This window comes from Novosphingobium sp. (assembly GCF_032093395.1).
Classification (GTDB): domain Bacteria; phylum Pseudomonadota; class Alphaproteobacteria; order Sphingomonadales; family Sphingomonadaceae; genus Novosphingobium.
In genome coordinates, this window is sequence record NZ_DAMDBA010000017.1 from 1 (window position 1) to 57671 (window position 57671).

Consider the following 57671-nt stretch of genomic DNA (forward strand, 5'->3'; position numbering starts at 1 on the left):
CGACGCCGCCATGACCCGCGCTATCCATGCCCGCCAAAGCCGCGCGGCGACCCGCACGGACTATCTGGAATTCGCCGGGCGATCGCACTGGACGCTGCTGGAAGGCGGTTGGGAAGAGGTGGCCGATGCCGCGCTCGATTGGGCCGAGCGGATCTGAAGACGATTTCGCGGCCTGGGGGTCTGGACCTAGGGTCTGACTCTAGCGAGACAAGCGATAGGTCAAGGACAGGAACCCGGTGGGAAGCGTCTTATGGGCAACCAGGGGGCTCGTCGCCGTCCTTCCCAGCAGCGTTGTCGCGCCGACCGAACCACTCAGGCTGAAGCGCCCATCCAGGCGATAGATGGCGGTCAACAGCACGGATGCATCCTTGAAGCCGGCCTTGCCTTGCCACGGCGCCAGTCCCGAGGCCTGCGCCTCCTCGTCGGTAACGCCGAAATAGCGGTCGCTATGGCGGCGATCGGCGAAGCTGGTGGCGATCGAGGGGGTCAGGATCAGTTTTCGGCTTGCGATGATCGGATAGGAAAGGCTGGCATCCGCCACGAAACCCCTGGTGCTGCCGACAAATCCTTGCGTGGCGCCCACGGTTGCGATCAGACCTCCGGAAGAAACGCTGGCGAACGCGCGCGCGCCGGCGCCGGAGGAAAGTCTGCCGATACCGTCCGGCACATCGCGCCGCCGATAGCCCGGCATGAAGGTGATGCTCGAACCAAGCGTAAGTTTCGGCCGGGCGACGAAGTTGACGCCGATCCCGTTGCGGAAGTTGGCAAAAATCGGGCCCTGCGCAATGTCGATCGCCGGCAGTGGCAAGACCCGGTAGCTGTCCGCGCCCTGATAGACGGGCGTAGCGGCGGAGCCGATCCCAAGAATGATGCGATCGTTGCTCGGCTTTTCGAACGACTGTCGCGAACCGCTGAGGTCCTGGGCAGCGGCCGGGCCGCTTAAGGCGCATGCAGCCACCATTACGGCAGCGCCTGCAACGGCAAGATGGTTTCTCTGCAACACGCTGTCCTCTTATCGAAACGTTCCGGCTAAAGCGCATTATTCGCTTCCGAGCCGCTCAACGTGTGCTCTAATCGGATTATCGGGCAAAAATAGTGACATTGTATGTCTGATCAGGAATTCAGCGAGACACAGGACAGCGCGTTTCGGGACGTTGGTGGAAGGGATGCGCAGTTACAGAGCGCCGATCGCTTCCAGGCTCCCCGCCTCCAAGCTCGCCCATCCTCGCTCCACGGCGCGAAGGAACCGGGGATCATCACCCAGATCGCCGAACACGTCTCTCAAGGCGAGAACCGATCTCCAATCTTCGGCACGCTCCAACAGCAATGTCGCGAGCGGATCCGTAATCGCGCGCCCTTCGCGCGCCGCAGCCGTTAAAAAGCGCAGCCAAGCGGCGATCGGCAGTGCCAGCCGCTCGATGGGCCGACCGGCGGCCAGCGCGTCGCGCACCGTATCCAGCAGCCGATAAGGCAGCTTCTGCGATCCGTCCCACGCGATCTGCGCCAAAAGATGGCGGATCGAGGGGTTGGCAAAGCGGGCGAGAATGTCCGAGATGTAGCGCTCCTGATCCAGTCCCGGCGCGGCTGCTACCGAAGGCGCGATATCCTCGCGCATCAGTCGTTCCACGAAGACCGCCAGATCACGGTCGGCCATGGCATCGGCCACGGTCTCCAATCCTCGACCAAGGCCGATATAGGCCAGCGATGAATGGGCGCCGTTCAGCAGACGCAGTTTAGCCGTCTCAAACGGCCGCACTTCGTTTGCGAAAGTCACGCCCGCCAGTTCGAGCGCAGGACGTTCACCGGCAAAGCGATCCTCTATCACCCACTGCGTAAAGCGCTCTCGCTGGATCGGCCAGGCGTCTTCAAGCCCGGTCGCAGCCGAGACACGGGCTCGCAGGGCGTCGTCCGTGGCCGGCGTTATCGAATCCACCATCGCATTGGGGAACGCCACATTGTCCGCGATCCAGCGCGCCGTCTCGGCATCGATCGCCTGGGCCAGCGCGATCGTGGCGGCCTCCAGCTTGCGACCGTTATCCGTGAGATTGTCGCAAGACAGCACGGTCAGCCCATTCAGCCCGGCCAGGCGCCGCGCCCGCAGCCCGCGAACCAGCCAGCCGGTGAACGTGCTGGGCACCCAGTCGTGCGCTTGCGCGGCCTCGATCTCTCGACCTATCGCCGGATGGGAAAAATCGAGCGTACCGTCGGCAGCAAGGCAATAGCCTTTCTCCGTCACCGTGGAACTGACGATGCGCGTGTCTTTATGAACCAGCGCCGCCAGAATCGCTTGAGGTTCGTCACGGGTGAGCACCGCGCCGACTGCCCCGATTACGCGGTATTCCGTATCGGTGTCGATGAGAGCGAGCGTGTAGAGCCCGTCCTGCGGATTGAGCGCATCGGCAACCCCGCGCGAGTTGAGGCTGACGCCCGTCAGCCCCCATCGCGGATCATGCTCCAGCAACCTATCGAACGCGGCAGCCTGGTGGGCGCGATGGAAGGCGCCCGGCCCGAAATGAACCACGCCGCGGCGCACCGCCGCCCGGTCGTACCCCGGCCTGGAGACCGAACGCGGCAACCGGCCGAGGCTGTCGTTCGCGAGGCGCATCATACCGGTTCCACCTCGCGAGCGGCAGGCGCTTCCAGGCCGTAAGCCTTGCGAACCAGGCCCACGGTCAATTCCTGTGCCAGCTCGGCCGCTTCCCAGTCCGCGAGGCGATGCTCTGCGACAAGGCGGGCGAGGAAGCCGCAATCGATACGCCGGGCAACGTCATGCCGGGCCGGGATCGAAAGGAATGCGCGGGTATCGTCATTGAAGCCCACGGTGTTGTAGAAACCCGCAGTTTCCGTGGTCATCTCACGGAAGCGGCGCATGCCCTCGGGGCTGTCATGGAACCACCACGCAGGCCCGAGCCGCAGGCACGGATAGTGCCCGGCCAGCGGCGCCAGCTCGCGCGCATAGGTCGTCTCATCGAGCGTGAAGAGGATGACGGTGAGATCGGGCTCGTTCCCGAACAGGTCGAGCATCGGCCGCAATGCCTCGACATATTCGGTGCCGCGCGGAATGTCGGCGCCCTTGTCGCGACCGTGTGTGGCGAACAGCCGCGCGTTGTGGTTGCGCGAGGCGCCGGGGTGAATCTGCATGGTCATCCCGTCTTCCAGGCTCATCCGCGCCATCTCGGTCAACATCTGCGCCCGGAACAGTTCGGCTTCCTCCGCATCGGACTTGCCGCCCATGACTTTGGCAAAGAGAGCCTCGCACGCTGCGGTCGAGAGATTCGCCGTTCTCGCCGTCAGGAAGCCATGATCCGTCGCCGTGGCGCCCATCGCACGGAAGTCGGCGCGGCGTTTGCGATGCGCGGCGAGGTAGCCTGTCCAGCTGTCCACGTTCTCACCGGAGAGATCGGCGAAACGCGCAAGGTCGCGAGCGAAGGAATCGTGCTCGGGATCGATCACCGAGTCCGGCCTATAGGTGGTGACCACGCTGCCCTTCCAGCCCGAATCGCGTATCGCCCGGTGGTGCCTGAGATCGTCCCCCGCGCCTTCGGTGGTAGCCAGCAGCTCTATGTTGAAACGCTCGAACAACGCGCGCGGGCGGAACGCCGGTGACGCCAGAGCCTCGGCGATGGCGTCGTAGTAATGATCGGCCGTTCCCGCATCCAACGTCACGTCGATCCCGAAGACTTCGGCAAAGACGTGGTTCAGCCACATGCTGGACGGGGTGCCTCGGAAAAGATGCCAATGAGCCGCGAACACCCGCCAGGCCTCGCGCGGATCGGTATCCGGCAGCACACCGCCCTTGCGCGGCACGCGCAGGGCATCGAGATCGATGCCCTGCGAATAGAGCATGCGGAACAGATAGTGGTCCGGCGCCAGCAGCAGCTCCGTGGCGTTGGTCCAGGGTGCATCGGTTGCGAACCATTCGGGATCGGTGTGTCCGTGGGGACTGACGATCGGCAGGTGCGCGACATGCCCATAGAGATCGCGCGCGATGGCGCGCGTGGCCGGGTCTGCGGGAAAAAGACGATCTGGGTGAAGCGTGAGCCTGGGCATCCGGAAACTCCTTGGTCCGTCGTCGAATACCGACTTGTGCCAGCGCTGGCAATGGCGTATCGAGGCAGCATGGTAGAAACGCTTGCCCATCCCGTCACGGCTGTCCGCATTGCGCCTGAGGACGATGTCGCCGTTGCCCTCCAGCCTCTGGAAGCGGGTGCGGAAATCCAGGTAGAGCTTGAGAGTATAACCCTGCGGGACGCGATTCCGGCTGGGCACAAGTTCGCCGTCAGATCGATAAAGGCCGGAGCGCCAGTGCGTCGCTATCGCGCGCCGATCGGTCTCGCGCGGCAGGACATCGCGCCGGGCGAACACGTTCACACCCATAACGTTCGGACTGCTCTGGCAGGAGAGAGCGCTTATGCTTTTGCCGGTCGAGGCGCAGGCACGCCGGCACCGAAGGCATCGGGCCTGCACAGTTTTCGCGGCTATGTCCGCGCGGACGGCAGTGTCGGCACGCGGAACGAATTGTGGATCCTGCCGACGGTAGGCTGCGTCGGACGCCTGGGGGAAAGGCTGGCGGTGCGCGGGAACGCCGCGATCCCGGCAGGTTCCGAGGGCCTCGACGGGGTACACGCCTTCAATCACCCCTTCGGCTGCTCGCAACTTGGCGCGGATCTGGAAGGCACGGCGGCGATACTCGCCTCCCTGGCGCTCAATCCCAATGCCGGAGGCGTGCTGCTGCTGGGGCTTGGCTGCGAATCGAACCAGCTCGACGCCTTGCTCGAACGCATTCCCCAAGCCCGGCGCAGTCGCCTGCGCATCTTGCGCGCGCAGGCGGAAAGCGACGAGTTTTCGGCCGGTATGGCACTGATCGACGAGCTGCTAGCCGAAATGGCGGGCGATCGCCGCGAGGAGGTTCCGCTTTCCGCATTGCGTCTGGGCGTAAAATGCGGCGGGTCGGACGCCATGAGCGGCCTTACCGCCAACCCCCTGATCGGGCTGATGGCCGATGCCGTCACCCAGGCGGGCGGCGCCGCGATCCTTACGGAAATACCGGAAGTCTTCGGTGCCGAGAACCTCCTGCTGGAGCGCGCGACCAGTCAGGACGTGTTCGATCGCCTGTCCGGCCTCGTGAATGGCTTCAAACGCTATTTCCTCGATCATGGCGAGCCGGTTTCGGAAAACCCCAGCCCCGGCAACATCGCGGGCGGCATCACCACGCTGGAGGAAAAATCGCTGGGCGCGGTGCAGAAAGGCGGCCTTGCCCCGGTGTGCGACGTGATCGGCTATGGCGAACGGATCGCGCCCGACAAAGCGCACGGCGGCCTCACCGTGCTCGAAGGCCCCGGCAACGACGCGGTTTCCACCACTGCCCTTGCCGCAGCGGGAGCGACCATAACCCTGTTCTCCACCGGCCGCGGCACCCCACTGGGCAGCCCGGTGCCGACCATGAAGATCGCCTCGAACCACAGCCTTGCCGAACGCAAGCCCGGCTGGATCGATTTCGACGCCGCCATCGTGCTCGAACAGGGCATGGAAGCGGCCGCCGATGCCTTGCTGGAGCGCATCATCGCCATCGCCAGCGGGGAGCCGGCGCGTAACGAAAGCAACGACGAACGGGCGATCGGCATCTGGAAGCGCGGCGTAACGCTCTGACCTGTTCCTGCCCGTTCGGTTGCAGCGTTGGGCCAGCGGCAAAGGCAGCACCCGGTGAGGGAAGGAAGCGCTTCCCTACCGCGTTTCAGGTTTGCCATTCACAGCGGGATGCGTACCAAAACCTAGTCCCGCCTTTAGGCATTGAGAGGGGCTTTCGGATCATTTTCAGGACTTGAGTTTGGTTGTCGCGTGTTGGGCCCGATGAAGCCGGGGCTACGCGCGAGTCCAGTTCCGAGAGTTCCCAATGACGCCTGCGCCACCGAGGGAGAATCTGTTTACCCGCAATGCCACGGCGATCGCCATTGTCGTGATCACCGCCGCCTTTCTGCTTGCGGCCCTCATGTTCACGAAGCAGGCCGCCGACCTGACCGGCGCGCGCGGCTGGGTGGACCATACCTATACCGTCCGGCGCCACATTTCCCTCCTCGGCAATCTCTATGAACGCGCGGCGGCGGCTCCGTCGGGCTATTTGGTGACGGGCAATCCGGACTTTCTCCAGACCTATCGCGACGCCTTGCAGGACCGGAAAAATGCCTCTCCGGAGGACGCCATCACGCCGATACAGCGTTCCATCGGCCAGGAACTGGCGCTGCTGCGAAGGCTGACGGCGGACAATCCCGCTCAATCGGCCAATCTCGACGAACTGGAAACGAGAAGCCAGGCCCTGCTCGATCACCTTCGAACCACCATCGCGATGCGCCGGGATGTCGTCGAGGCAACGGAACTGGCCCTCAATCGCGGCAAGACCATGATCGAACGGGTCCGCGAACAACTGGCCATCATGTCGGCCGAGGAGGAGCACCTGCTCCGGCAGCGTCAGCAGGTCGATGCCGCCAATGTCGCGCACAACATGCGCCTCACGGCGATCATCACCCTGCTTTCCTACTTCGGGATCGTGCTGGCCGTATGGCTCTACCAGCGCAGCCGCGCCAGATCGGTCGTCCAGCAATTGCTTTACACGCAGGAACTCGAAAGGCGCGAGGAAGAGCTCAAGACCCAGCAGGAGGAACTCAAGGCCACCAACGAAGAGATGGAGGCCTCGAACGAGGAGCTCGAGGAAAAGACCAGCGCGCTGGAGGAACAGAACGAACGAATCCGCGCCCAGGCCCGCGATCTTGAAGAGGCCAAGCGCCTGATCGAGGAAAAGGCACGCGAGGTGGCGCAGTCATCGAAATACAAGTCCGAATTCCTCGCCAACATGAGCCACGAACTGCGCACGCCGCTCAATTCGCTGCTCATCCTATCGCGTGGACTGGCTGCCAACGAAACCGGCAACCTGACCGCGGAGCAGGTGGAGGAGGCGCGCGTCATACACAACGGCGGCCTGGAATTGCTGAACCTGATCAACGACATCCTCGACCTCTCCAAGGTGGAAGCGGGCAAGATCCATATTCTTGCGGAGGAAACACCGATGGACGCGATCGTCGGCCAGTTGCGCCAGAGCTTCGAGCCCGTGGCACGGGACAAGGGCGTGGCCTTCTACATCGTATGCGATCCCGCGCTGCCGGCCCGCATCAACACCGACAGCCAACGCGTCGATCAGATCTTGAAAAACCTGCTGTCCAATGCCTTCAAGTTCACCGCGCAGGGATCTGTCACCCTCACACTGCGGCCTGCCGGCGATGGCGATGGGCTGCAACGCGCCGATCTCGTTCCCGGAAAGGCCGTCGCACTCAGTGTGACGGATACCGGGATCGGCATCAGCGAAACCAAGCTGAAGGATATTTTCGAGGCGTTCCAACAAGAGGATGGCTCCATCGATCGCCATTACGGCGGCACAGGACTGGGGCTGACCATCGCCCGCAAGTTCGCTCAGGTTCTCGGCGGGGAAATCCATGTAGAGAGCGTCAAGGAACAAGGCTCCACCTTCACGCTGTTCCTGCCGATCGGGGACATCGCGGCCCCTGCTGCCATGAGCGAACGCAGCCTGCCGATCGCGCCCTTTCTCGATGACGACCGCCACCACCTGAGCCCCGGCGAACGCGTCGTCCTGGTCATCGAGGACGATCCCGGCTTCGCCGCCACCCTGATGAAGATCGCCCGCAAGCGCGGCTACAAAGTGCTGGCGGCAGGCGATGGCAGAAGCGGCCTGCTCCTCGCCGCGCAGCATCCCGTCACCGCGATCCTGCTCGACCTGAGCTTGCCCGACATCGGCGGACTGAACGTGCTCGACCAGTTGAAGCACAGCCCCGATACGCGCCACATCCCGGTGCATGTCGTTTCCGGAGCGGACGCCGCGCTGACGCGAGCGCCCTTGCGCAAGGGCGCGGCGGGCATCCTTACCAAGCCCGTCACGGAAGCGGATATCGACACCGTGTTCAATCGCATCGAAAGCCTGCTGCGGGCGGAAATCAAATGCGTGCTTCTGATCGAGGACGATCGCCTGACCCAGGCCGCCATTCGCGCCCTTCTCAACCAGAAGAACATCGATCTGGTCGTGGCCGAAACCGGCTCGGACGCTTTCGAACGGATGGAGCTGCAATCGTTCGACTGCATCATCCTGGATCTCAGCCTTCCCGACATCACCGGGTTCGACTGGCTGAAAAAAGCGGAAGCGCTGCTTGGTGAGGACGGTTGCCCGCCGGTCATCGTCCATACCGCCCGCGACCTTTCCGAAGAAGAGAACCGCAGTCTTGGCCAGTATACGGAAAGCATCGTCATCAAGGGCGCCTCGTCTTCGGAGCGCCTGCTGGATGAAGTGACCCTGTTCCTGCACAGCATCGAAGCGAATGCCCTGGGGGAAGCGCAGGTCAAGGCCGTCAGATATCACGATCCTGACAGAACGCTCCAGAACCGCACCGTACTGCTGGTGGACGACGACATGCGCAATACCTTCGCCTTGTCGAAAGTCCTGAAGAAGCAGGGCCTGAACCTCGTCATCGCCGACAATGGGCAAATGGCGCTGGAAAAGCTCGGAGAGATCGGCGGGATCGATTTGGTGATCATGGACGTGATGATGCCGGTGATGGACGGCTATCAGGCCATGCGGGAAATCCGTGGCAACGCGGACTGGGCCGACCTGCCGATCATCGCCCTCACCGCCCGCGCCATGCCGGAAGACGTAGAGCGCTGCATGAAAGCAGGCGCCAACGACTATATGACCAAACCCGTCGATATCGACAGACTGCTGACGCTCCTGCGGGTTTGGCTGTTCCGTCAGGAGCAGGCGGCGTGAGGCTGGGTCTGGCGCCGGCCGTTCCTGCCGACATACCCTCGCCCGATCGCGATTGCCCCGATCGCGATTACCCCGATCTCGATTACATTGCCGACAGACCGACGCCTGCCTCTCCCTCGGCGCAGCGAGAAGATCTGGAAACGATAGAGATATCCCTGCTGCTCGAAGCGATCCGCCGCCGCTGGGGTTACGATTTCAGCCACTATTCCCAGGCTTCGGTCCGTCGTCGCCTCGATCAGGCCCGACGCGCGGCCGGGCTGGCCCATTTCGGCGAGGCAATCACCCGCGTCCTTCGCGACGAGGCCTTCTTCGACCGGCTGCTTCGCACCATGTCGGTCACGGTAACCGAGATGTTCCGCGATCCGCCATGCTATCGCGCGATGCGGGAACGGCTGGTCCCCGTCTTCAAGACCTTCCCCTTCGTGAAGATCTGGTGCGCCGGCTGCGCTACCGGGGAGGAAGTCTATTCGCTGGCCATCCTGCTTCACGAGGAAGGCTATCTGCAACGCGCCCGCCTTTACGGCACCGATTTCAACAGGGCCTCCCTCGATACCGCCGAGAAGGGCATTTACCCCAAGCGGCTCATGGCCACTTATGCCGACACTTACCGTCAGGCCGGGGGACGGGCCGACCTGGCGGACTATTACAGCGCCAGCTACGACTTCGTTCGCATGAAAGGTTTCCTGCGCGATCGGATCACATTTTCCTATCACAACCTGGTGACCGACGGCGTCTTCGGTGAAATGAATCTCATAACCTGTCGCAACGTGCTGATCTATTTCGACAAGACGCTACAGGAGCGGGTCTTGCATCTGTTCGCCCAATCCTTGCGTCACGGCGGTTTCCTGTGCCTCGGCGCCAGGGAAAGTCTCAAGTTCTCGGCAATTGGGCACCATTTCGAAGCGTTGGACGGACAGCGGTACATCTATCGCAAGAACGCCCATGACGGCGGGGGAATCCGGTCATGACCATTGTAGCTCTCCCGACAGTGCCCCAGCAGATCGAAACCGCTGCGATCGCACAAGTGCGTCCCAAGATTCTGCTGGTCGATGACCGCTGGGAGAACCTGCTGGCGACGGAAAAGGTGCTAAGGCCCCTCAAGGCGGACATCTTCAAGGCAGCATCCGGCAACGAAGCCTTGTCGCTGGTGCTGCGCCACCAGTTCGCGATCGTCCTGCTCGATGTGCAGATGCCCGAAATGGACGGGTTCGAAACTGCCACGCTGATGCAGGAGCACGAAAGCATGAGCGGCGTGCCGATCATCTTCGTGACGGCCCTGTCCAAGGAGGAAAAGTACGCCTCCAGAGCGGCCGAGATCGGCGCGGTCGATTATATCTTCAAGCCGATCAATCCCGATATCCTGAAGAGCAAGGTCAAGGTCTACCTGGACCTTTACGTCCAGCGCGAACAGATCATGCGCCTCAACGCCACGCTGTCCCAGTCGAACGAGGAACTGGAGCGGTTTGCCTACATCTGCTCGCATGACATGCAGGAACCCGTTCGCATGATGAACGCCTTTGCCGGGCTGCTGGCCGAAAATGCGGAAGAAGCGATCGACGAAGACGGTCGCCGCTACCTTTCCTTCATTCTCGACAATGCCCGGCGCATGCAGAAGATGATCAACGACATCCTCACCTTTTCGCGGGTCGGACGCGAGGAAATCCTTCTGGAACCGGTCGATTGCGAGGCGATATTGCGAGAGACACTCGCGGAATTCGAGGGTGTCATCCAGGCCAGCGGCGCCGAGGTGACCTACACCCCCCTGCCCAGCGTGGAAACCAGTTCGACCCTGGTCCGGGTGCTGTTCCAAAACCTGATCGGCAATGCGCTCAAGTTCCAGAACGGTAGCCAGCCACCGATAATCGCCGTCACGGCAGAGAAGCAGGGCCGATACTGGCGCTTTTCAGTCAAGGACAATGGTATCGGCATAGAGAACGGCTTCCGTGGACGGATCTTCACCATCTTCCAGCGGTTGCACCGCAAGGAAGACTATCCCGGCACCGGCATCGGGCTGTCCACCTGCCGCAAGTTCATCCGGCTCTGCGGCGGCGAAATCGACTTCACCTCGGCGCCGGGCCAGGGCAGCACCTTTCATTTCACCCTCCCGTCCGGCGAAGCCGCGCGCCCAACCAGAAGCGGACAGCACGTAGGTGCACGATGACGGATCGCGGGGCGGCAAACCTGCTCAGAGAGCGTCGAAGGAGGTGGCCATGACCAAGCCGTTCAACATCCTGCTCGTGGAAGACAACGAAGGCGACGTGGAAATGACGCTGCGCGCCCTGAAGAAAGCGGAGCAGCCTTGCGCGCTGACGGTCGCGAACGACGGCATCCATGCTCTCGACATCCTCCGCCCCGATCCCGGAAATGCCTCCCCGCCGCCGCAACTCATCCTTCTGGATATCAACATGCCGCGCATGGACGGAAAGGAACTGCTGGTTGCCGTCAAATCCGATCCGCGCCTGCGCCACATTCCGGTCGTGATGTTCACCTCATCGGAATCCCCGACCGACATCCGCGAATGCTATGAACGGCATGCAAGCTGCTATGTGGTAAAGCCCTTCAAGGGCGGCGAATACGCCCAGGCGCTGCACGACGTCGTCAACTTCTGGAGCACGACCAGCCGCCTCCCGAACTAGGGCGGATTTACCTCAATGCAGCTTGAGCCTTGGTCGGACGATCCGGTTCATGTGGCTGATCACGATCATGACCGATCCCTTGATCCAGCCATGGATCGCCAGAAGGTGCATGCGGTAGAGCGAAAGGTAGATGAAGCGCGCCAGGCGACCCTCCACCGCCATGCGTCCGCCCACCAGACTGCCCATCAATGATCCCACGGTCGAGAATCGACTTAGCGAAACCAGCGATCCGTGGTCCTTGTAAACGAAATCCACCAGCGGCTTGCCCGCCATGATGCGCTTGAGATTGGCAAAGGCGGCATCGGCCATCTGGTGCGCCGCCTGCGCGCGCGGAGGCACTGGGCGTTCGCTGCCGGGCAGCTTGCAGAACGCGCAGTCGCCAATGGCGAAGACACGATCGTCGGTCTCGCTCTGGAGTGTCGGGCGCACCACGACCTGGCCCGACCGGGCAAGTTCCAGCCCATCCAGCCCGCCCGGGATCGGCTTGGCCTTCACGCCCGCCGCCCATACCTGCAAGTCCGCGTCGATCCTTTCGCCGGATCGCATGACCATGCCATCCGCCGTCGATTCCACGACCGGCGTATCCACCAGGACGCGCACGCCCAAGGCCTCCAACTCGCTGCGCGCGGCAGCGGCCAACCGCTCCGGCAGAGCGGGAAGGATGCGCGGCCCGGCCTCGATCAGCGTAACCTCGAGACGGCTGCGGTCGAAGACTTCGAGGCCGTAGTAACCCAGCGCATCGGCAGCATTGAACAGTTCGGCCGCCAGTTCGACCCCGGTGGCGCCGGCCCCGACGATCGCGATCCTTACCCGCGCCTCGCAGTCCGGGTTCTTCGCCATCGTCCGCGAGACGCGCAGGCACTGGTCGAGCAGTTTGTCGCGAAACCGGTCGGCCTGGTCGCGGCTGTCGAGGAAGGTGCAATTTTCCGACACCCCCGGCGTGCCGAAATCGTTGGTGACGGAACCGAAGGCCAGCACGAGATAATCGTATCGGATTTCGTGCGCGGCAATGACCTCGCGGCCCTTCTCGTCATTGATGGGCGCCAGTCGAACGTGCCGACTGGTGCGATCGATGCCGGCCAGCGAACCATAGAAGTAGCGGTAGCCGAAACGGTGACAATGGCTGCGATAGCCCACTTCGTCCAGATTGGCGTCGAGCGAGCCGGTCGCGACCTCGTGCAGCAGCGGCTTCCAGATGTGGGTTCGCTTGCAGTCGACCAGAATGATGTCGTGGTGCTTGCGTCCGTAGTGAGCACCCAGCTTCGCGGCCAGTTCCAGGCCCGCCGCACCGCCCCCGACGATCACGATCTGGGTCTTCGTTTTTCTCACATTTCCCGGCAAAGCATCGAAACCGTCAGACATCCAGGGATCCTTGCTCAAGCGGATTCCACCAATCCGCCGCGGGCGCCTTAGCAGCTTCCCTTGGTTTGCGCATGTGATCCCGGCGCCATTATACGACCTGTATACAGTTTACTCCCGAAATGAATGCTTGCTTCGAAAATCGTATCGCCGCGATCTCCCTGGCCGTCACATGGGCGATCATGGCTGGCCACCGTAGCCAGTGCGTCAGATCGCGCCTTCCTTGAGAAGTTTTACGGCATGGTCCGCGGCGCGGGCGGAAAGCGCCATGTAAGTCAGCGACGGGTTCTGGCAGCCGGACGACGACATGGCGGCCCCATCGGTGCAGAACAGGTTCGGCACTTCATGCGCCTGATTGAACCCATTGAGAACCGAAGTCCTGGGATCCTTGCCCATCCGTGCCGTGCCCATTTCATGGATGCCCAGCCCCGGCACGCCGGGATCGGTAGACTGCGATATCACCATTCCGCCCGAGGCCTGGATCATGTCCTTGCCGTCCGCCAGGATCTGCTTGGCCATGGCCTTTTCGTTCGGGCCTTGCTCGCATTCGATATGCGGGATCGCCATGCCCCACTTGTCCTTGCGGGACGTGTTGAGCGTCACCCGATTATCGGGATTGGGCAACATTTCGCCAAAGCCGGAAATGAAGGCGAGCCAAGGCCCGATCTTGCGCGCGGCCGCTTTCAGCTCCGCACCGATCACGCCGGGTTGCATGCCGGCGCTGCGCCCGCCCATCCGCGATATCCCACCCTGGAAACCATAGCCGCGAACATAGCCCTCCGCCTCTTCGGTGACGTTGCGGTACCGGGGGATATATATGCCGGTGGGACGCCTTCCCTTGTAATAACTGTCCTTGGGGCCCGGAAAGAGCCCGATCGTCGACAGCGCATAGAGATGATCCATGAGATTGCGACCGACCTGGTCCGAACCGTTGGCAAGCCCGCGCGGATTGGCTTCGTTCGCGGAATTCAGCAGGATCATGGCCGAACCGATGGTCGAGGCATTGAGGAACACCAGCTTCGCCTCGTAAGTCTTGCCTGCCTTGGTGTTGCGATCGATCACCCGCACACCGGTTGCCTTGCCGGTCTTGGGATCCTGAACGATCGAATGGACGATCGCATCGGTGACAAGGGTAAGGTTGCCGGTCCGCTCGGCGGCCGGAAGCGAGGACGTGAGGGTGGAATGCATCGCGCCGAGGCTGCATCCCCGATCGCAGATGGAGCGGTTCTGGCACGTATTCCGGCCCAGTTCCTCATGCCAGGGCTGCGCCACCGACAAGTTGGCATTGCGCCCGATAATGACCTTGCGCCCTTCGAACTTCGCCTCGACCGCAGTCTTGAACTGCTTTTCGGCGTCGTTCATTTCCCAGCCGGGAAGAAACTCTCCATCCGGAAGCTGCGGGAGGCCTTCCTTGGTGCCCGCAACCCCGATAAACTTCTCGACATGATCGTACCATGGCTTGAGATCGTCGTAACGGATCGGCCAGTCGCAACCGTACCCGTCCTTGGCATTGGCACCGAAGTCGATGTCCGACATGCGATAGGATTGCCGCCCCCACATGATCGATCGCCCGCCCACGTGATAGCCGCGTATCCAGCTGAACGGCTTGCCCTCGGGCGTGGAATAGGGATGGTCGCTGTCCTTGACCCAGAACTTCTTCGTGGCTTCGCTGAAGGCGTAGCACTGGCTCTGGATCTGGTAGTCGCTCTGAACTTCGTCCTCAGGCACCATGTTGTTATTGGGAAACTCCCACGGCATCACACTGTCCGTGTAGTCCGTGCCCGGATCGACGTTGTTCCCTCTTTCCAGCATGAGAACCTTGAGCCCGCGTTCGCAGAGTTCCTTGGCGGCGATACCGCCGCTCATGCCCGAGCCGATGACGATCGCATCAAACATTTCTCGATCTCCGTTCAGAACAGGCCAGGACTGCCGAAAGGGCGACTATCCGGCGTTATTTCAAGCGAGGGCACCCACGGTCCCGGCACATGTTCGTAGACAAGCTCCTGCGTCAGCCCGACTTCCGAGCTGTAGTAGAGCGCGACGACCAGTTCCTTCAGCCTCGCATAGGCGGGATCGACCACCGCAGGCTCGGCCATCAAGGCCGCCAGTCCCGATGCCTTCTGCTTGCCCGGCACCGGTTTGAGCGCGGCGACATCGTAGCCTTTGAGGAAGGTATTGCGGCTATCCGGTGAAAGCGCCGCGAACGGCTTGCCTGCGGCCTGCATGGCGCCGCTTTCGATATTGCCAAGGGCACCGACCAGCGCCTCCCGGCGGTCTTTCGACGCCCAGTCCCGCAGCAGGCCGTCCAGCAGAGCGGGAACGCCCGCGCCCACGGCGCCCGGGGTATCCGTTGCGGGTATGAATGTATCGCAGACCGCCTCCAGCAAGGCATAGCTCGCCGGCGGCAGAAGACGCTTGCTTTCGCCAGCCGCGCCAAGCGCCTCGGCCGGCAGGAAGCCGGCGCCGACCAGAAGCGCGATCCGGCCGATGAGAGATCGGCGATCCATGGCAAATTCGTCCGTCATCGTGTGCTCTCCCAAGTCGTCTGGATAAGGTCGAAACCTTCGGAATAAACTTCCTCGGGGCTTTCGAAGAAATCGCGCCACACGCGCGTTGCCGCCGCCAGCTCGGGCAGGCCGCGTCCGAAGGCTTCGATCGTCAGCCAGCCATCGTATCCCAGCGTCCTGAGCAAGGAGACCGTTTCGCGCAGCGGCAAATGGCCCCTGCCCGGCGTACCGCGATCGTTCTCGGAAATATGGACATGCGCCAGCCGCCCCGCCCGGTGCACCGCTTCGAGCGCGGACAAGGGATCCTGTTCCTCGATATTGGCATGGAATGTATCGTAGAGAAGGCCGATCCCGCTTCCGCCGATACGCTCGGCGAAGGCAAGCGACTGTTCGCAGGTATTGAGAAGATGGGCTTCGAAGCGGTTCAGCGGCTCCAGCGCGGTGTCGATCCCCGCCGCCGCAAGCTGCGGCAGAACCCTGCGGAACACGGCCGCGCAACGATCCAGTTCGGCTTCGCTGGGCGGTTCTCCCGAAAACACGCCGAGCGGCTGGAACCATGGTCCTGCCAGAAGCTCCGCCCCTAGTTCGGCGGCGCAGTTGGTCACGGAAAGGAGGTGATCCACTGCCGCCTGCCTCACCGAAGGGTCGGGGGAAAGCGGGCTTTCGGCTGGTCCGGGAATGATCGCAACGGCTGTGCGCTGCAAACCCAATCCATCGAGCACGCCGCCAAGCCAGCGGTAATGCGCGGTGTCGCTGGTGTCGAAGATCGGCACTTCAACCCCGTCGAAGCCCTTGCGCTTCAGTGCTTCCAGGACGGGAATGTGCTCCGCGCGAACATGCCCAGCCCAGAGCAGCAGATTCATTCCGATTTTCATGCCACGGCCTTCCCGCGCTGGTGTGTGACCGTGCGGCGCCGATCGATCATGGCCGAGGGCCCGGCTGCGCGATGTCGCATTCGCTGCCGGTTTGGCGGGCAGTCCACGAAAGCGCATTCGTCAGCAGGCGGACATGCTCGGGCTGGCGGAAGGCTTCGGCCTGGTGGCCCAGCGCGGAATAGAGCGCACGGCCCCTGCCCACGCAATGCCACCAGATCACCGGATGGTCCGCCCCCATGCGCAGATCCTTGCCGAACATCCCCTCAGGATTGTACGTGCGCTCGTCGACCGTCATCAGGACATGATAGCCCTTGAGCCGGGGGGACGCCGCAAAGGAGTACCACTCCTCGTTGTGCTTCCAGTGCGCGGGCAGGCCTGTCAGAACGGGGCTTTCGCGATTTTCCAGGCGGACGGTCGCGGTCTGGAACTGGGGAGACATCGTGTGCATGGTGAACGCGGCCCCGATCAGGTTCCTGGCGTACCACGGCCAATCCTCGTGAGAATTGTCGCCTGCCGCGTGAAGTCCTATGAAGCCTCCTCCCGCATCGACGAAGTTCTCGAACGCTGATCGCCGGTCGCCGGTGAACACGTCGCCGCTGACATTGTTGAAGACGACGGTATCGAAGCGGGAAAGGATATCCTTCCGGAAAGCCGCGCCGTTTTCGGTCTGAAAATAGCCCCACCCTTTTTCGCGGGCGATCTGCCGGAACAGTGCGTTTGCGGCAGGAATGGCCTCCTCATGACGGAACGCATTCGTCTTCGAAAACACCAGGACAGCGGGCCGCGGCAGCGAAGCCGGCAGTTCCGGCGGCTGCGTTTCGTATATCTTCACGCCGCCCAGGAAAACGCGCTGAATGGTGTCGCGGTATCGAAAGGCCTGTACGGCCAGGATGACCAAAAGAAGGACGATAACGATCAGAAAAATCCGGAGTATCTTGCGCGCCATCATTTCTAGCCCTTTGCGCGGAAGCGAGCCGTGCCCGTCACCTGTCGAACGGTGGATCGAGAAGCACGGGAACGCTGTTGATGCTCGTCATTTCGACGCCGCGAGGAACCCCTGAAAGGTCAGGGGTCGCGCCGACTTTCACCGCCCCAGGCCATCGCCCGGTCGAGGAAATCGCTGCTCGAAGATAGCGGAATCGCGTCCGCAGATACTGCGAATTTCGTCATGGTATCTCCCATCGGCACTCTGTCGGTACCCGTGGCATCAATCGGCATTCCTGCCGGACTGAAGAGTTCAGTTAAGACAGACCGGAAGGACCCGGTCAATCCCGCCCAATGTCATTGCGAAGGGCGTTACTTTAATTAAACCACTGAATTTAATTATTAGTTTCGGACAGTATTATTGAGCCGACGAGCCCAAGGCCGACATCGCCCCAGCGAATGACGAGCGCGCCTCCCCTCTCACACGGTCGCCATGTCATAGACCACAACTTTGGCCCAAAGGTGTTCGCAAGACTTGACGAACTCTTGGTGGATCGGGTGATCCTGGTAGGTCTTCTGGTCTTTCACGCTATCGAAAAACATCAGTTCCGAAACATCGTAACTTGCATCCACGACATCACGGTTTTCGGTACTGGCGGGAACACCGATCTCCAGCCTTCGGATAACCGGAATATCCCGCAAGGTCCGCAGGCCCGCGATAAGTTGCTCGCTATCCGCTTGCGATCCGGGGCGCTTCAGCCAGAAGAATACGTGATGCACCAGCGCGGGCGCGGCGGGCGACGTGCCCGCATCTGCCGGCGAAGGCGTGGATGAAAGGGCGATCCCGGCACTTCCCAAAGCGATCATCGCCGCCAATTCCCTTCTGCTGGTTTCCATGATGCGATTCTCCGTAGTTGACCGTTTGCACACCTGCGAGAAGGTTATCTCGCGGCGGGACAGGCGATGGAATTGCGCGTGATGATCGCGTGATCGAAAACTTCGTCGCTGATTTCGGGCTCCGATCTGGCCAGCGCCGTTATCAGGCATTGCGCCGCGCGAAACGCCATCTCCTCGACGGGTTGCCGCACGACCGTCAGCGGCGGCCAGATGCGTGACGCAAGAATGGTGTCGTCGAAGCCGGTGACGGTCAGGTCCAGGGGCAGTTGCAGCCCGGCATGATGCGCCTGTGCCACGACTCCTGCGGCCAGGTCGTCGCTGCTGCACAGGATCGCCGTCGGCCGGTTCGGTTGGCGAAGCAGCGCCTGCGCCGCCAGCTTGCCCGCCTCGTAATCGAACTCGCCATGCCTTACGACCAGCTCCGCATCCTCGGAAATTCCCGCCTCGCGCAGTGCGGCCCTGAAGCCGTCGAGCCGGGCAGCGACCACGCTGTAACGATCGGGCCCCGCGACATAGGCGATGCGCCGGTGACCACTGGCGATGACCTGCTGCGTGATCGAGAGCATCGCGGCCCGATTGTCGATCCGAACGGTCGTGACATCGGGCATTGCAGTGCCGGTGGCGATCGCCGCCAGCGGCACACCCAACTCCGTTATCCTGCGCGATCCACTGAGCTGCTCGGCGAAAGGCGGGATGACCAACAAGGCATCGGCACCCGAGCGCACAAGATCTCCCGCCATGCGTTCAGCCTCGTCGCGGCTGACGCCCTCGCCCTCGCGCAGGATCAGTTGCAGCCCGTGGGCATTGGTCGCGCGCAAGGCTCCCACGAGTACGGCATCGAGGAAGGGGGTCCGCCGGTCGCTATAGAGCAGCCCGACCGTGGTCGCCCGCGCCTTCGACAGCTGCCGGGCGGCCAGATTGGGCACATAGCCCAGCTCCGCGATCGCCGCGCGAACAGTCGCCACCGTAGCCGCGCTGGCACGCCCGGCGCCGTTGATCACGTTCGACACGGTCATCGCGGATACGCCCGCGCGCTGCGCCACGGCTCGGATCGTCACCCCCGCTTCGCTTCGCCTCGCCATCAGATTCTTGTCTCCATATTCTCCGATAGCGTGTTTTCAGCCCCTTCGCAGCGCTGAAATCCGGGGCCAAAAACCGGGCTGGCCGGCGTCCTCGTCAGATGGTTCCAGCCTTGAGCCCTTTCACGGCGTGATCGACGGCGCGTGCAGTCAGCGCCATGAAGGTCAGCGAAGGATTGACGCAGGAAATCGATGCCATCTGAGCACCGTCGGTGACGAAGAGGTTGGAGGCGTCATGGGCCTGGCTCCATTTGTTGAGCACGGACGCGCGGGGATCGTGCCCCATCCGCGCGCCGCCCATCTCGTGGATGGCGTCGCCCGGCACGTGCTCCTTCACCTTGCTCTCGACGTTCTTGAGCCCGGCCGCGCGGAGCATCTTTTCGCCCTGCTCGCGGGCATCCGCCATCATGCGCAGTTCGTTGTCACGGAAGGTGACATCGAACCGCATCAGCGGAAGGCCGAAACGGTCCGCCTTGTCCGGGTTCAGGGAAACGCGATTATCCTCGTACGGGAGGCATTCGCCGAAAGCGCCCATCTGGAATTTCCAGCCGCCGTAACGACGCATGCCCTCCTTCATCGATGCGCCGAAGCCGACTGGTTTCGAAGGCTCGCGATAGGCGCCGCCCTGGTAGCCGTAGCCGCGCCGGAACCCCAGGTCTTCGTCCTTGCCCAGGTTGCGGAAGCGGGGAACGTAGATGGCGCCGGGACGACGGCCATATTCGATGAATTCCTCCATGCCGGGAATGTCGCCCTTCACGCCGACGCGGAAGATATGGTCCATCACATAGCGGCCCAGCGTGCCGCTGGTATCGAAGTGGCTTCGCTCGCTGCCCTCGGCGCGCGAGTTCATGAGGATCTGCACCGAGCCCAGCGTGGAGGCATTCAGGAAGACGACCCTGGCGCGCACGACTTCCGCCTGCCCGGTCCTGGCGTCGATGAAGCGGACGCCGGTCACCTTCTTCGTGGCCGGATCGTATTCGAGGTTGGTGACCACGGCGTCGCTGCGCAGCTCCAGGCGTCCCGTCGCGCGTGCGGCCGGCAAAGTGACCGCCTGCGTCGAGAAATAGGCCCCGAAAGAGCATCCATTCCCGCACTGGTTGCGCACCTGGCACTTGGAGCGGTTCTGCTCCGGCTTGTCCTCGGTCAGGTTGGACAGTCGGGCATTGATCATCTTGCGGCCGGGGAACGCGGTTTCCAGCCTCCCCTTCATCCATTCCTCGGCGACGTTCATCGGCATCGGCGGCTGGAATTCGCTGTCCGGCAGATAATCGAGGTTTTCGCGCGATCCCGATACGCCGATATACTTCTCGACATAGCTGTACCAGGGCACCAGATCGTCATAGCCGATCGGCCACTCGCCACCGATGCCCTCGCGCTTGTTCGCCTCGAAATCGGCGGCGCTCCAGCGGAAGCTCCAGCGGCCCCAGATCAGCGACTTGCCGCCGACCGCCGCCGGACGAATCCAGTAGAACTTGCTGCCTCCCTCGTAATCGTAGGGATTCAGGCGGTCGTTGTTGTAGAAGGCCTGGTTGCTGGGCGCGACATAGCCGTGCTGGGCGATGAAGTAGTCGCTTTCCTTCAGCCCGTCCGGCATGATGTTGCGAGCGGGCACTTCATAAGCAGGCTTGCCGTCATAGGTGTAGCCTTCGCCATGCTCGACCATGTGGCCGCGATCGAGCATCAGTACGCGCAATCCCTTTTCGGTCAGTTCCTTGGCGGCCCAGCCTCCGCTGATGCCCGAGCCGATGACGATCGCATCGAATCTGTCCGCAGTAGCCATCGTGATCCTCTCCCCGATCTATGGTCAGAAGCGCGCTCAGAACCCGAGGGTGCTGAGCGTTTCGAAGCTCTTGGTGATGTCGGGCAAGTAGGGTGCGGGAGACTGGTCGTTCTCGACGTAGAAATGCCGCACTCCGGCCAGACCGTTGAGCTTGAAGATGGAGGCGAAGTCGATCGTGCCGGCGCCCACGGACGTCATGCTGCGGTCGGCTTTCATGTCCTTGACATGATAGGCGTAGATGCGCCCGGCCAGGCTGCGGATCAGGGCCTGGGGATCCTGCCCGGCATGGATCGCCCAGTAGAGATCGAGTTCGATTTTCACGAGCGCGGGATTGCAGGCCTTGACCAGACGGTCGAACAGGCTGATGCCGTCCGGCTTAACCGTGAACTCGAAGTCGTGGTTATGGTAGGCGAATCCCAGTCCTACTGCCTTCAACTGCTCTCCGAAGCGGTTGATATTGACGAGCGCGGCATCCCATGCCGCCGCGTTGCGATACTTGTCCACCATATAGGGCAACACGACCGTCTCCGCGCCCAGGGTCTTGGCCATGGCCACACTGGCGTCGAACTTGTCCAGCAGCGCGTCGTAGCCGACATGGATGGATGGCGCTTTCAGGCCCAACCGGTCCATCGTCTTGCGCAGCAGGGCATGATCCATGGTATCGTAGCCGCCGCCGCCGAATTCGACTTCCCGGTAGCCGACTTTCGCAACCTTTTCGAGCGTCGCTACCGGATCGGCCGAAAACAGTTCACGCACCGTGTAGAGTTGCAGGCCGATGCTGCGGATCTGCGCGGCACGGGCGATACCGGCCAGGAAAGGCTGCGACGCCAGCGCGGCGACGCCGCCGGCGCCCAACATCAGGGAACGACGATTTACGATCATGCCGAATAGACCTTGTTGACCTGGGAATAGGGAAAGGCGCCGTTGTATTCGCCTGGGACGGGCAGGTATTCGCGTTCCTGCGTAATGCCGATCTCGGACGTGTAATAACCGACCACGACCATCTGCCGGAACGCCTTGAAGAACTCCTCTCCATCGGGAAGTTCGTCGTTCATCGCCAGGGTCAGCAGGGCGTCCTGCTGCTCGGGCTTGGCCTTTACGGCCGGAAGTCGATAGTCCTGCCGGCTGCGCGCATCGATTTCCGCCAGACCGGACAGGATCGGCTCGCGATCTTCGGCCACGGACCAGTCGGCAAGCAGCTTCTCGATATACATCGGCACGCCCGCCGCGATCGCGCCGGGCGTGTCGGTAGTCGGGATGATCCTCTCGCACAGCACCGTCATTAGCGCGCGCTGGTCCGGCGTGAAGACCTGAAGGCTGGGAACGCCCTGGTCGATCACCGGGATAGCGGCTGCGGGTGCGAGCCCCGCGGCGCGGGCGAGCGGGGCGAATAGCTGGGCGCCGAACAGGGCGACCATGCCCGCAAGTGCGTTTCTGCGATCCATTATCGTGCTCCCCCCTTGAGATCCTGAGCGATAGCCTCTTCCGGTAACGGGCGAACCCAGATGTTGCGGAAGGACACCGGCGAATCGTGGTCCTGCAACTGGATCGGCGCCTTGTCGCCATGCGCCTGATACTGGGCGACCTTGCGCCAGGCAGTGGTGCCCAGCATGGCCTGATGGTTCTGCACGAGCACACCGTTCAGCAGCACGGTAACATAGGCCGGACGGACTAACCCGCCCTTCGCATCGAAGCGCGGCCGCTCGAAAACGATGTCGTAGCTCTGCCATTCCCCCGGCGGGCGCGAGGGATTAACGAGCGGCGGCTTCCAGGCATAAACCGCGCCCACCGTGCCATCGGCGTACGTCGGGTTCCGGTAGCTGTCGAGGATCTGGACCTCGTAGCGCTGCATGAACCAGATCCCGCTGTTCCCCCGATCCTGGGAACTCTTCTCCGGCGGGTTGGGGGAGCGGAATTCCAGATGAAGTTGAACGTCGCCGAATGCCTGCCTCGAAATCAGGTTGTTCTCGCCGCCGCTTTGGGCACGGGACGGCACGGTCATAACGCCGTTCTCGACCGTCCACGGGCCGCGTTCGCCGCGCCATGCGTCGAGCGAAGTGCCGGAGAACAGCACCACGGCATCGGATGGCGCGCCACCGGAAGCAGGCGCCGGCGTGACTACCGCCGGCGCGGGGCGGTCCGGGTCATGCACATGCCATTGGCCGCCCGGCAGCATCGGCGTGTCCTTGAAGCCCGGCTTGTCCTGCGCTTCCAGCAGCGTGCAGCCGACGATACCGCTCGCCAGCGCCATGCTGATAGGGATGTACTTCATCCTCTGCTTCCCTTCTTCAGGTTCTGTCGATGGCCCGATAAGCCGCGATCAACCGCTCCTCGCCCTCGCGGCCCGCGAGCGAATTGCCGTGCTCCATGCCGATCACGCCGGTGTAGTTGCGGCCGCGCAGCCAGCGCACGATATTGGCGTAGTTGATTTCGCCCGTGCCGGGCTCCTTGCGGCCGGGATTATCACCGAACTGGATATAGCCGACCTCCGCCCAACAGGCTTCGAGCGTCGGGATCAGGTTCCCGGACTGGATTTGCTCATGATAGAGGTCTGCCAGGATCTTCACGCCGGAACTGTCGGCGCCGCGCGCCACCGCATAGCCCTGCGCGATCGACTGCATGAATACGCCGGGATGGTTGGTCCGGGTGTTGAGCGGCTCCATCACCAGCGCAAGGCCATGTGGCGCAACGATGTCTCCGGCGCGGCGCATGCAGTCTATGATGCGCCCGGTCTGGATTGCTTCCGGCACCTTGCGGTCCATGAAGCCGGTGACAACCGTCATGTGCCTGGCATTCAGCCGCTTCGCGACTTCGATCGATGTACGGATATCGGCCAGGAAGGCATCCCGGTCGGCATCGTCGTTGCTGCCCAGGACCGGCCGGAAGTCGGCCCACTTCGGCATGCTGGCTACGAAAACACCCATGGTCATGTTCCGCTGCGACAAGGCGCGGGCCATGGCCTCCTGCTCGGCGACCGGCCGCTTGCGCGCCTCGTTGTCCTCCCAGGCGCGAAAGCCCTGATCGGCAGCGAACGCGATCTGTTCGAGCAGGCCGCCCCGACTGGCGAAGCTTCCTTCGTGCGGGGCATAGCCCAGCGAGAAGTGCGCGGCGTTGGAACCGCCTCCACCGCCGGCGTTCCTGGCAGCCGCCGACAGGGCCGGAGCTGCGGCGGCGGCCAGGCCGGTGGCGATCACGGAGCGTCGTGTCAGGCTCATGCCACGCCCTCCGCCATGCTGCGCGTTCGGCGGCCGGAGCGCCTTTCGGCCAGCCAGATGGCGCCGAACACGACGAGCAGCGTCAGCGGCACGAAGGCCAGCCGCGCGAAGGACTGCGATGCGGCGGCGTCTTCCACGGCGCGCAGCGCGGCGCCGCTCAGCCGCGTGAAGGCTTCGGGCCCACCGGCGATCTTCACTTTCGCCTCGTCGAACATCTCGCCCAGACGCGGCAGCACGAAGAAGCTGGCCAGTGCACCCGCCGATCCCACCAGCCCCAACGCCCAGGAGTCTCCGCGCGGATAGCGCTCGGCAACGGAAGCCAGCATGGTCGGCCACATCGCGCAGACGCCGAGCCCCCATACGGTCGAGGCCAGGATCGCGGAAACCGGCGACTGGGCCTGCGACAGGAGGAACAGGCCGATCGCCGCCAGCAGACTGGACACCCAGAGCAGCCCCGGATTGGAGAGACGCCCGGCAATCCGTCCGGCGAAATGGCGGAACACGAACATCAGCGCGCTGACGTAGACCAGCAGCAGAATACCGCGCATCCCGACCCGATTGCTGAGAGCGACATCGATCCACTGGCCCGGCGCCAGTTCCGACGAAGCGGTCAGGAACATCGCCCCGAACCAGACGAAGAAGCTGGGACGGCGCACCACCTCCAGCATCCTATCCTTGGTTGTACGATCACCGACGGCGGCGGGAGGCTGCGGGAACCGGGTCGTCGCGCCGATCAGGATGACGCCGAGGGCGGGCAGGAACACCAGCGCCATGATCGCCTGCCACGGCATCAGCGGCGCCAGGAACACCCCGGCCAGACCGCCGACGATAAGGCCGCCGGGATACCAGGCATGAAGAACGTTCAAGCGATGCGTCGTGTCTTCGGGATAGAGGCGGGCGGTCAGCGGGTTGATCGAGGCTTCCGCAAAGCCCCAGCCGATGCCGCTGAGCAGCATCCCCAGCCACACTACATGATAGACCGCCATGCCGGTTGCAAACAGCCCGGCCGTGACGATCAGCGTCGTGCCGATCAGGAAGGCCACGCCGCAGCCGATCAGGACACGGCGGATGCCGATCCGGTCCAGCACGGCGCTGACCACGAAGACGGTGATCGAAAAGCCCAAGAACGCCGAACCCAGTGCCGCGCCGATCATCTCGCCCGCCGCGATCGGCGCGATGGGATCGATCCATTCCGCCTTGAGGCTACTTGCCACCGCGGCCCGCAGGGATGCGCTCATGGACGCGGTGAAGAGCGCCAGAACGCTCAGCCAGAATAGTCTTTGCCGGTTTACGCCCGTCATGTCCGATCCTCTCCCCCCTTAGCCTCTTATGCCCCGCCTGATGTTTCCGATCGGGGCCGTGCTTGCTTCGCTGTCAGGTCAGTCCCAACCAGCGGCGGTTGTTGGCGGGATCGCCACCCCCCGCGAAATCGTCGAACGCACGTTCCGGCCTGCGGATCATATGCGCTTCGATGAAGGGGGCGCCTTCGCGCGCGCCGTCTTCCGGATGTTTCAGGCAGCATTCCCATTCCAGCACCGCCCAACCGTCGTAGCCGTATTGGGTGAGACGCGAGAAGATGCCGGTGAAATCGACCTGGCCGTCTCCCAGTGAACGGAAACGACCGGGGCGATCGACCCAGTCGGCATAGCCGCCATAGACGCCCGCCCGCCCCGTGGGATTGAACTCCGCATCCTTCACATGGAACATCTTGATGCGATCGTGGTAGATGTCGATGAACTGAAGGTAGTCCATCGCCTGCAACACGAAATGGCTGGGATCGTAGAGGATATTCGCGCGGCGATGGCCGCCCACCGCATCCAGGAAGCGCTCGAACGTCAACCCGTCATGCAGGTCTTCTCCGGGATGGAGTTCGTAGCAGAGATCGACGCCCTCTTCGTCGAAAGCGTCCAGGATCGGACGCCAGCGACGCGCCAGTTCCGCGAATGCGTCCTCCACCAGCCCCGCCGGACGCTGCGGCCAGGGATAGACGAAGGGCCAGGCCAGCGCTCCGGAAAAAGTCGCATGTGCCGCAAGCCCAAGACGACGGCTCGCCTTGGCCGCCAGCTTCAGCTGATCGACGGCCCAGGCCTGGCGCTCCGCGGGCTTGCCGCGCAGTTCCACCGGGGCGAAGTTGTCGAATGCCGTATCGTAGGCGGGATGAACGGCAACCAGCTGCCCTTGCAGGTGGGTGGACAGTTCCGTGATCTCTAACCCTGCCTCTCGGCAGCGGCCGGCCAGTTCGTCGCAATAGTCCTGGCTTTCCGCCGCCAGCGATAGGTCCATGCAGCGCGGATCGTTGCTGGGCACCTGGATACCCTTGTATCCAGCCTGCGCCATCCACCGCGCGGCATTGTCCAATGTGTCGAAAGGCGCCGCGTCGCCCATGAACTGCGCCAGGAATATTGCCGGACCCCGCATGGCCTTGCCGCCCCTTTACTTCAGGCTTTTGAGATAAGCGATGATCGCCGCGCGCTTGGCCGGATCGGGCGTACCGATGGGCATGCGCGTGCCGGGCACTTTCTTGGCCGGTGCCGCCAGGAACGTATCTAGGCTCTGATCGTCCCAGCGCAGCTTGGCGCCCTTGAGCGCCGCCGAGTAGTTGAATCCGGCAACCGAAGCCGCCTGACGGCCCGAAACGCCGTTGAGATTGGGCCCGATGCCGTTCTTGCCGCCGTTGTTCACGGTATGGCAGGCCTTGCAGGCGTTGAATGCAGGAGGCGCGGCCTGCGCGGCGGCAGGCTGCGTGCAAATGGGTAATGCGAACATCGCCGCAACAATGGCAGCGGTCGGTGTTCGGATGAGGGCTGCTGTCATGCGCATCCTCGACTCTCCATCTATTTTCTTATTGCCTAACGTTTACCGGTAAATCATATCAGATCAAGGCCTGAAATAAGGGCTTGGTGTCGATCGGGAAAAAGGGAGAGGAACATGAAACGCACCTTGCGTCTTGCGATGGCCGGAGGCGGCGAAGGCGCCTTCATAGGAGCGGTTCACCGCGCGGCAGCGGCGCTGGACGGAGACTGGCGACTGGTCGCCGGCGCGTTCAGCAGCGATCCGGACCGCAACCGCCGCTCCGGAGAAACGCTGGGGATCGAGCCCGCCCGCACATATGAGTCGCTGGACGCGCTGCTCGCGGCGGAAGCGGCTTTGCCGGCCGACGAGCGCATCGATGCGCTGGCGATCGTCACGCCCAACCACCTTCACGCCCCCATGGCCATTGCCGCGCTGGACGCCGGCTTCCACGTCTTCTGCGAAAAACCGATGGCCCTGAACATGGAAGAGGCACGTCTGATCGCGCAGGCCGCCTCCCGATCCGGCCGTCATTTTGGCCTTGCTTTCACGTATAGCGGCTATCCCCTGGTGGAAGAGGCCCGCGTGCGCGTGGCCCACGGCGACTTCGGCAGAATCCGGCTGGTACAAGTGGAATACGCGCAAGGCTGGCTCAGCAAGGCGATCGACCGGGAAGGCAACAAGCAGGCAGAATGGCGAACCGATCCCCTGCGCGCCGGCCTGGGCGGCTGCCTGGGCGATATCGGCACCCACGCCTTCCATCTGGCGGAACATGTCTCGGGATTGCAGGTGCAGGAACTCTGTGCCGAACTTTCCACGTTCGTTCCCGGTCGACTGCTGGACGACGATGTCAGCGTCCTGCTGCGCTTCGATGGCGGAGCACGCGGTGTCCTCAAGGCGACCCAGGTGGCTGCGGGTGAAGAAAACGGACTGAAGCTGAGGATCCACGGCGAATACGGTGGGCTGGAATGGGCTCAGATGGAGCCCAACACTCTGAAACTGCGCTGGCTGGACCGTCCGGCGGAAGAAATTCGCGCAGGTGGACCAGGCCTGGCGGAATCCACAATGCGACTTTTGCGTACACCGTCAGGGCATCCGGAAGGATACATCGAAGCTTTCGCCAACCTCTACCGCGCCTTCGCGTCGCAAATTCTGAGCGGGAACGGGGCCGCTGGCCATGGCGCGTTTCCCACGGTCGATGCAGGCCTGCGGACGATGGCCTTCGTCGAGAACGTCGTCGCCAACAACGCATCCACCGTAAAATGGACGAAGCTCGCCGACGAATGACATCACAACCCGGCGATAAGCCGGTTGTCGGACGCTACCGGGGGGAAAGCGCTCCCTCGGCACGACGAGCCGCCCCAATAGCCGGGCGGCTATCCCGAACTAACCCGCAATAGTCCTGCCGCACCGAGCCGGTTCGAGCGACTATTGCGGCAGATGTCGGGAGCAAGCCGATGCGAGAGGGTGCCGATAACGAACTGTTTTCCGAACTGATCGCCACTTGCGACGGCATGCTGTCCCCGCAAGTCTACGCCCGCGTCCATGACACGGCCTTGAGAGGCGGGCTGATCGTGGAAGTGGGAACCGCGCTCGGCGCTGCTACCGTAGCCCTGGCGTTGGGATTGAAAAGCTCCGGGATGCCGGGGCACGTCTATACATTCGATCCCATGACCGGCGGTCCGCGGCGGTCCGTCAAGTCGCCCGAGCAGCGGATCGCACGGATCGAGGAAAGCCTGGCACGCTACGGCGTTTCCGACCTCGTCACGATCACCCCTCGCGATCTCGCAAGCGGTCTTGAGGTCTTGCCCGCAGACCAGCCCATATCGGTTCTGATGCTGGACGCCGACGGGCGGATCGATCGGGATCTGGAAACGCTTCAAGGGCGGCTTGCGAAGGATTGCGCCCTCATCATCGACGATGTGGCCGACCGGGTCCGGGTCAAGCGCCAGGGTTCGACCTACCGGATCGACAGCAAGATGCGGCTGTCATGGCTTCTCACCAACATGCTGATCGACGCGGGCAAGCTCAGCCCGGGCCAGCGCCTCGTCGACACCTACTTCGGCGAACTCATCACCGATCCGGACCGGATCATAGATCCGCATGAAGCTCTGGCGATCTATCGACAGTTGGTCTTCCAATCGGCCTCGGCCAATCGCCTCCAGCGCCTGCGCGCGCATCTCATCGACTGGGGCCAGGACCTGGCGCCCGATTTCGCCGCCCGGTGTCGCCGCGTCTATCGCCGGGCGAAGAGCCGCCCCCTCCCCGCGCCGGAGCATTGCGAGCAGGATCATCAACCGATAGCGCCGGCCTCCACCGGGATATCCGCGCCCGTGGCATAGCCTCGAATTGCGGATCAACCAGGGATGTCCAGGATCGCGCGCAGCTTGATGGCAAGCTGCTCGATGGTGAACGGCTTGCCTATCAGTTCGACCCCCGAATCCACGACCCCGTTATGAACGACGGCGTTGCGGGTATAGCCGCTGGTGTAGAGGATCTTCAGATCGGGCCGCCGCCGAAGCGCCTCTTCCGCCAGCTTGCGCCCGTTGATGTCCGGCATGACGATGTCGGTGAAAAGCAGCGTGATCTCAGGATCGCCATCCAGAATCCGCAAGGCCGCAAGGCCCCCATCCGCCTCCACCACCCGGTAGCCAAGGTCTCGCAGCGCTTCGACGCTGAACTGGCGCACGGCCGCCTCGTCATCGACGACGAGAATCGTTTCCTGCTGGCCGCCGAGCCGAAGCTCTTGCGGATGCTGGACGGCGGCCTCGCGGTCATCGCCGGTGAAGCGCGGAAGATAGAGCTTGATCACGGTGCCCTGCCCAGGTTCGGACCAGATTCTTACATGCCCGCCCGACTGCCGGACGAAACCATATACCTGGCTGAGGCCGAGCCCGGTGCCCTTGCCTACCTTCTTGGTCGTAAAAAACGGATCGAAGGCCTTGGCGGCAATCTCCTCGGACATTCCGAGGCCCGTGTCCGATACGGCGATCAGCACATAGTTCCCCGCAGGTGCCCCCGATGATGCGAGGCCGTCCTGCTCCTCGGCGTTTCGCGTCTCGATCGTAAGGCGACCGCCGTCGGGCATGGCGTCACGGGCATTGACCGCAAGGTTGAGGATCGCGTTCTCCAGCTGGTTGCGATCGGCGTGCGTGCGCCACAATCCGGGTGCCAGCACGGTTTCGAGCCGGATGTCCGCGCCAAGCGAGTGGCGCAGAAGTTCCGACATGCCGGGAACGAGCTTGTTCGCATCGACGACGTCCGGATTCAGCGGCTGTTGGCGGGAGAACGCCAGCAGGCGTTGCGTCAGCGTCGCTGCGCGTTGGGCACCTTCCGTGGCGGCATCGATATAGCGCCTGACTTTGGTATCGGCTTCGCCCACCCGGCGGCCGAGCAGGTCGAGCGACCCGATCACCACGGCCAGCATATTGTTGAAGTCATGTGCGATCCCGCCGGTAAGCTGCCCTACCGCCTCCATTTTCTGGGACTGCCGCAGCGCTTCCTGGGCTGCCGACCGCTCCGCCACTTCCGCGGCGACGCGCGCCTCAAGGGTCTCGTTCAACTCGCGGAGGCGCGCTTCGGTGCGCTTGAGTTCGGTGATGTCCACCACCGTGCCGATGAAATGAAGCGGTTCGCCGCTCTCGGTGAAGACCGAGCGTCCTCTTGCCGCGACCCAGCGCTCGACGCCGTCCTCGATGCCCAGAGTGCGGTATTCGATATGGTACTGGCCCGTTCCCCCGGGCGCGATCGCTGCGGCGACCGCCGCTTCGGTCGCCGCGCGGTCGTCAGGATGAAGGCCGTTGAGGAAGGTGCCTTCATATGTCACGGCCGCTTTCGGAGAGAGGCCGAACAGCGCCTTAGTCCGCGCGTCCCAACGCAGTTCGCCGGACCGAAGGTCGAGATTCCACGTGCCGATCGCCGCCGCCTCGGTGGCCAGTCTGGCGCGCTCCTCACTTTCCCGTACCGCGGCTTCGCGGACGCGGCGCTCGGTAAGATCCTGCATGGCGCCGATCATTCGCACCGGCCTGCCGTCTTCGGCACGCAGCACGAAACCTCGATCCAGCACGTCTGCATAAGCGCCGTCCGAAGTGCGGAACCTGTATTCGGACGTCCACGCCGTTCCCTCGCCGTCGATGGCGGCATGGATCTCGTGGTCTACGCGATCGCGATCGTCGGGATGGATATGATCGAGCCACCACTGGGCCCCGGTTTCGGTATAAGCGTGGCCGTACCGTCGTTCCAGGGCCTCGTTCCAGACGACATGCCCGTCCGCGATGCGCCAGTCCCAGACCGCATCGTTGGTTGCCCGCGCGGCCAGCCGATAGCGTTCCTCGGTTTCGCGAAGCTCGGCCTCGGTGGCCCGGCGACCGGTAATGTCCACCGAAGAGCCGATAAGGCCCACCACCTGCCCATCCTCATCTCGGAACGGCGCCTTGGTCGAGAGCCAGACCGCCTCCCGGCCGTCGGGATAGGAGATCTGCTCCTCGATCTGCACGACCTCTCCGCCGGTCATGATCGCTGCGTCACGCTCCATGACGCCCGCAGCTTCCGCCGAATTGCCGAGCGTTTCGAGGTCGGTCTTGCCGATCATCTCGACGATCGGCCGGCCCACCAGTTCGGACGCGCCGCGATTGGCCACCATCATCCGGCCCTGCCTGTCCTTGGCATAGACGACGCCTGGCACGGCCTCGATAAATGCCTCGAGCAGGCGCATCGCGCTGTCGCGCTCTTCCATGAGGCTGTGTCGTTCGTCGATGTCGATGAGAACGCCGGGGAAGGTCACGGAGCCGGTCTCCGGATCCGTCTCGACGCGGCCGTTGGCCTCGATCCAGTGGTAGGTTCCGTCGCGCCTCTTCACCCGATAATGGTGGGCATAGGTGCCACCACGGGAAAGGGCATCGTCGATCGCAGCGGAAAGGCCCTCCCTGTCGTCGGGGTGGACCGTCGCGACGATCTGTTCGAGGCCGATCCCGGAATCACCAAGCGCCGGATCGACGCCGAACGCATCGGCGAACTGTTCGTCGAAGGTGAATTTGTCCGAGGCGACATCCCAGAACCAGGTGCCGACGATCGCACCGGCCGCGAGCGCCAGGCGAACCCGGTCGGTATCGGACAGGCCTTTTACCTGCGAATCTGCAGACCCTGCACTTTTCATTCGTCGATCGTCTTCATGCTTTCGGATTGCTCCCAATGCGCTGCGGCCTCGACCAGCATAAACCTGCGGACCGGAACGAAAACGCGTGCCAGATCATCCGCTGTATAATGCTTGTTCGGAAGCTCAAACACCAGGAACGCGCTTTCCGCCGAATGGGTTGCGCCAAGCCGCTATCGCGACGGCCTGGCGAAGGAAAGCGCCAAGGACAACCCGCACCGGGATCATTCTTACGTTTCGCGCGTAGTCTCTCTTCCGGTCGCAACCATCGGGCATTCCCCCAAGCCAAACGGACTTGTCGTAAATGAAAGCTGAGATACGAGACTTGCGTGATCATCACGCCCACGTACAGATCGTCGTTCCTACGCGGCACAAGGCCTTTTCCTATCAGATCCTTGCTGGCCCGGCGCTTGCCCGGCACCTTGCGGATTTGCCGGGCCTGCCGATCTCGGTGGTCTGCGACCCCGCGGCAGGACCGACCCGCGCCCTGCCTGGCAACAACCATTAGGGTCTGACGACAACCATAGGCTCTGACGACAGCCATTAGGGCCATGCTGCCGCACTGACGCCAGGGCCGTATCAGCTGCGCGCGCAGGCGCCCAACGCCGCCAATACCATGCGATAATCGGCATAGGCTTGTTGTTTGGCGGCAAATGTCCCCGAGACGTAGGCATTCTGCGGCGGCGAGGGCGGCATGAAGCAGGCAAGATTGTACCATTCCAGCGTCTCCCCCGCCGGTGGCCGCAATGGGCCTCCCGCGACCTCCGAAAACGAAACGCCCCAGGTTTCCGCCCGCCCGGGCTCGTGACGCACGGAGATGGTCGCCCTGCCCTTGTTGGTATCGAGCAAAATCTGGGTGAGCCCCTGCCCGGCCAGGTCGCCCTGCACGAAAGTCAGTTCCCTGACGCCCGTCACCGGAGCAGACGCACCGGGCGCCACCAGCGCGCGAAGAACCGATCGAAGCCTTGTTTCGCGTTCGGCGGACCAGAGTTGCTGGGCGGTGGGTTCCACCAGCCTGATCTCCTGAGGACGTCCGGGTACGCGCTTGGCGAAAAGAAAGACGTCCCTGTTCTTCAGCGCCGCAACGCTCTCCGCTGAAGCTGCCGAAAGGTCCACCAGATAACGCAGCGAACCGCCAATTCCGCTTTGGCCATAGAGCAGCGCGCGAGTGCTCGCTTCTGCATAATAGAGCCGGCGGGTGGATGAAGACGCGCCGGACGCCGTCGCGGGGACCGGATCCATGCGCGTCACCCTGGCCAGGACCACCAGATCGGCCTTTTTCGAAAGCTCGACGGTATCGACGTAAGTCCCCTGGTCCAGCGATCGCGACCTGACCTGAGCTTTCGCGAGGTTTGGCGCGATCAAGCAGGCGGCAGCGGCAAGGCCCATCGCGACTTTGGTGAAACGGTCAGACATGGATCATGGGTTCCGCTGACGGGACGTGAAGAGAAGAGCGCAAGGATTTATGCCTGGCCCCGGCCTCCCCCGCAAGGAAGGCGAAATCCGAACCCGCCGGTCGCTGGAATATCCTGAGGCCGAACTCCGGCATGATCGCCAGGAGATGGTCGAATATGTCGGCCTGGATGTTCTCGTAGCGCGCCCAGACCGTCGTCGTGGCGAAGGCGTAGATTTCAAGGGGCAGCCCGTGCTCGCCGGGCGCGAGTTGGCGCACCAGCAGCGTCTTGTCATCGGCTATGTCCGGCCTGGACTGGAGATAGCCCAGAACATAGGCGCGAAACGTGCCCAGGTTGGTCAGCCGGCGGGCATCGAGAATTTCGTCGCGCGCATGGGCCTCGTTCCATTGGCATACCTGCTCCTGCCGTTCCCGAAGATAATCGCGAAGCACGCCGAAACGCCCCAGCTTCGCAAGATTCTCATCATCCAGAAAGCCGATGGAATTCTGGTCGATCATCATCGCACGCATGATCCGGCGGCCTCCGGATTCCGACATGCCCCGCCAGTTGCGGAAGCTTTCGGTGATAAGCCGGTAGGTAGGGATCGTGGTAATCGTCTTGTCGAAATTCTGTACCTTCACGGTGTGCAGGGCGATATCGATCACATCGCCGTTCGCATCGAGCTTGGGCATCTCGATCCAGTCTCCCACGCGCACCATGTCGTTCGAACCGATCTGCACCGATGCGACCAGGGAAAGGATGGTATCCTTGAAAACCAGCATGAGAACCGCAGCCATGGCGCCAAGGCCCGAAAGCAGAAGCAGCGGCGACTGGTTCATCAACGCCGCCAGCACGAGGATCGCGGCAGCGGCATAGACCAGCAGGTTGGCGACCTGAACGTAGCCCTTGATCGGCCGGTTCCCGGCATCCGGGCGTCGCTGGTACAGTTCGTTGCCGAGCGTGAGCGTGGCCGTGACCGCACGCGCGAGGGCCAGGATGATGATCACGGCGCAAAGGCTGTGCGCAAGCGAGACGAGCTCTGGCGACAGCCCGGGCACGGCGGCGATCCCCGCCTGGACGATCACGATAGGCAGAATGTTCGAAAGCCGTGCAACGATCGCGCCGACATGACGGGCTTCGGCTTCGAAAGGGGTGCGACCGAGCAGGCGAAGCACACCCTTGAGCACGATCCGTTTGGCTACCCAGTTGGCCAGGCAGGCGCTTGCCACCAGCACCAGCAGGGCAAGGCCCGTCTGCATCCAGGGTTCGCTGGCCCAAGGCGGGTTAAGGGCGGAGAAGGAGGGCATCGATCGGGTATTCTCGGTAAGCAAGACGTTTCCTCAAGGGGGTTGGTGAAGCGAACCTCGTCGTTATGGCACGATAGCAGCGTGATGTTGAAGCTGGACTATCCCCAGGCCTGTAACCGGGCGCGATGAGATGGAGCCTGAACGACAAGCGTCGATGGGCGTGCCGCGACCATCAGGCGCCTAAGGTTGGAAACGGCGCCCTGCCCCGCTTCCGGCGAGGCGCGCATACGCTGGCAAAGTTCCGCACGGGTCGCCCTGCGGATCGGCGATGACGAGCGCCAAGCTTGTAGCGAACAACCGCCGCAATCACCGTTTCGGATAAGTTGCCAGTTTCACCCTGAGTATCTGGCGGGCACCGGTAAAGTTCAGCCCCCAATCCACCTGATCGCCGTTCCAGACGCGTGATAACTTCCAGTTCTCCTCCGCGTCGTAGCTGCCCTCTTCCACTCGGTCGATGATGATGTTGCCAAGGGAAGGATCGGCGAGCGCGAATTCCACCCGCGCGAAATAGCCGGTCACGAGGTACTCGTCAGGCCCGATGCGCGCGATTGCGACGCCGCCGCTGGGGTAGGCGTTGCCCTTGGGCGGTCCGTCGCCAAAATCGCCTCTACCGAAGCTGACCTGGGCAACATATCGCCCAAGCTTCAGCACTCGGCGGTGTTGGTCCGCCGGATCTTCCGGCTCGGCGGCTCCCCAGGTCTGCCCCTCGAAGGCGAGCCTGGCCCAAAGCCTCGCAAAAGGCTTGAAAAGCATGTAGTTGGCCGCGAAGGGAACCAGGGGATCGCCTTCCAGCTTCGGCGTGGCCGGAAAGACCGGCAAGTACCGGGTGTAGTCGATTCCGAATGGCGACCAGCCGATGGCGCCCCGCCCCATGGCCTCGAAGAAGAAGCGCGCATATTCCTTGGCGTGGCCGGTTTCAGGCACGAACAGAGCGTTGTCCGGCCTGTCGTAAGCGTCGAGAAATCCGACATAGGCCTTGTGCGCGGGATTGTAGATGTCGGGCGCGACGATATCGAGATGAGGCGCCGCAGCCTTATAGACATCGATGACGGTGTTGGCCGGGCCACCGCTGGCATAGCTTTTGGCATCCTGCCACGTGAACGGATCGCCCGGCAGCGCCGCATTGGCATACATCGGCAGTGGCTTCTCGGCCTTGCCCGCAGCGGCAACAGCATCGATATAGCGGGCAACGTGCCAGGCATGGAAATAGAGATCGGCATCGCGGCCGAACAACGCGGTCCAGCTTCCCGCCGGCTTCTTCATCCGTTTATGCAATGCTGCGGGCACGGGAGCGGCGAAGGCGGCATTGGCGGCGGGTGAGTGATCGCGCGGCAAGCCGTAGGAGCCGGGTTCGTTCTCCACTTGCACCATGATGACGGTGTTTTGCGGGTCGACTTCGCGCAGATGGCGCAGGAGCGCCGCAAAAGCCTTGCCGTCGGCCTTGAGCGTCTCGGTTCCGAAAGGCGAAAGCGCGTAGTGAAGAGTACCGTCCGGGCGAACCATGCGGGGGAAGCGGCGGTTGTCCAGCTTGACCCAGCGCGGCGCATATTGCGGATTGGTGTTCTTCCAGGTGGCGAACCACAACAGGACAAGCCTCAGGTTTCGGGCGCGCGCCTGCTCCAGCAGGGTATCGACGATGGTGAAATCGAACCGGCCCTCTTGCGGCTCGATCTGCTCCCAGCCGACCGGGATCTCCACCGTGTTCACGCCGAGCGCATCCATCGCCGGCCAGACCCGCGGCAACGCGTCGGGCCAGGCGCTGGAGTTGTTGATCTGCGCTCCCAGGATCAGGAACGGCGCTCCGTCCACGATCAGGGCGTGGCGTCCGTTCTTCTCCGCAATGCGCGGGGTTTCGGCATGGGCGCCGGAAGCAACGGCCAGCAGCGCCCCAAGCGCGATAGCAAGGATAGTGCGCAGGCCCTTCACGCGATTCCTCAACCGTTCCGTCTTCATGAACCTCTGCCCCGCCCCGGTCTGCGATCCCTCCCCCGACCGGGCCGGGGAAGGGTGCGCTTTGATCTTATTTGCGGGAATGGAAGCCGGTGGTGACCTTCAACACCTGCGGCCGGTCGATGAGGTTGATCCCGTAGTCCGTCTGGTCACCGTTCCACACGCGCGACATGACCCACTTGCCGTCCCGGAACGTGCCTTCCTCGATCGAGACGAGGGTGCCGTCCTCGCGCCCGTTGGCTGCCGAGAAACTGACCCGCACATGGTCGCCCATCACCAGATATTCCGTATCGGAAAGCTGAGCCACGGCAACGCCGCCGATCGGTTCCGCGCCCCAGGGTGTCGGATCGGCCTTGATCCAGGTCCAGTCCTTCATGCCGAACTGCCACTGCCCCCAGTCCGCCGTGATCTTCCAGTCGTCCAATGTGACCGACTGCACGCTGCCGTCATCCGGCTTCGCGGCGCCCCAGGTCGGACGGGTAGCGGCGATGCGCGCCCAGTCGCGCATGATCGAACCCACGGCGGCATAGGGCAGCGCAAAGGCGGCCAGCGTCTGCTTGTCGAGATCCTTGGCCCCCAGCGGATAGTTGAAGTAGCCGGTGCCATCCATTCCGAAGGGCGCGAAGCCGATGCCGCCACGCCCGATCGTGGGCCAGAAAAAGCGGGCAAACTCGCGGGCGTTGCCGATCTCGGGCACCATGAGCGGATTATCGGGCCGGGTATACTTGTCGAGGTACTGGATCACGTTGCCGCTGTCACGGTCGTAGATGTCGGGCGCGGCAAAGTCGATCGCGGGGGCTGCGGCCTTCCAGATATCGAGCACGTCCCACTGCGGGCCTCCACTGGCGACGCCGGTGGGATCGGGCACGTTCGAAGGACCGGCGAGAGAGGCGTTGACGTACATCGGCAGCGCCTTCACCGTCTTGCCCGCTTTCGCCAGGGCATCCACGAAGCTGGCGACGTACCAGGTATTGAACGCGCGCGGCGCCTGCTTCCCGAAGGCCTGTTCCCAGGTGCCGGACTTGCCCAGCTTGCGCGCCAACGTGGCCGGGATCTGCTGCGCGAACAGACGGTTGGCCTCGGCGGAGAAATCGCGCGGGACGCGGTAGGATCCGGTCTCGTTTTCCGGTTGGACCATGATGACGGTGTTCTGCCGGTCATGGTCACGCAAGTATTCCATGACCTTCACGAAGGCGCGGCGATCGGCCTCCATGGTTGCCTTCGACAAGGGCGTGAGGACGCCATGATCCTTGCCTTGCTGGTCCTTCATGCGGGGAAAGCGCGCGTTGTCGAGCTTGACCCAGGCCGGGGTATAGGCCGGACTGGTGTTCTTCCAGGTTCCGAACCACAGCAGCACCACCCGCTTGTCGTGGGCGCGCGCCTGATCGAGCAGTTCCTGAAGGAACGTGAAATCGAACCGCCCTTCGACCGGCTCCACCTGCTCCCAGGCGATCGGAACCTCCACGGTATTGGCGTTCATCGCGTCGAGCACCGGCCAGGCCGCCTTCAGCGGCTCGGCATAGTTGCTGGAGTTGTTGACCTGCCCTGCCAGCATTACGAACGGGGCACCATCGACGATCAGGGCATGGCGCCCGTCGCGGGTCTCGATGCGGGGAAGCGGCGTCGTCGTCTGGGCGGCGGCGGCACCTGCCATGGCGAATGCCAGAGCGAAGGCCGGGACAAGCGGTGCGATAGCTTTCAGTTTCTTCATCATTCCCCCTTGGCCGGGTCGCCGGTAATCAGACCTCGCCCGTCGGTTGCCACATAGACCCGGCCGAACAGGCGCGGATCGCCCGAGACCATGCGGATACGCAGGCCCCATTGATGCTGATCGTCGTTGATACGCGTCCACTGCGTCCCCCCGTCGATGGAGCGCCAGATCGCACGGAGGCCGTCCTTCGTTCCCAGCGCGTAAATGGCCGGCTCGGAGTGGCCCGGCTCAGAACGGATTGGCGCACCTTTGCCAAGGCCGAACCGGTCCACGCGGATGGCCTGCCCGGTGCGTCGCCAGCTTTCCCCGAAATCGCTGGAGCGCCACAAGGCGCCGCCCAGATCAAGCCATAAGGCGCCCGCGCGATCCGGCTGCGCCAGAATGGGTGCCGGGTCTTCCCGGTTGGCGGAACGCAGCGGCGTCAGGTCTGCGGGAAGCCCCCTCCCCGCGACCGGCCGGAAACTGGCGCCGCCGTCATCGCTGCGCACGATATGCCCTGCTGCGAAATCGACCGCGTAGAAGCGCCTTGGATCCTGCTTGTCCGCGGTCACCCGCACCCGCGACGGAAGGCCGGAAACCCGCTGCCACGTCGCACCCCGGTCACGCGAGATCTGCGGCACATCCGTTTCGACGAGAAAGGCCGTGCCGTCCGCCGACACCGTAATGGCGGCATCCCCCGTCGCCTCCGGACACGATGAGCCGTCCGCGTGCGGCGCGCATGCCGGAACGTGAAGCCCGCTCCACGACCCGCCGCCGTCCGCCGACCACGCCAGCGATGTGTCCGGCACGGTGCGCGCATGGGTATTGCCGCTGCGCACCATGACCAGCGGCGCACGGCCCGCATAATCGAGCGTATTGGTGTTGGTCAGGAAGGGCTCAAGGTGGATGCGCGGCGGCGACACCGCGAAGTCGTCATGCCGGAACCCGCCGATGTCGCCGAAACCGGACACCAGGTGCGCACCGCCGGTGGGGCTGGTCAGCGTAATGACGGCGGTCTGTTCGATGCCGCGCGTCCACGATCGCCAGCGCATCGGGCCGGGTTTGTCGAAGTCCTGCGTTTCGTAAACGGTAGCGCCTGTGACATAGGCGGCATGGCCCGGCTGAAACGGATCGATCGCCAGTCCGGCGATCCAGTGGCCGAAGTTCGCCTTGCCGTCGAAATCGAGGAACGGGCTCTCCGCCACATCGCGCGTGGATCGAGGCCACAGTTCCTCCCACTGCCGACCCCCGTCGCGGCTGAGCCAAACGGTATCGACCGGTCGACGCCGGTCAACCGTGCTGACGGTGATCATCTTCAGATCGCGGGCCGATACGGAAACGCCCATATAGCCGCCCTCGGGTGCATCGGCACCCTTTAGCGGCGTCACGTCGCTCCAGCGGCCACTCGCCGTATCCAGCCGCCAGACTTCGCCGCGCGTGATACCGTTGGGCCCGATCCCGTCGTTGAGCGTTACCGTCAACATGCCGTCGCGCCCGAGCACGGCCTTGGCCGCCAGCAGACGGGCATCCGGACCGCCCGGAAGCGCCATCCAGGTCGCCCCTCCGTCGTCCGAACGATAGAGCCGCGCGCCTGCCGGATCGGCGTTGCCTACGAAGATCCGGCCCTTCCTTGCGGGATCGAACACGACGAAGGAAAGCCCGCCGTGGGTCTGCCGCCGTCCGGTCGGCAGACCAAGGCCCTTGAGCGGGAACGCCGCCACCTGCTGCCAGTGCGCCCCCGCATCGGCGCTGGACCACAAGCCCTGATGGCGGGAGCCGAAGAACAGCTTGCGGTTGTCGGAAGGGTCTACCGCCAGCCGCTCGCCCAGACCGCGCCCATCTTCGTTGCCGCCCATCGCGAACGGCGCGGGGGTCACCTGCCAGTGATCGCCGCGATCGGTCGAGCGAAAAATCGCGGCAGGCAGCCGCGCGCCCATGCCGGCGGCGAGGTAGACCGTGCCTGGATCCACCGGATCGGCGGCGATGCTCTCGATCCCCATGAAGCTGCCTTCGGAGACACCGTCCTGAAGCGGCACCCAGCGCCGGTCCCGCGCGTCCCAGCGGTATGCCCCGCCCATGTCCGTGCGCAAGTAGGCCAGGCCGGGCTCCAGCGTGCTGAAGACGATGCCGGGTGCGAACCCACCGCCGCCCACGCGGACGTTGGCCCAATCGTATGCAGTGGACGATGACTGTTCCCGCGCGGCAACAGGCTTCGCGGCAATCGCCATCATGGCCGGGGCGACGGCGGCCATCGCAAGCGCGCCCAGCACGCGACCAGCCCTTGCAATACCCACGGCCTCTTCCCTCATGTTCGTTGGCATTGCACCGTTCGCAGCCCCTACGATACCGCTACCAATTCCATAGGGGAATACCTTGTGCGCGAATTCAGGGCGAGGCGGGACATTGCGGCCCGCCTGCCCCAAAGACCTCAGAACGTGACGTTCACGCCCATGCGATAGCGGCGATCGCTCTGGAACCAGCTGCGTCCGTAGAGACCGCCCGGATAGCCACCCATCAGCGTCTTCTGGGTGGCGTTCAGGATGTTGGTGCCCTGGAGCTGTACGCTGAGGTTCTCGTTCACCCGAACCGTGATACCGGCATCGAGAGTACCGTAATCGGCACCGTAGATCGGCAGATTGGTGGCGATGTTGGTGCTCTGGTTCGGCGCGGTGAAGAAGTTGTAGCTCTGGTTGGTGCCGTTGGCGTTGGTGGACTGAAGGTACTTCGAACGCCAGCTATAGGCGACCCGCAGCGAGAACGGATTGTGTTCGTAGAGGAACGCCAGGTTCACGTTGTGCTTCGAAAGGCCCTGCAACGGCACGTCGTTATGCGCCACGCCATCGATGTCGTAGTAGACGTCGCCCGGGTTCTTGCTGTCGAGGAAGGTGTAGTTCGCCTCGACGCCGACGCCCGAGAGCCAGCCCGGCAGCCTGTCGAGGAACAGGCGACCGCCCACCTCGAAGCCCTTGACCGTAGCCGCCTTGTCCGCCGTGCGCGCTTCGTTGGTGGTGACGGTGGCCTGTTCGGAGGTGCCGTCCGTGAACTGCACGGTTTCGACGCGCTGGGTCGATCCGAACACCACGGAATCGGTGATCCGCTTGTAGAAAGCCGCCACGTGCAAGCTGGTGCCGGCGCTGGGGTACCATTCCGCCGAAAGGTCGAAGTTGTTCGACATCGTCGGCTTCAGCGTGGGATCGCCCGAGGTCGTCGTGTAGTTCGCAAAGTCCGGCGGCGAGCCGTTGCCCGTGGTCTGGACGCCGAGGTTGCCCGAAGCGCGCAGCGAGTTGAACGACTGGTTGTCCATGGTGATGTTGTAGGCAGCGCGGATCTTGACGGGCTCGATCGGCGAATAGGTGACGTTCACCGCCGGCAGGACCCGCGTGAATTCGGCACCGCCGCTGCGCACCTGCGCGGCATCCGACAGGCTGTAGATCACGCCGTTGCGCACGAACTGGGCCGTGTTCTGCTGGAAGTAGCCGGAGCTGGCGTTCTTCACGTTGACCACGCGTGCACCGACGTTGCCGGTGATCGAAGCCTGGTCCCACTCCGTGCCGAAATTGGCCATGACGTAGCCTGCCAGCGTCTTGGTGCTGTAGTCGGTACGATCGTTCGGCAGTACGAAGCCTTCCGGACGCCCCGCCGTGCCGCCGTAGATGTCGTGAATTTCGTCCACGCCAACCGTCCGCGCGAAATCGGCATCCGGGAAGTACTGGCTGGCTGGCAGCGACACGCCGCCGTGGAAGAAGTTCTTGAAAGTATAGAGCTGGATGTCACCCGGACGGCTTTGCGAGAACGGGATGATCGGATAGCCGTTCCACTCCTGCCCGAGCGCCGCCCAAGCGAAGCCGTTGTTGAAGTCGCGCTCGGTACGCTTGGACCAGCGGCCGCCGGCCTTGATCGACTTCAGGAAGCCGTCACCGGTGGCGTAAGTCAGGTCGAGCTGGGCCGAGTCCAGCTTGCCGCGGTTGTCCTCGTCGTGCGGCATGGCGGCCTGCCAGCTGTAGTTGGCCGGGTCCAGCAACGAGGGGACGAAGGCAGGATCCACACTGATCGCGGGCAGCTTTCCACTCAGATCGAGACCGAAGCTGGTCGGGAAGTCGACCGTGCGGAACACGTTCATGCGGTGCATCTTGGAGGACGAGGTGATGTGCTGGTAGGCCGCATCGACCGTGAGCGGGCCGCCGCCGGGGTTCCACTTGACGGAGCCGGAGATGTCCTGCGTCTTGGTGCGGCTGTTCCACGAGCCCGTGGTGCCGCCGGTGGTGACGGGCGCACCGCTGGGAAGGAACGTGGAGTTGTCGCGCTGGAACACCGCCGGCGACGAGATCAGGCCGCCGAAATCGTCGAACGTGCTCTGGCTGGGATCGACCGCCAGGTTCTGCGAGGTGACGAAAGAGCCGAACTCGTCGGACGTACTGCGATAGCGCGACTGGAAGAATACACCGGTAAAGGTCAGGTCGTTGCTCGGCGCCCACTGCACCGCGCCGTAAAGACCGTCACGCTTGCGCTGGAAGTCTTCCTGTCCATAAGCATAGCCGCCGGGAATGAAGTAGTCGTTCCCCTGGATGCGGGTGCGGAACATGGGCTCCATGCGCACGAACTGCGAAACCGAGGTGAGCTGGCTGTAGGCAGCGTCAAGGACGAAGCCGATATCACCGATACCCGTGTGCCACTTACCCGCGACCAGGCCCGAAACCGAATAGTCGGTCTTGGTGGCGAGATCGCCGAAGCTGAGATCGCCGCTTCCCGCGAAGTGCAGGCCTTCGCTGAAGTCGAACGGCAGCTTGGTGCGCAGATCGACCGAGCCGCCGGTGCCGCCCTCGATCTGGTCGGCGGAGGAGGACTTGTAGACGTCCACCGCCTGCATCAGTTCGGGCGTAACGTCACCCCAGAGCAGCGAACGGCCAGCGTTCGCGCTGAAGATCTCGCGGCCGTTGAGACGCGAGGCGACGCCGGAAAGACCGCGAATCTGAATGCCCGAGCCTTCGACCGAATAGTGGTCCGGGTCGTTGATCGCGGCAAAACGCACGATGGTGACGCCAGGAACGCGCTGGAGCACTTCCGTGATCGAATTGTCCGGCAATTTACCGGCGTCGTCAGCCACGACCGAATCGACGATCGTGATCGCGTTCTTCTTGCGGTTCTCGGCGGATTCCAGCGCAGCGCGACGGCCGGTGACGACGATAGCATCGGCCTCGGCCCCAGCGACTTGATCGCTCTGCGCGAAAGCCTGGCCGCCGCAAGCCATAGACATCATGGCGACGCTGATCATGCTCGCACGGGTGTAAAGACGGAATTTAGGCATGTTCCCCTCCTGAATTCATGCGGGAGGGCCAATCACCTCATCCCGCCTACTATGTCGTTGCTGCGACTATTAGTCTGGCAAATCGATTAAGCTGACAGAATAATGTCGTCAAACGGTTTATGAGAGCGGTACCAAAATTCGGATCATCCGAGGTTTTACAGCTTCGAAGTGTTGCAAAATCGATACGCATATCGGGAAATCTAAATGTACTCATAACTATTTGATATCAAATCGTTTTTTTGACAAACAACGCCAACCCAGCAATCATTTCCCATTCCTGCCGACCGTACCTGGAAGCGCGTAAGACGGCGCTTTCTCCCTGCCCCATCGATTGCAAAGCAGCATGAGTTTTTGTGATAGCGCTATCACTGTTTGCGCAACAAAGATCGTTTGTGCGGGGAAGTATTCATACGATTCGCGAAAGAAACACCGCTGGTTCAGAAGAGCCCACGGTCAGGGGTCACCCGCTACTTTCTCGCGTGACGGTTACGCAGACAAATGCGGGATCAAGTTTTCGTCCCCCTCCCTCGTTCCCCGCCAAATGCGCAGGAGTAACGGCGCACCGCCCCTTAGGAGGAGGATAGGGGCGGTGCGCCGCGTAGCCGCCACTCGGCGAGTGGCGGTCAACCGTGGTGAGTAGGGGCGGTGTGAGCGGGGATCGAGGCTCGATAACGGAAATCGCGCAGCTTGGCCTTAGCGCCGCCCGTTACGTAAATGCCGAAGCGGAGGCTGAGAAAGCCTCCGAAAACATTGTGATGAATGCCCGACACTTCCATGCGGGTGCCGTGGCGCTGCCAGGTGCGACCTTCATCGTAAGAGTAATGCCAGGTCACGACGTTTTCGTCGTTGGTGACGCGCAAGCGCAGGCTGCGCCCCTGATGGGGCACGGCTGCCCAAGGCAGTTCCTCGGAATATTCGTAGATCTTGAGCTTTTCAGGGGTGAAGCCAAGTCCCACGAACGCCTTGTGGTTGTAGAACAGCAGTATTCCTGCCTCGCCATCGCCTACCAGGTCGATGGAGACTTCAGCCTCATAGCTGCGATCCCCCGCCAGGCAGGTGAGCGGCGAGGAGTCCGCCGGAGAGTTGCCGTTGCCTGCGATCACAAGCCCGCCCGCCTCGTAGCGCGCCCGCTCCGCCTCGCCGCGCCGTGGCGCATGGAAGCTCCACTGGCTCCCGAAACGGTTGCGGGAGAAATCGTCCGACAGCCCCGGCGCCGAGGCGCTCGGCTTGCCGCCCTTGGGCTTGGGAAGCGGCACGGAAAGATCGCCCCCCTTGGCCCGGAACCAGCCATCCGGGGTCCATTCGATAGGCTCCAGCAGAGTCTGGCGGCCCAGCGTCCTCATGCCGTTCTCGTAGCCGTGATAGACCATCCACCAGTCCCCCGCCGGGCCTTCGACCAGCGTCGCATGGCCGCGCGACCACCAGGGTTCGTCCACGCTGACAGTGCGCACCAGCGGATTACGCGGGCAATGTTCCCACGGCCCGTGGATCGAGCGCGAGCGCGCCGCGATCACCATATGTCCGATCACCGGACCGGCCGTGCCGCCGATCGCGGTGACGAGGTAGAACCAGTCTCCCTTGCGCAGGAGCTTGGGCCCCTCGGGCGCGAAATTCTCCACCACCCAGTCGTCGGGGTATCGCCAGGGATCGTAGGCCTTTTCCAGCGGCCCATCGGTAGCCAGGCCGTCGTCCGTCAGACGGATCTTGCGGATGCCGTTGGTGAAGAGATAGCGCTTGCCGTCCTCGCCTACGATGTGGCCAGGATCGATGCATCCGCTGATCTTGAGATCGACAGGCTCGCTCCACGGACCGGCGATATCGTCGGCCCAGATCGCGAAGATCGACCAGCCTTCGCCCTTGGGGTCGGCAGGAATGTAGATGAAGTAGCGCCCCTCGTGCTTGACCAGGTCAACCGCCCAGATCGTGCCGAGATTGCGGTGCAAGGCGGGGCCCACCGGCGCCCAGTTGACCAGGTCGGTCGAGCGCCAGATCACCAGTCCCGGATAGGAATCGAAGGACGAGTGCGTCATGTAATAGACGTCGCCGTCCTTCAGGATCGTAGGGTCCGCATGGTCGCCGGAGATGATCGGGTTGCGGTAGTACCCGTTGCCGAGATCGGCCTTGCGCTGCCCTTCCGCGCCGACGCCCCATCGCGGGGCAGGAGCGGCCTTGCCGGTCGCCAGGGCGTTGGCAAGGGACGGGGCCAGAGACGGTACGGCAGCCCCGGCGAGAGCCCCCTGAAACATCGTGCGTCGCGTGATGCTCATCCTGCGCCCCTCACTTGCCTGCGGGTTCGAGCGTGACGAGCGCCACGTCGTTGCCGCGCATCGGCACTTCCACCGAGGCCGTGCCGTCCTTGCCCACGCGTACCAGCTTGTCCTGCCAGGGCGTATCGGCCGTCTCGCGCTGAAGCTGCGCGAACTGATCGGCGTTCAGCGAGGCGGGCATGCCCATGTCGATATAGGACGAAAGCGGGTCGTTCAGGCGATAGCCGGTCTTGCGGACCTGAACGCGGTAGTTGCCCTTCGGCACATGCTGGAACTGGAACCGGACCGTCCTGCTTTGGGTCGCCGGCACTTGGCGGGTGTAGAACGGCTTGTTGCTGAGGTTCTGCACGGGCTGCTGGAAATCCCAGACCAGTGCGGAAATGCGCTTGCCGTCGATGGCCGCCATCGCCTGCCCGTCGCCGGTAGGCAGCGCCTGGCCCTTGATCGCGTTGAGATACTTGTAGGCGAACCACGCCGGCTTGCGGATGCCGTCCTTGTTGATGAGGCCGAAACCGCCGTGGAACGGGGTCGGCGGCGGACCGGGTTCCTCGAACAGGTCGGTATAGGCCCAGTAGCTCATGCCTTGCGCCAGGCCCTGCGTCGCCTTCAGCTTGCTGAGGATGTAGGGTGCGCTGATATAGCTGTCGTGCACGAAGTCGCGCGGGGTGTAGCTGGTACTCCACTCCGTGAAGAACAGCGGAATGCCGGGGAATGCAGAGGCCTCGATCTCGCCGCGAACCTTGCGCACGTCGCCGACGATGGCATCGGGCGAGGGAGAGAGCTTGGTGTCCTGCTTGCCCTGCTCGTCCAGGAATCCCCCGTCGACGCCGTAAGTATGGGTCGCCACGAAATCGACCGGCAGCTTGTTGTCCGATGCGAACTTGAGGAATTCGGGCACCCAGGCCGCGCCCGCCGTGGCAGGACCGCCGACGCGCAGGGCGGGGTCGATCGCCTTGATGGCGGTGGCCGTATTGGCGTAGAGATCGAAATAGGCCTTCTGGTCGGCCTTCTCCCAGAACCCGTCGAGGTTGGGCTCGTTCCACAGCTCGAAGTACCAGCTGCGCACTTCTTCCACGCCATAGCGATCGCGCACATGGGTGACGAAGGCGTTGATGAGATCGCGCCACATCCGGGGATCGGGATGGGACGTGTTGCCCTTCCAGTAGAACAACTGCTGGTCCGAAGTGCGCATTACCGCCGGTGTCCAGCCCAGTTCCACGAAAGGCTTTATCCGCTTGGCGAGCAGGCCATCGTAGAGCTGGTCCAGCTTGGTCCAGTCGTAGACGATCTTGCCGTCCACCTTGCGCACGGTGCCCAGCACGTCGTGGAAGATGTCGTGGAAGCGGATGTAGCGGAAACCGAGTTCGTCGGCCGCGAGCGTGAGCTGCTCCTGGCTGTCCTTACGGATCAGCGTTCCGGGGAAGTCGGAACCGACCGAAAGATCGTAGAAGCGGTCCACAGGGCCGGTCGGCGCGGTCACGTCGATACGGATCTCACGCTCGTCGCGTGTTTCGGCTGCCCAGGCGGGCTGCGCCGAAACCGCAAGCACTGCGGCCAATAGTTCGATCTTTCGCATCGCTACCCCTCTTCTTCGCGCTTTCCCGTGAGCGCGGTATTTTTCCGTTCCGGATGCGGCATTGCCGCCCGGCTTGCGCCGGGCGGAACCGTCACACCATTCGGTTGGTGCGGATGAGCTCGCGGTACCAGTCGGCGCTGAGCTTGGGGGTTCGCTTCTGGGTCTTGAAGTCGACATGGTGGATGCCGAACAGCTTGGTGTAGCCGTCTTCCCACTCGAAATTGTCCATCAGACTCCAGAGGAAGTAGCCTTCGATGGGGAAGCCTTCGCGGACCGCGCGGTGCAGGTGGCTGATGTAGTTGCGCAAGTACGTCACGCGGTCGGCGTCGTAGACCTTGCCGTCCTTGGCCACCGGATCGTCGGCCGAGCAGCCGTTCTCGGAGATGTAGAGCTTCTTCGGCTTCCACAGCTCGCTGACGGTGCGGATCGACCAGTAGAGCGCTTCGGGGCACATGTAGAGCCAGGGCGAAGCCATGCGCGGCGAGTTGGCGAGGTGCGGCAGGATCTCGTAACCGCTTGCCGTGTCGGCGGCACGCACGGTGTTCGCGGTGTAGACGTTGAGCGACACGAAATCGAGCGCGCTGCCGATCGCCTTCATGTCGCCGGCCTGCACCTTGGGCGCGTCCTTGCCTTGCGCGGCCAGGTAGCTGTCGATGTAGCGGCCTTCCATGATCGCGGTGAGGAACATGGCGTTCTCCTCGCGCATGGCCTTCTTGGTCGCCTCGATGTGCTCGGCGGTCTCGATCGCGGGGACGAAGATCGTCGCGTTATCGGCCAGGCCGACCTGGGTGCCCGCCCTGGCCTGTGCCCGGATCGCCTGGACGCCGAGCCCATGCGCGAGCACGCCGTGGTGGCGCACCTGGTTGACCTGATCCATCGGCAGCCGGAGCGCCGGCGCCTTGTTGCCGTTCCAGTAAGCAAGGTCGGTGAAGCAGCGCAGCTCGTTCACCGTCATGATGTGCTTCACGCGGTCGGACGTCTTGCCCGCCATGAAGCCGGCATAGTCGGCAAAGGCATAGGCGGTGTCGCGCGACTGCCAGCCGCCCTGGAGCCCGGTGGGCAGATCCCAGTGGAACAGCGTCATGTGCGGGGTTATGCCTGCCGCGAGCAGGCCGTCGATCAGGCGGTTGTAGTAGTCGAGGCCCTTCTGGTTCGGCTTGCCCTTGCCGCTCGGGAAGATGCGCGACCATGCCACGGAGAAGCGATAGTTCTTGACGCCCAGCGCCTTCAGCAGGGCGATGTCTTCCTGATAGCGGTGATAGCTGTCGCAGGCGACGTCGCCGGTGCCGCCGTCAGTGGTCTTGCCGGGGGTGTGCGCATAGACGTCCCACACGGTCTCGCCGCGGCCGTCCTCCTTCACTGCACCCTCGATCTGGTAGGACGCGGTAGCGCAGCCCCACTGGAACTCGGCCGGGAAGGACAGGGCATCGGTGGCAGCCGAGGGGGAGCCGGCGGCACCGGGGGCAGTCGTCTGCGCAGAGGCGCGGCCACCCAGGGCCGCGCCGAGCGCCGCAGCGCCCAGGCCCATGCCGAGTTGGCGGCGGTTGATTCCGGTCATCGGTGATATCTCCTGAAGTCTTGGCGGATGCGGTGTCTTACTGCGCACCCATGATCCTGATGAGGCCGTTCAGCGATTGTCCGGTCGGCAAGGCCTGCCGGCTCGTCAGCTTGCCGGCGGCATCGTCCCACACGAGTTCCGCCTTCTTGCCGCCGCTCTTGCCGCGATAGGCGTTGGTGGTGCCGTCATCATCGTAGAGCGTGAAAGTGGCATTGGCGCCGGGGTAGACGCGGATGCTCTCGATCGCCTGTTTCGTCGCAGTGCTCGGCACTTGCGCGCCGATGGGAACGATCGACCCGGCCTTGACGAACACGGGGATGCGCTCGATCGGCGTATCCACTTCCACGGTCTGGCCGCCTTCGAAGCGCTGGTTGGTCCAATAGTCGTACCAGGCGGTTCCGGCGGGCAGGTAGACCGAGCGCTTCGTCTGCCCCTGCTCGGTGACGGGCGCGACGAGGAATGCCTTGCCGAGCATATACTGGTCGCCGATCGCTCCGACCTTGGGGTCGTTCGGGAAGTCCATGAACAGCCCGCGCATGAACGGCGCGCCGGTTTCATAGGTGCCGCGGCCCAGCGAATAGAGATAGGGGATCAGCGAGTAGCGCAGGCGCAGCCAGTCGGCCAGGATCGGCTCCGCCGCCGTGCCATACTCCCACAGCGAGGCGCCGGGGCGCTGGCCATGGATGCGCAAGGTGGGCGTGAGGACGCTATACTGGAACCAGCGCACGAAAAGTTCCGGATAATCGGCATAGTCCGCGCCCATCGCCGTCGCACCCGCCGGATCGACCAGGATCGGATGCTCCGCCTTGGGACCGCTCGGCCATTGCCAGCCGCCGACGTCGCTGCCCCAATAGGCCAGCCCCGAGGCGGTGAACCCGAGGCCCGCCGGCACCTGGCGCCGCAGCGCTTCCCAGGTGGACTTGACGTCCGATGACCAGAACAGGCTGCCGGTGCGCTGCGAGCCGAGGTAGGCCGCGCGCGACAGGATCAGGTTGCGGAAATTAGGACGATCGCGTTCCGTGCCCGCAGCGACGCCGCTCGTATGCACCAGGGGGAAGAGGTTGTGATAGCGGTCGCCCGAACCAATCGAATAGAAATAGCCGTCCGGAACCAGATCCGGCTCGGTTTCGTCGAGCCAGAACCAGTCGAAACCTTCCGACGCGATATTGTCGCGCAGCTTGCCCCAGAACCATTCGCGCGCTTCGGGATTGGTGCTGTCGATCAGCGCCCCGGCACGGTCTGAGCGGACCGGAAGCCCGTCCACGACGTTGCCGTCCTTGTCCTTGAGCAGCCATCCCTTGGTGGACAGCATGTCGAAGTAACGCGATTCCCGCTCGAAGCGCGGCCAGACGCTGATGATCGAGCGCATGCCCAGCGCCTTCAACTGATCGTTCATGCCTTTGGGGTCGGGAAAATAGGTCCGGTCGATGTCCAGCTGCCCCATGCGCGACCAGTAGAACCAGTCCAGCACCATCACGTCGAGCGGCAGTCCGCGCTGGCGATAGCCTTGCGCGACGTCCATCAGCTCCTTCTGCGTCTCGTAGCGCGCCTTGCTCTGGATCAGGCCGAAGGCTGCCTTGGGCGGCAGCGGCGTCTGGCCGGTCAGCTTCGCATAACCGGCATAAAGCTCATCGGTGCTCTTGCCGGTGATGACGAAGAACGACACGCGCTCGCCGACTTGCGACTGGAAACGCGTGCTCGAATGAAGGCCCGGCCACACGGTGGTGCGCGCCGGGTTGTCCCAGACGATGCCCCAGAACTTGCCGTTACCCTTGCTGGTCACCATGAACGGCACGCAGACGGTCTCGCCCGCCGGAGCGTCGTAGTTGTGCGCGCAGTCGATCTGGCGCCCCTTCAGATCCAGCATCCCTTCCTGGTTCTGGCCGAGCCCGTAATAGTGCTCACCCGCCTCCGCCTCGAAAGACGCGCCCATCTTGAAGGTCTTCTCGCCATTGACGGTGACCGGCGCCATTTCCCAGCCCGTCATGCGCGCCAGCACGGAGCCGTCCGCATCCTTTACCGAGAGGCTGACCGGTGGCAGCGAAGGCGCGAAGTAACGCTGCATCATGGTCGGCGCGGGCGGATAGGGCTTGGCATCGACAGTCAGCGTCAGCGCGGAAGAGGCGAATATGTCTCCGGTAGTGTCGGCGCGATGCGTCCACCCCGCAGCGTTCGGCTGCGCATTGGGGCCTTCGCCGGGAGCCGCGGAAGCCAGCTCGGGATCGAGTGCGATCGTGACACGGACGATATTCTCTGCATAGGGCTCGACAGCCACGCGGCTGCCGTTGCGATCGAGCAGCGCCATCGGCGCGGCCGATGCCGAAGCGGCGGCAAACGCCATCGAGGACAGGCCCAATGCAACTGCCGTTTTGCGCACAAGGCCGCTCTTGCCCTTACAGATCATAATCCGGATGCTCCCATTCAATTTCGTGACCAGGATAGGCAACCGCTGCGGCAGCATACCGCCGCGCGACCGGCTCGGCCTGATCGATACGTTTTGGATTTTCGTTGGAATCCCGACAGGCGAATGCCCGCGGCGCCTAAATTCGCCGGCAAATGTCGCGATCATGTCGCATGTTCAAGGGCATCCTCTCTCTGCCGTCGTCGCGCGCCACATGACGTCGCCCCCAATCGGCTCCTCTCACATTTGGTACCGCTACCAAAGCAAACTGTCGAGGGGCCGTTATTGCCCTCTTCGCTTTTTATTTGTTGTCGCTGGTTTTTCCAGCCCATGCCGTAGCCAATGGGCCAAGCGCTCCAACGTACTCGTCAGCAAGCCGCGTTCGAGCCTTCTTCACACAAGTACGTGAAAATAATCATTTTTCGTACTATTTCCGCGTGAAGACGTGACGCATCGGCGCTTCGCGGCCTCTAACCCCCTGCGTCGAGATCCCGATCAGTACTTAACCGTAAGCAAGTAATGTTAACGCTATCACTTGTTGCTGTTGCTGTGTCGGGGTCTTTTTCGCGGTGCTGCATCCGATTGCCGCCGAATCAGTGAGTAACCGAGAAGCTGCGCACCATTCTGCGCGGTCTGATCCGATGTGCCGCGCAAGCACTTCACTATCAGGTCCATCGCAGCTCTGGACATGGCCTGGATCGGCTGTCTGATCGTCGTCAACTCCGGCCAGATAGCGGTCGCCATCAGGGTGTCGTCGAACCCGCAGACGGTAAGATCGCCGGGAACGTCCATCCCGCGACGGTGCGCTACGGCTACCGTTGCAGCCGCCATATCGTCGTTGCTGGCAAAGATTGCTGTCGGCGGCTCCCCGAGATCAAGTATCTGTTCCGCTGCATCCAGACCGGAACGGTACGTGAAAAAGCCCTGCGAAACGAGCGACGGCTCCAATTCCAAACCGGCTTCGCTCAATGCCGCAAGATAGCCTTCGAACCTTCGCTCGCTGGCGCTTTGGTTCGGGTTGCCCTTTATGAAGCCGATCCGCGCATGTCCGAGAGATATCAGATGCTGCGTCATTTCACGGGCAGCGCTGAAATCGTCGATGCTCACGACCGGCGTTCCCCCCGGACTGTAGCTGGTCGCTACAGACACGATCGGCAGTTCTACAGCCTGAAGCGCATCGACCATCTCCGGCAGGTCGCAAAGGGGGGGCGGAAGTATGATGCCATTCAACCGGCCGCGCTGAAGGTGCTGCACGAACTCCGCTATGGACGCCTCTTCCTCGAACTGTTCGACGAGGAGATGAACATTGCTGTGGCGGGCCTGATCGAGACTTCCGACGAGCAACTCGCTGAGATAGGACGCCGAAGGGTTGCTGTAGACCAGGCCGATCCGCAATTCATCCCCGCCCGCGAGCGTTCTTGCAGCAACGCTGGGGGCGTAGTTCAAGGCCTCGATCGATCGCTTGACCCGTTCCCGGGTCGAGGATCGAACTGCTTCGTGGTTGTTGATCACGCGCGAAACCGTCATCGGCGATACACCGGCATGGCGTGCGACATCATTGATCGTAGGAACATCGCGCGGGCGTCGCGGCGTTTTGCTGTTATTGGTTTTTATATTTGCAGCCATCTGTCACTTGTGAACGACAGCGACCGAAAGCGCAATTGACCGGAGGCAATGGCGCTCACCGCTTTCCACCGCTTTGAAGCTGGCTTCAAGGCCCTTTCGGCAGGAGTGACATCCCGTCAAGCGATACGGCAGTGTCTCGCGATTGAGCCGCAATTTCGCCCGGCCTTGGGGGTCAGGACGCCGACAATGGGAAGGTGAAGCTATCTGCGCCCGTCCTCGGGGCCCGAAACGCTCGACCGTTCGTCGATCAGGGCTACTTTTCTTTTAGATAGAGCGGATTGGAGTAGAACCAGAGATCGCTCCAGGGATCCTCGCCGATCATGTCCGGCTGTGGTTCGGTCTGGTTTGTATTCGAGCCCCGCACACGCAGATATGTCGATCCTGCCGGAACTTTCATCCGGTGCGTGATGACCAGTACGTCGCCTTCCGAGCGCCAATCGCCCGCCGTAAAGCGCCCGACGATCCGCGTGGACGCGTTGCCGTCGCCATCACCGGCCGAGGCGCTCCCGGCGATCAGATCGACATGATCGACCAACGGCACCTGGCCCGCCGCGTTCGGTTTGCCGGCCGTGCGAAATCGGATGGTGACATCCATCTCCTCGCCCGCACGAGCCGCAAGGGTGCCGCCCATCATCGCCGAATGCTCACTATCGTCCACCAGCGTCGCCTTCAGATCCAGTCGATCGATGAGGCCGCCCGTGGCGACGAACACACGTCCGCCGCGTAGGCCGTCAAGGATATCCTCGTGGTTCGGCGCGGCGAAGACCCAGGTCTTGGAATACTCCCCCGGCCAGAAGTCCGCCCCGCCCTCACGCCAATGCCCGTGGGAATCGGATGTGGCGGTGATCGTCCAGTGCAGCCCCTTGCCCAGCAGAGCATCCCACGCACCGCCCACACGCGCGACCATCTGATCGAAACCGCCCATCGTCGGGAATCCGCCGTAGAGACCGCGTGAGCCGTGCGCCTTGTCCTTGCCGTTTTGGGGAGCAGCAGCCTGATGGCCGGGCGCGCCTTCCATCCCGATCACCACGTTCGGCGCCGCCTGCTTCCACGCGAGATACTCGGCGGGAGCATGCAGCCCCCACTCGCCATAGCCCGTCGCCGTGCGCGAGGGATGATTGCCGATCAGAACCGGAGGCTGCGGCAGAGCCGCCATGTAGCGCAGAGCCTCGATCATCCGTCCCTTGGTGTTGCGCGACGGATCGGCCGGGAATGCCTCCCGCTTGCCGAAGCGCGCCTCGATATCGCGCAGAGTGCCGCGCTCGTCGGAGGCTTTCGGCAGGATGAGGCTGGCATGCTCTCCGCCGGGTACGTCGAACTCCATGCCGTAGAACAGGGTCATTTCCGGAACCGCCCGCCTGGCAGCAACCACTTCCGGCCAGGCGCGATCGTGATTCAGTGCCGAATGGTGCGGGCCGCCGTGATCGGTCGATACCATCCAGTCGAGCCCGAAACGGCGCGCCATCTGCACGTTCCGAAGGATAGTGTGGGCGGAATCGCCGCCGATAATCGGCTCCGGCGCGCGGTCCGGATGCTCGAGATCCGGTTCGTAACGCGCGCTGTAGATGCTGTGGACGTGATGATCGCCCGCCAGCCAGCGCCGCTGCGATGTATCCTGCGCGTAAGCCGGCAGGGCATGCCCGGAAAGGAGAGCGGCGGCGAGAAGCAGACGGGTGGACGTCATGAGTTTCGAATTCTCCAGGCGATCGGGCATCGCCCCGGCCTTTACGACCGGAGCGATGCCCGAACAGAGGCGCATCAGAACTTGGCGCGAACACCGAAGTTGACGGTCCGCCCGAAGGTGTGGATTTCGCTGACTTCCTTCTCGGTACCGGCGAACGAGACCTGCCGCGCGTTCAGGACGTTCACGGCCTGCATGAACAGCTCGACATTGGGCCGAAGCTTGAAGCTGGCGCCCATGTCGACGATACCGAAGCCCTTCTGGTAGTAGGCAACGACATCCTCCGGGCTTGGCAGCGAGGTCACGTTGGCGCCGGAATCCGTCATGTAGTTGCTGCGGTAGGTGTAGCTGACATTGATTTCGAACGGCCCCGTCTCGAAGAACGGCGTGATCGAGTAGCTGACGTCGGAAACGCCCTGAATGCCTGCCGACTGGATGCCGACGCCGCTGGAATCCAGTTCCAGCTTCGAGGTCGCGAAAGTGGCCGTCGCGGTGACGCCCAGACCGAACGGCAGCTTGTTGGTATAGCCGAATTCGACACCCGAAATGGCCGCATCGCCAACGTTGGTCGGCGTGGCGACGAGGATATCGACCGGCAGGGTGGAACCGTCGTTAACCGCGAAGGCCAGCGTGCGGGTTTCGAAGTCGGAGGCGATGTAGTTGCTGATGTCCTTGTGGAAGGCTGCCACCGTGAACGCGCCGAACTTGTCGAAGTACCACTCGAACGAGGCATCGAAGTTCCAGGACGTATAAGGACGCAAGTTGGGATTGCCGCCGGACGCCTGAAGGTTCAGCGTGGGGTCGGCCAATGCGGCGGCGCCCTCGTTGTAGATGCTGGTCACGGTCACGCTGTTCGTGTTGATCGAATTGCGCAGTTCCGACAGCGAAGGGCGCGTCATCGTCCGGGCCACGCCCAGCCGCAGTTGGACATTGTCCGAGAACCGGAACATGGCGTTGGCGCTGGGAAGGAATTCGGCGTAAGTCGCCCGCGTGGTCGTGGGCAGCACCTCGGTGGTCACACCCCCTGCCCCGTCTGCCACCGGCGCAATCGTGGTACCGCGCACATCGGTTTCGGTCCGCACATAGCGCAGGCCGAAGTTGCCGGAAACCGGCACGTCGCTAAAGTCGGATTCGAAGTCGATGCGGCCATAGAGCGCCTGGATCTTCTCGCCGATGCGATAGGAGTTCTGGAGGTCCGCCGCGGTCGGCGCCAGGTCGCTGGCATTGGGACTGACGCCGTCGTACTCGCTGCCCAGGGTGTAGGCCTGGTTGAACAGCGACCAGTCCACGTTGGTCCAGGGCTGGCGGTTCTCGATCGACTTGTCGAAGGCATTGCCGGGGACGGGATATTGCAGAAAGGCGTCGGTGCGCGTGAAGCCGTCGCGCAATGCGGCACTGTTACGGTCGCGGCGCTGGTAGTCGCGATAACGATCCGACACCTGGCCGCCGAACTTGAGCTTGCTGAACCGCAGCCCGCCCACGTCGAAGTCCAGTTCACGCGAGACGTTCAGCACGAAGCTCTTGTCCTCGTCGATCGAATTGATCGGCCGCACGGCGAAGCTTTCGAACGGCATGAGCGAGGGATCGGTGAGATCGAGGCTGGAATAGAGCGATTTTATCCGTCCGTCATTGGCGACATCGCCGCTGAAATCGAAGGTGAGATCGCCGCCGGCGCCGTTCGCGGTGCGATACTGCACCCGCTGGATCGGCGTGTCGAGATCGCTGCGCGCACGGGCATAGCTGACGCGCGGTTCGATGTGCCAGTCGCCCAGGTCCAGCTTCACCGTCGCATTAAGTTGCAGGTTCTGGTGGGACTGATCCATGTATTCGCTGTAATTGCGAATGCGGGCGCCGCGGATCGTTCCTGCCACCAGCCTGCCGTCCTCGACCACGGCGGTAGAGAGATCGAGCCGCGAAAGCTGGCTCGGAATGTAATAGGTAAGCCGCCGCTCGGTCGTTTCGTTGTTGAACTGCGAGAACAGGCCGTCGATGTCGATCTCGAACGTCGAGGACGGGCGCCACTGAAGGCCGGCGACGGCGCTCAACCGTTCCCGATCCTCGGTTTCCAGATAGGGCTGGGCGTCGCCCGGCACGCGCAAGGTGCCCAGGCCTTCCACGTCTTCTTCCTGCCAGCCCATGCGCAGACGATCGAACTGGACCTTGCGGCGCGAATAGGAAACGCCGGCCAGCAGGCCCAGCGTGCGATCGCTGTTGCGCCACCCGGCCGAGATCGTGCCGTTCGGATTGAAGCTGTCGGTGCGCTCTTCATAGCCGGCAAAGGCATTCGCGGCCACGAAGGACTCACGGTCGAGCGGCTTGATCAGGCGAATATCGACGGTGGAGCCGATACCGCTTTCGACCAGGTCCGCCGTGGGCGACTTGGTGACGACCACGCTGTCGATCAGCGTCGCGGGCAGCACCTGGAGGCGGAACTGGCGGCCGGACTGGCCGGAATTGCGGATATTCTCGTTGTAGGCCAGCGGCATGCCGTCAAACGTCACGGCCTGGAAGTTCGGGCCAAGGCCGCGCACGCTGATGAACTGGCCTTCTCCGGCCTCGCGAACGATCGTGACGCCGGGTACGCGCTGCAGCGCTTCCGCGACGTTGAAGGCGGGCAGCTTGCCGATGTCGGCGGCAACCACGGCATCGGAGATCGAATCCGCATTGCGCTTCACTCCCAGGGAGCGCTCGACGCCGTCCGAGAATGCCGCGGTGACGACGATTTCACTGGCCGGGCTCGGTCCTGCGTTCGCGGCTGCCGGCGTTTGTGCGGCCGCCGCCGAAAGAGGGCGGACGATAAGGGCGCCGGAACCGTTGCGCACGACCGTGAGCGAAGTGCCCGCGATCAGGCGACGAACCGCCGTTTCGGCATCGAGTT

The 57671-nt window shown here is 63.4% G+C and carries 40 protein-coding genes (1 of these 40 running past the window's edge); 8 read left to right on the forward strand and 32 right to left on the reverse strand.

From position 1 onward, the window contains the following. Positions 1-199: 199 nt before the first annotated feature. The 3 genes from RT424_RS08545 to uxaC form a co-directional block, all read right to left on the reverse strand. Entirely contained in the window at positions 200-961 is a 762-nt protein-coding gene (locus tag RT424_RS08545) for a MipA/OmpV family protein (RefSeq protein ID WP_313436340.1), read from the reverse strand. Positions 962-1174: 213 nt separating this feature from the next. Continuing rightward, entirely contained in the window at positions 1175-2608 is a 1434-nt protein-coding gene (locus RT424_RS08550; protein ID WP_313436343.1) for a mannitol dehydrogenase family protein, read from the reverse strand. Then, a complete protein-coding gene (uxaC, locus tag RT424_RS08555; protein WP_313436346.1) occupies positions 2605-4050 on the reverse strand; it encodes a glucuronate isomerase in 1446 nt (481 codons plus the stop codon). The genes RT424_RS08550 and uxaC overlap by 4 nt, the downstream gene beginning before the upstream one ends. A gap of 69 nt (positions 4051-4119) precedes the next feature. On the opposite strand from uxaC, the gene RT424_RS08560 reads away from it, so the two are divergent. From RT424_RS08560 to RT424_RS08580, 5 genes are all read left to right on the forward strand, one after another. Further along, positions 4120-5649: an altronate dehydratase family protein gene (locus RT424_RS08560; RefSeq protein ID WP_313436349.1), complete on the forward strand. Its 1530-nt coding sequence runs from the start codon at positions 4120-4122 to the stop codon at positions 5647-5649. Positions 5650-5893: 244 nt separating this feature from the next. Beyond that, on the forward strand, positions 5894-8824 hold the full coding sequence (locus tag RT424_RS08565) for a response regulator (protein WP_313436351.1): 2931 nt from the start codon (positions 5894-5896) through the stop codon (positions 8822-8824). Continuing rightward, positions 8821-9792 (forward strand): protein-glutamate O-methyltransferase CheR, encoded by a 972-nt coding sequence (locus RT424_RS08570; protein ID WP_313436354.1) that lies wholly within the window; start codon positions 8821-8823, stop codon positions 9790-9792. Before RT424_RS08565 ends, RT424_RS08570 begins: the two co-directional genes overlap by 4 nt. After that, a complete protein-coding gene (locus RT424_RS08575) occupies positions 9789-10985 on the forward strand; it encodes a sensor histidine kinase (RefSeq protein ID WP_313436356.1) in 1197 nt (398 codons plus the stop codon). Before RT424_RS08570 ends, RT424_RS08575 begins: the two co-directional genes overlap by 4 nt. 49 nt (positions 10986-11034) lie before the next feature. After that, the gene (locus RT424_RS08580; protein WP_313436359.1) at positions 11035-11460 is read left to right on the forward strand and encodes a response regulator; all 426 of its coding nucleotides are present in this window, start codon (positions 11035-11037) and stop codon (positions 11458-11460) included. Between the two features lie 12 nt (positions 11461-11472). On the opposite strand, the gene RT424_RS08585 is transcribed toward RT424_RS08580, so the two are convergent. From RT424_RS08585 to RT424_RS08655, 15 genes are all read right to left on the reverse strand, one after another. Continuing rightward, complete coding sequence (locus RT424_RS08585) at positions 11473-12822, reverse strand: NAD(P)/FAD-dependent oxidoreductase (RefSeq protein ID WP_313436362.1); 1350 nt, start codon at positions 12820-12822, stop codon at positions 11473-11475. A gap of 204 nt (positions 12823-13026) precedes the next feature. After that, complete coding sequence (locus RT424_RS08590) at positions 13027-14715, reverse strand: GMC family oxidoreductase (protein WP_313436365.1); 1689 nt, start codon at positions 14713-14715, stop codon at positions 13027-13029. A gap of 14 nt (positions 14716-14729) precedes the next feature. After that, entirely contained in the window at positions 14730-15344 is a 615-nt protein-coding gene (locus RT424_RS08595; protein ID WP_313436368.1) for a gluconate 2-dehydrogenase subunit 3 family protein, read from the reverse strand. Continuing rightward, positions 15341-16201, reverse strand: coding sequence for a sugar phosphate isomerase/epimerase (locus RT424_RS08600; RefSeq protein WP_313436371.1), 861 nt, complete (start codon positions 16199-16201; stop codon positions 15341-15343). Before RT424_RS08600 ends, RT424_RS08595 begins: the two co-directional genes overlap by 4 nt. A 46-nt stretch (positions 16202-16247) precedes the next feature. After that, complete coding sequence (locus RT424_RS08605) at positions 16248-17147, reverse strand: ThuA domain-containing protein (RefSeq protein ID WP_313436373.1); 900 nt, start codon at positions 17145-17147, stop codon at positions 16248-16250. Positions 17148-17605: 458 nt separating this feature from the next. Next, complete coding sequence (locus RT424_RS08610) at positions 17606-18022, reverse strand: Dabb family protein (RefSeq protein ID WP_313436375.1); 417 nt, start codon at positions 18020-18022, stop codon at positions 17606-17608. Positions 18023-18066: 44 nt separating this feature from the next. Then, positions 18067-19104, reverse strand: coding sequence for a LacI family DNA-binding transcriptional regulator (locus RT424_RS08615; protein WP_313436377.1), 1038 nt, complete (start codon positions 19102-19104; stop codon positions 18067-18069). Positions 19105-19198: 94 nt separating this feature from the next. Beyond that, the gene (locus RT424_RS08620) at positions 19199-20881 is read right to left on the reverse strand and encodes a GMC family oxidoreductase (protein WP_313436380.1); all 1683 of its coding nucleotides are present in this window, start codon (positions 20879-20881) and stop codon (positions 19199-19201) included. A gap of 36 nt (positions 20882-20917) precedes the next feature. Continuing rightward, positions 20918-21763: a sugar phosphate isomerase/epimerase gene (locus RT424_RS08625; RefSeq protein ID WP_313436383.1), complete on the reverse strand. Its 846-nt coding sequence runs from the start codon at positions 21761-21763 to the stop codon at positions 20918-20920. Then, positions 21760-22329 carry a gluconate 2-dehydrogenase subunit 3 family protein gene (locus tag RT424_RS08630; protein WP_313436463.1) on the reverse strand — a complete coding sequence of 190 codons (570 nt, stop codon included), beginning with the start codon at positions 22327-22329 and terminating at the stop codon, positions 21760-21762. The genes RT424_RS08625 and RT424_RS08630 overlap by 4 nt, the downstream gene beginning before the upstream one ends. Continuing rightward, positions 22326-23153 carry a DUF1080 domain-containing protein gene (locus tag RT424_RS08635; RefSeq protein WP_409521459.1) on the reverse strand — a complete coding sequence of 276 codons (828 nt, stop codon included), beginning with the start codon at positions 23151-23153 and terminating at the stop codon, positions 22326-22328. Before RT424_RS08635 ends, RT424_RS08630 begins: the two co-directional genes overlap by 4 nt. Before the next feature lie 16 nt (positions 23154-23169). Beyond that, the gene (locus tag RT424_RS08640) at positions 23170-24096 is read right to left on the reverse strand and encodes a hydroxypyruvate isomerase family protein (RefSeq protein ID WP_313436386.1); all 927 of its coding nucleotides are present in this window, start codon (positions 24094-24096) and stop codon (positions 23170-23172) included. Further along, positions 24093-25397, reverse strand: coding sequence for an MFS transporter (locus RT424_RS08645; RefSeq protein WP_313436389.1), 1305 nt, complete (start codon positions 25395-25397; stop codon positions 24093-24095). The genes RT424_RS08640 and RT424_RS08645 overlap by 4 nt, the downstream gene beginning before the upstream one ends. A gap of 73 nt (positions 25398-25470) precedes the next feature. Beyond that, entirely contained in the window at positions 25471-26514 is a 1044-nt protein-coding gene (locus RT424_RS08650; protein ID WP_313436391.1) for a sugar phosphate isomerase/epimerase, read from the reverse strand. A gap of 15 nt (positions 26515-26529) precedes the next feature. Next, positions 26530-26916, reverse strand: a complete 387-nt coding sequence (locus tag RT424_RS08655) for a c-type cytochrome (RefSeq protein WP_409521460.1) — start codon at positions 26914-26916, stop codon at positions 26530-26532. A gap of 108 nt (positions 26917-27024) precedes the next feature. Here RT424_RS08655 and RT424_RS08660 point away from each other — a divergent pair, with 108 nt between their 5' ends. Continuing rightward, positions 27025-28173, forward strand: a complete 1149-nt coding sequence (locus RT424_RS08660; protein WP_313436393.1) for a Gfo/Idh/MocA family oxidoreductase — start codon at positions 27025-27027, stop codon at positions 28171-28173. A gap of 170 nt (positions 28174-28343) precedes the next feature. Further along, on the forward strand, positions 28344-29228 hold the full coding sequence (locus RT424_RS08665; RefSeq protein ID WP_313436395.1) for a class I SAM-dependent methyltransferase: 885 nt from the start codon (positions 28344-28346) through the stop codon (positions 29226-29228). A gap of 14 nt (positions 29229-29242) precedes the next feature. Here the strand turns inward: RT424_RS08665 and RT424_RS08670 are convergent, their stop codons facing one another. Next, positions 29243-32041 carry a PAS domain-containing protein gene (locus tag RT424_RS08670; RefSeq protein ID WP_313436397.1) on the reverse strand — a complete coding sequence of 933 codons (2799 nt, stop codon included), beginning with the start codon at positions 32039-32041 and terminating at the stop codon, positions 29243-29245. Positions 32042-32342: 301 nt separating this feature from the next. Between RT424_RS08670 and RT424_RS08675 the strand changes: the two genes are divergently transcribed. Further along, entirely contained in the window at positions 32343-32546 is a 204-nt protein-coding gene (locus RT424_RS08675; RefSeq protein WP_313436399.1) for a hypothetical protein, read from the forward strand. A gap of 71 nt (positions 32547-32617) precedes the next feature. Here the strand turns inward: RT424_RS08675 and RT424_RS08680 are convergent, their stop codons facing one another. The 13 genes from RT424_RS08680 to RT424_RS08740 all read right to left on the reverse strand — a co-directional run. Next, positions 32618-33454, reverse strand: a complete 837-nt coding sequence (locus tag RT424_RS08680) for a hypothetical protein (RefSeq protein WP_313436401.1) — start codon at positions 33452-33454, stop codon at positions 32618-32620. Then, the gene (locus RT424_RS08685; protein WP_313436403.1) at positions 33447-34739 is read right to left on the reverse strand and encodes a mechanosensitive ion channel domain-containing protein; all 1293 of its coding nucleotides are present in this window, start codon (positions 34737-34739) and stop codon (positions 33447-33449) included. Before RT424_RS08685 ends, RT424_RS08680 begins: the two co-directional genes overlap by 8 nt. Positions 34740-35045: 306 nt before the next feature. After that, a complete protein-coding gene (locus tag RT424_RS08690; protein WP_313436406.1) occupies positions 35046-36692 on the reverse strand; it encodes a DUF5597 domain-containing protein in 1647 nt (548 codons plus the stop codon). 67 nt (positions 36693-36759) lie between these two features. Continuing rightward, the gene (locus tag RT424_RS08695) at positions 36760-38400 is read right to left on the reverse strand and encodes a DUF5597 domain-containing protein (RefSeq protein ID WP_409521461.1); all 1641 of its coding nucleotides are present in this window, start codon (positions 38398-38400) and stop codon (positions 36760-36762) included. Then, positions 38400-40688: a hypothetical protein gene (locus RT424_RS08700; protein WP_313436409.1), complete on the reverse strand. Its 2289-nt coding sequence runs from the start codon at positions 40686-40688 to the stop codon at positions 38400-38402. The genes RT424_RS08695 and RT424_RS08700 overlap by 1 nt, the downstream gene beginning before the upstream one ends. A 119-nt stretch (positions 40689-40807) precedes the next feature. Further along, positions 40808-43684: a TonB-dependent receptor gene (locus tag RT424_RS08705; protein ID WP_313436411.1), complete on the reverse strand. Its 2877-nt coding sequence runs from the start codon at positions 43682-43684 to the stop codon at positions 40808-40810. Between the two features lie 623 nt (positions 43685-44307). After that, the gene (locus tag RT424_RS08710; RefSeq protein ID WP_313436413.1) at positions 44308-45951 is read right to left on the reverse strand and encodes a family 43 glycosylhydrolase; all 1644 of its coding nucleotides are present in this window, start codon (positions 45949-45951) and stop codon (positions 44308-44310) included. A 10-nt stretch (positions 45952-45961) separates the two neighbouring features. Then, positions 45962-47527 carry a GH39 family glycosyl hydrolase gene (locus tag RT424_RS08715; RefSeq protein ID WP_313436416.1) on the reverse strand — a complete coding sequence of 522 codons (1566 nt, stop codon included), beginning with the start codon at positions 47525-47527 and terminating at the stop codon, positions 45962-45964. A gap of 91 nt (positions 47528-47618) precedes the next feature. Next, the gene (locus tag RT424_RS08720; protein WP_313436419.1) at positions 47619-49085 is read right to left on the reverse strand and encodes a GH1 family beta-glucosidase; all 1467 of its coding nucleotides are present in this window, start codon (positions 49083-49085) and stop codon (positions 47619-47621) included. A gap of 37 nt (positions 49086-49122) precedes the next feature. Then, a complete protein-coding gene (locus RT424_RS08725; RefSeq protein ID WP_313436475.1) occupies positions 49123-51426 on the reverse strand; it encodes a TIM-barrel domain-containing protein in 2304 nt (767 codons plus the stop codon). A gap of 591 nt (positions 51427-52017) precedes the next feature. Continuing rightward, complete coding sequence (locus RT424_RS08730; RefSeq protein WP_313436422.1) at positions 52018-53112, reverse strand: LacI family DNA-binding transcriptional regulator; 1095 nt, start codon at positions 53110-53112, stop codon at positions 52018-52020. Positions 53113-53365: 253 nt separating this feature from the next. After that, on the reverse strand, positions 53366-54871 hold the full coding sequence (locus RT424_RS08735; protein ID WP_313436425.1) for a phosphoesterase: 1506 nt from the start codon (positions 54869-54871) through the stop codon (positions 53366-53368). Then, a protein-coding gene (locus tag RT424_RS08740) for a TonB-dependent receptor (protein ID WP_313436428.1) crosses the window boundary here: on the reverse strand, positions 54871-57671 show its 3' portion. Its footprint extends 226 nt past the window's final position; only the last 2801 of its 3027 coding nucleotides appear in the window; its start codon lies off the right edge, out of view; it ends in the stop codon at positions 54871-54873. Before RT424_RS08740 ends, RT424_RS08735 begins: the two co-directional genes overlap by 1 nt.

Coding starts and splice junctions, on each gene's coding strand:
- RT424_RS08725 (WP_313436475.1), bottom strand. CDS start 51,426: ATGGCGTTTGCCGCCGCTTCGGCATCGGCCGCGCCGATGGCGCTGCTC.
- RT424_RS08710 (WP_313436413.1), bottom strand. CDS start 45,951: ATGAGCATCACGCGACGCACGATGTTTCAGGGGGCTCTCGCCGGGGCT.
- RT424_RS08705 (WP_313436411.1), bottom strand. CDS start 43,684: ATGCCTAAATTCCGTCTTTACACCCGTGCGAGCATGATCAGCGTCGCC.
- RT424_RS08735 (WP_313436425.1), bottom strand. CDS start 54,871: ATGCGCCTCTGTTCGGGCATCGCTCCGGTCGTAAAGGCCGGGGCGATG.
- RT424_RS08585 (WP_313436362.1), bottom strand. CDS start 12,822: ATGTCTGACGGTTTCGATGCTTTGCCGGGAAATGTGAGAAAAACGAAG.
- RT424_RS08550 (WP_313436343.1), bottom strand. CDS start 2,608: ATGATGCGCCTCGCGAACGACAGCCTCGGCCGGTTGCCGCGTTCGGTC.
- RT424_RS08565 (WP_313436351.1), top strand. CDS start 5,894: ATGACGCCTGCGCCACCGAGGGAGAATCTGTTTACCCGCAATGCCACG.
- RT424_RS08715 (WP_313436416.1), bottom strand. CDS start 47,527: ATGCGAAAGATCGAACTATTGGCCGCAGTGCTTGCGGTTTCGGCGCAG.
- RT424_RS08610 (WP_313436375.1), bottom strand. CDS start 18,022: ATGGAAACCAGCAGAAGGGAATTGGCGGCGATGATCGCTTTGGGAAGT.
- RT424_RS08560 (WP_313436349.1), top strand. CDS start 4,120: ATGGTAGAAACGCTTGCCCATCCCGTCACGGCTGTCCGCATTGCGCCT.
- RT424_RS08605 (WP_313436373.1), bottom strand. CDS start 17,147: ATGGCGCGCAAGATACTCCGGATTTTTCTGATCGTTATCGTCCTTCTT.
- RT424_RS08670 (WP_313436397.1), bottom strand. CDS start 32,041: ATGAAAAGTGCAGGGTCTGCAGATTCGCAGGTAAAAGGCCTGTCCGAT.
- RT424_RS08730 (WP_313436422.1), bottom strand. CDS start 53,112: ATGGCTGCAAATATAAAAACCAATAACAGCAAAACGCCGCGACGCCCG.
- RT424_RS08640 (WP_313436386.1), bottom strand. CDS start 24,096: ATGAGCCTGACACGACGCTCCGTGATCGCCACCGGCCTGGCCGCCGCC.
- RT424_RS08685 (WP_313436403.1), bottom strand. CDS start 34,739: ATGCCCTCCTTCTCCGCCCTTAACCCGCCTTGGGCCAGCGAACCCTGG.
- RT424_RS08650 (WP_313436391.1), bottom strand. CDS start 26,514: ATGCGGGGTCCGGCAATATTCCTGGCGCAGTTCATGGGCGACGCGGCG.
- RT424_RS08675 (WP_313436399.1), top strand. CDS start 32,343: ATGAAAGCTGAGATACGAGACTTGCGTGATCATCACGCCCACGTACAG.
- RT424_RS08655 (WP_409521460.1), bottom strand. CDS start 26,916: ATGCGCATGACAGCAGCCCTCATCCGAACACCGACCGCTGCCATTGTT.
- RT424_RS08615 (WP_313436377.1), bottom strand. CDS start 19,104: ATGGCGAGGCGAAGCGAAGCGGGGGTGACGATCCGAGCCGTGGCGCAG.
- RT424_RS08635 (WP_409521459.1), bottom strand. CDS start 23,153: ATGAAGTACATCCCTATCAGCATGGCGCTGGCGAGCGGTATCGTCGGC.
- RT424_RS08680 (WP_313436401.1), bottom strand. CDS start 33,454: ATGTCTGACCGTTTCACCAAAGTCGCGATGGGCCTTGCCGCTGCCGCC.
- RT424_RS08545 (WP_313436340.1), bottom strand. CDS start 961: ATGGTGGCTGCATGCGCCTTAAGCGGCCCGGCCGCTGCCCAGGACCTC.
- RT424_RS08590 (WP_313436365.1), bottom strand. CDS start 14,715: ATGTTTGATGCGATCGTCATCGGCTCGGGCATGAGCGGCGGTATCGCC.
- RT424_RS08625 (WP_313436383.1), bottom strand. CDS start 21,763: ATGATCGTAAATCGTCGTTCCCTGATGTTGGGCGCCGGCGGCGTCGCC.
- RT424_RS08695 (WP_409521461.1), bottom strand. CDS start 38,400: ATGAAGAAACTGAAAGCTATCGCACCGCTTGTCCCGGCCTTCGCTCTG.
- RT424_RS08720 (WP_313436419.1), bottom strand. CDS start 49,085: ATGACCGGAATCAACCGCCGCCAACTCGGCATGGGCCTGGGCGCTGCG.
- RT424_RS08600 (WP_313436371.1), bottom strand. CDS start 16,201: ATGAAAATCGGAATGAATCTGCTGCTCTGGGCTGGGCATGTTCGCGCG.
- RT424_RS08620 (WP_313436380.1), bottom strand. CDS start 20,881: ATGGCTACTGCGGACAGATTCGATGCGATCGTCATCGGCTCGGGCATC.
- RT424_RS08645 (WP_313436389.1), bottom strand. CDS start 25,397: ATGACGGGCGTAAACCGGCAAAGACTATTCTGGCTGAGCGTTCTGGCG.
- RT424_RS08660 (WP_313436393.1), top strand. CDS start 27,025: ATGAAACGCACCTTGCGTCTTGCGATGGCCGGAGGCGGCGAAGGCGCC.
- RT424_RS08665 (WP_313436395.1), top strand. CDS start 28,344: ATGCGAGAGGGTGCCGATAACGAACTGTTTTCCGAACTGATCGCCACT.
- RT424_RS08580 (WP_313436359.1), top strand. CDS start 11,035: ATGACCAAGCCGTTCAACATCCTGCTCGTGGAAGACAACGAAGGCGAC.
- RT424_RS08690 (WP_313436406.1), bottom strand. CDS start 36,692: ATGAAGACGGAACGGTTGAGGAATCGCGTGAAGGGCCTGCGCACTATC.
- RT424_RS08700 (WP_313436409.1), bottom strand. CDS start 40,688: ATGAGGGAAGAGGCCGTGGGTATTGCAAGGGCTGGTCGCGTGCTGGGC.
- uxaC (WP_313436346.1), bottom strand. CDS start 4,050: ATGCCCAGGCTCACGCTTCACCCAGATCGTCTTTTTCCCGCAGACCCG.
- RT424_RS08595 (WP_313436368.1), bottom strand. CDS start 15,344: ATGACGGACGAATTTGCCATGGATCGCCGATCTCTCATCGGCCGGATC.
- RT424_RS08575 (WP_313436356.1), top strand. CDS start 9,789: ATGACCATTGTAGCTCTCCCGACAGTGCCCCAGCAGATCGAAACCGCT.